The sequence below is a fragment of the Williamsia sp. Y853 genome (assembly GCF_056786495.1).
Map to the genome: position 1 here is coordinate 798048 of NZ_JBXCJC010000004.1, position 57423 is coordinate 855470.

Genomic DNA, 57423 nt, shown 5'->3' on the forward strand with positions numbered 1-57423 from the left:
TGCGCCGCCTGGTGTCGAGGTCGATGGGGGCGTCGCCGAGCAGAACACGCCCTGAGTCCGCGGACAGGACACCGAGGATGATGCGCATCGTGGTCGACTTACCGGCACCGTTGGATCCGACAAAGCCGAAGATCTCGCCGGGGGCCACGGAGAAGCTCATGTTGTCCAGGGCGGTGAGCGATCCGTATCGCTTGGTCAATCTGTCGACGATCAACGGGTCCGTCATGTATCCAATCCTTTTGTGGTGGTGACATTCCGGGCTTCGGGCCGGCGTGCTTGCGTGTCGTCCGGCAGATCGTAGACGGCGTAGTCCTCCGGGTCGGGATCGTTGAGCCACCACGCGAGCAGGCAGGTGGGAAGGCAGGTCCCGGCCACCAGCAGGACGATGAGCAGGGTGCCCGCGCCGTAGACCACCTGGCCACTCACGCTGTCGCCGATGGAGACCACGATCAGCACCAGGTAGGGGATGAACATGGTCACCCAGAGCGCCGTGTAGGCGAGCGAACGCGCCGCGTTGCGGGTGGCCAGCTGGATTTCGTCGAGCGCTCCTGCAGGTGCATCGCTGACGTTCAAGGTGATCGCACGCAAGATGTACAAGACCGGCAGGAAGACAAGACAGATCAGCACTATGTACGGCAGCCCGAACCAACTGGTGAAAAAGGCGGCGATGCTGCACGCGAGTACCAGTATCCAGGTGACGATCAGCACGACGACCAATCGTCTGGCGGAGCGGCGATTGCGCCAGCGGGGAAAGCGGGTGCCCCAGCGGCGCAGGAACTTCTCATGACTCTTGGCCTGCCACGACTCGTAACCACGCCACCAGCCGGGCTTCGCCGATTCCGGGATCGGGGAGTTCGGATGGTTCATCGTGCCCCTCCATTGTCGTTGCGGTACAACTGTTCTGACATCGCACTGAACTCGTGTCGGCTGAATACCGCCTCCACCGGAAGGTGGAAGACATCGCAGATGCGAAATGCCAGATCGAGGCTGGGGTAGTTGTCACCACGTTCGAGCGATCCGATGGATTGAACGTTGACACCCACCAGTTCAGCGAGCTGTGCCCGAGACATCCGCCGCTCGGCGCGTAGTACGCCGATGCGGTTGTATATCGGCAGATGTCCTGCCTTCTTGACCGGGCTCACCCGTCACAGTGTTGTGAAAACACAACAAAGTGTCAAACTGGGATGTGTTTTGTTGTTCAGAATCAACCGAGAAGTTCTTGTACGACCCGGGCTGCTTCGCGTCCGGCCCGGTTGGCGCCGATGGTCGATGCCGATGGGCCGTAGCCGAGTAGTTGCAGGTGCGGCAAGGCTTTGACCACTGTGGCCAGACGTCCCGTCATGACGATTCCACCCCCGGGCGCCCGCAGACGCAGGGGTGCCAGATGGTCGAGTGCACTGCGAAATCCGGTGCACCAGAGAATGACGTCCACGTCCAGATGCTGCAGTGCCTCGCCTTCGTTCGCGCAGTCCCAGCAGACCCCGTCGGGCGTGATGCGGGTGAACATCGGCCGCCAGTCCAGGATCCCGTCTGCCTGTGCGGCTCGGATCGAATCGGTGACGGGTAGTCCGGTCACCGAGACCACGGACCCCGGGGGCAACCCGGCTCGGACCCGCTCCTCGACCCGTGCCACCGCGGCGCGTCCGAGGTCGGGGGAGAACGCTGCATCGCTGAACTGCGGTTCGGTGCGGCTGCACCAGAACGTCTGGACTTCCTCGGCGTTGCGGGCGATCTCGATGAGGAGCTGAACTGCGGATATACCGGCTCCGACCACCAGGACCCGCTTGCCTGCGAAGTCGGTGGGGCTTTGGTAATCGTGTGTGTGCAGTTGAGTGCCGGTGAAGGTTTCGATGCCGGCGACGTAGGGAACGAACGGGCGGTCCCAGGTGCCGGTGGCGCTGATGATGGTGCGTGCGGAGATCTCGTGTCCGTCGGCGGTGGCGACCCGAAATCCCTCGCCGTGGTGTGTCACCGATCGGACGTCAACCGGCCGGTGTACGTCGAGGTCGAACTTCTGCTCGTATTGAGCGAAGTAATCCCGCACCGCTGTGGCCGCAGGCCACTGATCGCACTCCATGCCCAGCGCCTCTGACAGGCCCAATCCGGGCAGGTCGTGGACGCCGTTGGCGCCGGCCAAAGTCAGTGTCGGCCAGCGGAATTGCCATGCTCCGCCGGGGCCGGGTGAGTGGTCGACCATCAGCGTCCGCGACTGCAGGCCGAACTTGCCCAGGTAGTAGCCGGCGGACAGCCCCGCCTGTCCACCTCCGATGACCAGGACATCGGTCTCGGTGGAATCGCCGAAAGGGTTAGCGTTCACAATCGAACAGTAGCGGTACGCTGACCTGATGATTGGGACCAGCCGGGACGGCGACGTGCTGACCATCGAATTGCAGCGCGTGCAGCAGCGGAATGCGTTGAACCACGAAATGGTCGAGGCGTTGGCGGATGCATTGACCGACGCTGCCGATTCTGGTGCGCGGGCCGTGATTCTGACCGGGGCCGGCAGTGTTTTCTGCGCCGGGGCCGATCTTTCGGGCCCTGTCTACGAGCAGTCATTCCTCGACAAATTGCTGGCGATGTTGCGATTGATCGAGGACGTTCCGATGCCCGTGATCGCCGCCCTCAACGGTCCTGCGCTCGGGGCCGGTCTGCAGTTGGCGCTCGCCGCCGATCTACGGGTGATGTCTCCGTCGTCTTTCTGCGCCATCCCGGCGGCGAAAATCGGTGTCACGGTGGATGAATGGACGATCAAGCGTCTTGTCTCCCTGGCCGGTGCCGGAGATGCGGCGGGGATCCTGCTCGGCTGCGAATCGATGAGTGCCGAGAGGGCGCACGTCGTCGGGTTCGCCAACCGGATCGGTGATCTCGGGGAGGCCCAGCGGTGGGCTGCGATGATCGCGACCCTTGCTCCGCTGACGCTGCGGCACTACAAGTTGGTCTTGGGCGACGATGGCGCGCGCGACGAACCTCCCGCCGAGCACGTGGCCGCAATGGTGCTGGCGTGGCAGAGCAATGACATGGCTGAAGGTCGGGCGGCCCGCACCGAAAAACGCCCGCCTATTTTCACCGGCAGTTGAGCACTGACCAGTTCCTGAAATGCCATACGGTGCACGACGACCATGCGCTGCACCAGCACACTCAATTCTCTTGCGCCTGTTGAAAAGCGGCGGCCACCATGCCGACGTCGTCGCCGACCTGGAACACCCCGCGCGGTAGGTCGGGGAAGACGGCGTTGCTCACCGCAGTCACGAACAGCAGTCGGCGGCCATCACCGACGTCCAGGTAGCCGGACAGGCCTTGCGTGGTGATCACCAGACGCTCGGTGCCCGGTTCGACGTCGGCGGAGGTGGACGTCTTGCCGACCACCTTTCCTTTGGCCGGGCTGTCCACACCGACCCCGGACAGCGACCCGCGTTCGCCGAGAATGGGTTGCCCGCTCCAGAAGGTGTCAGCCCACGGTTGGCCGCTCACCCACTTCAGCCAGGTGGCGACGGCGGTGGGTGTCGCGGACGACGGGTCACCGCCCTGCCCGTCCATGATTACCAAGTCCGAGGCGGGAACGCCGGCCTCGACCGCCAGATCGCGGACCGCGGGCAACCCGTCGGCGCATTGATCGGAGCCGGCTTCGACGGCCAGCAGACAGACAAACGTATTGGCCCCGGTGTTGTAACTGGTCGCCAAGATCATGCCACCCGCTTCGCCGAGCGGGGCCGAGTCGAGCGTCGCAAGCCGCAGATTGTCCTGATAGCTGCCCGACGGCGGAAGCGCGGCCGCATTGTTGGCCTTCGACGTCGAATCGACCGCAATACCCTTGCGCTGCAGTGCTTCGATGAACAACTGACGTGCCCAGCTTGACGCGTCGGTAATGCGGTAGACGGTCAATGAGGGCTTGCCTGCCGGGACCGAGCCGGTGACCCGCAAGAGCGTCGGATTGGCTTCGTCGGCGACAACCTTCAGGGTGGAGTCGCTGTCGGCAGCTCCGGTGGTCACCTGCGCGTCGACGGTGAACAGTCCGTTGCCCGGCAGCATCTCGATCGTGGCCGGCTGCCCGGGTTCACCGGGTTGGGCCGCGATGTCGACCAGGTTGTCGTTGACGAAGATCGACGGCACCATGCCCTCGACGGTGTCGTAGGTTTCCCAGAGCCGGGGATCGACGAGCACATCGCCGTCGATGCGCGTGACTCCTGATGCGGCAACCTGTCCGGCCATCGCATCGAGTCCGGCGAGCGGGTTGCCGGGCGCCAGGACCGCACCGGGGAGTGCGTCGGCGTAGACGTGATCGATACCCTCTGTGGCGAAGTCGAACTGGCCCTGGTCGGCGTTGCGGCCGCCGAGCGCCAGGTCGCCGGATCCGACGAGTACCAGGTCACCGGTCAGGGTGCCGCCCGCCGGTGCCGCCGTCGCGTAGACGGGAGTCGTGACCGTCCGGTCGACGCCGAGATCGTTGAATACCGTTCCGACTGTGAAGTGTTTGGTCTGCGAGGCAAGGAACATGAAGGTGTCGGCTTGATTGCTGTAGATGACCTCGTCGGTCTCGGGGTCGATCACCAGATACGACCACCGCGCCGCGGTGTACGGGTCGGTTTCCATGATCGCGGTGGCGTCGGCCGGTATCGCCTGGCCCTGGGCTTTGCCCGTTTCGGACTCACCTGACGAGTCGCCGGAGCAGGCGGCTGTCAGCAGCATGCCGGAGGCAGTTGCGACCGCCAGAAACGTTCGAGCTGTGCGCGTCCGGCGACGTGGTCCTGGCATGAGGCAGCAACTTTCCGTGTCGGGTCGACGCCGCGCAGCACACTGAGCGAACGTTCCATTTCAGGGCAACCTACTCCCTTTACTGCAAATTGCATACTGCACTTTGCACCTTCCTGGGGTACTGTCGGTGCACCGGCGTGGCCGAGAACAGCCCTCGCTGGACCGTAATCCGCGCGCGGTCAGTGACGCCGGAGCCGCCAGATGGAGCATCATGGTCAACCGAACCGCACTCGACCCACCCGCGCATCGACGTCAACGTTCCCGGATATATGTCTGCACGGCAATGGCTTTGGGCACAGTGGTTGCACTCACGCTGTCAGGCTGCAGTTCATCGTCGAATGATCCGTCCGCCAGTTCGGTGGCCGAGGTCCCACCGAGCGTGCCGGACGCCCAGCTCGATCGGGCAGACGTCGACGCGGCGATCGGCCGGCTTGACGGTTTCGTCGAGGACATCATGGCCAACACCGGTGCGCCCGGAGTCGCGGTGGCGGTCGTGTACGAGGACGAAGTGCTGTATGCCAAGGGTTTCGGTGTCCGGAAGGTGGGCGACCCGGCCCCCGTCGACACGAGCACCATGTTCCAATTGGCGTCGGTGTCGAAGCCGGTGGCATCGAGTGTGGTGGCGACCGTCGTCGGCGACGGGAAGATCGCGTGGGACGACCCGGTGATAACCCATGAACCGGGCTTCGCCGTGGCCGATCCGTATGTCACCGCCAACGCGACGTACACCGATCTGATGTCGCACCGCTCCGGCCTGCCCGACCACGCAGGCGACACTCTCGAGGATCTCGGTTACACCTATCCCGAGGTGCTCAGTCGGCTCAACCAGGTTCCGCTGGAAAGGTTCCGCGACAACTACGACTACACCAACTACGGATTCTCGATCGCCGGCGTCTCCGCCGCCAATGCCGAGGGAATGACGTGGGCAGAGCTGTCGGAGCAGAGGATCTACGAACCGCTCGGCATGGACAACACGACCTCCTCGTTCGACGAGTGGGTCAACGCGCCCAATCATGCGTCCAATCATGTGGTGGTCGATCCCGCGGCGAAGACCTGGGAGGCGAAGTACGTCCGCGATCCCGAGCAGCAGGCGCCGGCAGGCGGCGCGAGTTCGTCGGTAGACGACATGGCCAAATGGATCCGTATGGAACTGGCGGGCGGCGAGTTCGAGGGTCGCCAGATCGTCGATCCAGCGGCTCTGCAGTTCACCCATCAGGCGCATTCCTTCGCCCATCCGTCGGATACTCCCGGTGCGCGAGATGGCTTCTACGGCCTCGGTTTCAACGTCAACACCGATGACCACGGTCGGGTACAGGTCGGTCACGCCGGCGCGTTCTCGCTGGGAGCCAGCACCGACGTCAAGATGTTGCCGAGTGAGCAGCTCGGGATCGTGGTGCTGGCCAACACGGCCCCGGTCGGGGTGTCGGAGACCCTCACCTCTCAGTTCCTCGACTACGTGAGCAACGGTGAGCTGACGGTGGATTGGGCGCCCTTCATCGCCGAGCAATTCAAAATGGTCATCGATTCCGAACGCTCCGACGTCGACTACGCCACCCCACCGGCCGATGCCGCGCAGGCCCGCCCGGCGAGCGACTACACCGGGATGTACACCAGCCCGTACTACGGTCCGGCCGAGGTGGTCGCCGAGGGCAACAACCTGGTCCTCAAGATCGGCAAAGATCTGCAACAGAGCTACCCGCTCACCCACTACGCCGGCGACACCTACTGGTTCGAGCCGGTCGGTGAAAATGCCGCGGGCCCAACGGGTGCCACGTTCACCGTCGCCGGACCGGCCAGTTCGCTGACCATCGAGTATCTCGACAAAGACGGCCTCGGCACCTTCACGCGAGCACCGCAATGAGTTCTCCACGCTGTGGAAACCACCGCAGCGCGGTCCGTGAGATCACCACTCGAGGAGAAAGTTCATGTCCCCACTAGAAGTAGGTCCGCGGGCCACGCGACGGCGTCGACCGAGCCGCGCCATGCCGGCGGCACTGGCCGTGCTGCTGTCGGCCGCACTCGTCGCCACCGCATGCTCGTCGGACTCGGACAATTCGTCGTCCTCGTCGAGCACCGCGGCGAGTCCGGGAGCATCAACGAGTTCGAGTGGGTCGGCGAACAGTGCGCTCGTGCCGTTCGACACCGCGGCCATGGACAAGACGGTCGACGATCTCGCCACGGAGTACCGCGAGATCGGCATGATGGTGCTGATCCGTACCCCACAAGGTGAGTACGTCAAGTCGTTCGGCACCACCGCCAGCGGCTCGACCGACGCACCCAACCTGGACACCAAGGTCCGCATCGGCTCGAACACCAAGACCTGGACCGGTACCGCGATCATGCAGCTCGTCGAGGAAGGCAAGATTTCCGTCGACGACCCGGTCAGCAAGTACCGTCCCGACGTCCCCAACGGTGAGAACATCACCATCGGCCAGCTTCTGAACATGCGCAGCGGGCTGTACAACTACACCGATACAGTCGAACTCAATCAAGCGCTCGACAACGATCCCCAAAAGGTGTGGACACCAGAGCAATTGCTGGCGCTGGCGTTCGCCAATCCTCCATATTTTGCACCGGGCACCGGGTATCACTACTCCAACACCAACACGGTGTTGCTCGGACTCATCGCCGAAGAGCTCGACGGCAAACCGATCGCCCAGATCTTCCAGGACCGGTTCTTCAGCAAGCTGGAAATGACGGGCAGCTCTTTCCCCGCCAACACCGACACGGCCATCCCCGCGCCCTATGCCAGTGGCTACTCCTACAGCGGCAACATCGAAACGCTCGACGAACCGGGGCTGTCCCCGGAGCGGATCGCGGCGATCGAGGCCGGAACCGTGCAGCCGCGAGTCACCACCAACGACAACCCGTCGTGGACGTGGTCGGCCGGACAGGGCATCGCCACCGCAAATGACCTGGCCACCTGGGTGAAGGCGATGGGCGACGGCGAATTGCTCGACGAGGCGACGCAGAAGCTGCGGATAGACAGTGTGCAGCCCTCTGACCCGGCTAAGCCGGACGGTGCCGGGTACGGGTACGGGATCGCTCAAATGGGTCCGATGTACGGGCACATCGGTGAGATGCCGGGGTACAACTCGTTCATGGGCTACGACCCGGTCAACGACGTGACCATGGTGGTGTGGGCGAATCTCGCGCCGACCATCGACGGCCAGGCCGCCGCCGCGCGCGTGGCCTCGGAACTCGTCCCGTTCATCTACGTCATGCCGCCGAAGGATGCCGACGGCGACATTGACGAGGTCGCCGACGACACCAGCGGAGGCTAGCCACCACCGATGACCAGGCGATATGAGGTGCCCGACGATCCGATCGGGCGCCTCATATTCCTGTTGCTAAGCTAACAACTGCTTTCATTAATTTGCCCGTGCAGGAGGGTTGCTGTGCCACAAGGCGACCTCAATACGATGTCGTATGCCATCCTCGGCATACTGGCACCTCGGGACTGGTCAGCCTACGAAGTGGCCGAACAAATCGGCCGAGGCATGTCGGAGATCGTTCCGCGGGCCGATCGGCAGCGGTACAACGCCCCCAAGAAGCTTGTCGCGCTTGGTCTCGTGTCAGCCCGCACCGAACCCACCGGCACGCAGCGCAGCCGGACCGTGTATTCGATCACCCCGGAAGGGCGCGCCGCGCTCGCCGAATGGATGTCGACTGAAACCCGCGCTCCGTCAATGGAATTCGAAGGTCTGCTGCGGGTGTGCGTGGCGGAACAGGGCACCATTGACGACCTGCGGAACACCCTTAGCACCGTCCGTACACAGGCCGAAATGAAACGGCAGATCTTCGTCGGCAACGCGAAGCTGCTCATCGTTCCCGGAGCGGGATCGTTTCCCAGCCGCCAGCATCTGCTGGCGTTCGCCGCGAAGTTCATGGTCGGCCACTTCACCCACATCATCTCCTGGGTCGACTGGATGCTGGCCGAAATCGAGACCTGGCCCGACACGGCCAGTCCCGCCATCACCCATGCCGATCGCATCCGCGAAGTTCTGGAAGAGATCATCCGCGACTATTCGCAGGACGGTGCCGGCGACTAGTGTCGCGGTCGTTGAACACCCCCGCACGGCACGTATGACTGGAATGCCGACGGTGTGGGCCTTGTTGCACTACTAAGTGCCCATCAGAGTGCGAGTCAACGACGACGGAGGGATTCACATGTCAAAGATCGCCATCATCGGAGGTCACGGCAAGATTGCGCGCAAGCTGGCGAAGCTGCTGGCCGACGAAGGCCACCAGGTCAGCTCGCTGATCCGTAACCCCGACCAGTCCGACGACATCAGGGCGACCGGTGCGAGACCGGTGATCGCCGACATCGAAAACCTGTCGACCGATGAGATCGGTGAGGTCATCAAGGGCCACGACGCCGTGGTGTTCTCCGCAGGCGCCGGCGGTGGAAGTCCGGAGCGCACGTACGCCGTCGATCGGGACGCCGCGATCCGAAGTATCGATGCCGCACTGAAGGTCGGTGTACCGCGATATGTGATGGTTTCCTACTTTGGTGCGGGGCCAGATCATGGTGTGCCGAAAGACAATTCGTTCTATGCCTACGCCGAGGCCAAAGCGCAGGCAGATCAGTACCTACGTAAGACCACGCTGCTGTGGACGATTGTCGGCCCGAGCACGCTCACCGACGAACCCGGCACCGGACGTATCGCGACCAAGGAACGTGGAGCCGAGCAAGCTGATGTCAGTCGCGACGATGTCGCAGCGGTGATTGCGGCAGTTCTCGATACGCCGTCGAGTGTCGGCACGACCATCGAGTTCGTCAACGGTGAGACCCCGATCGCGGACGCGGTCAAGGGCGTCTGACCGGCTCGAATCAAGCCAAAACGGTCAGAATCGGGGGTTGTGGATCCACCACAACCCCCGATTCTGGTGTCGAGGGATCTCGCCGCCGGGCTACTGCACGTCGTCCATGCTCTTCCCGACATCTGCCAACGTCATCGGCTGCGGGTAGTCACCGGTGTACTTGTGCACCGGGATATTGCATCGATACGGGCCCTGATCCGCTCCGAAATCGGGGGCTGTCCAACCGTCGGGTTCGGCTTCGGCAACGTTGAAGCAGGGCGTCGGTGGCACTGGCTGCGCCAAGTTCCTTGCCGTGTGCAGGCCACCACCGGTCCAGGCAGTCTCCGCTTTGGCGGCGTTGTAGATGCAGGTCCGGGTCAGGTCGTCGCCACAACTTGCCGCGGCCTTGGCGAACAGCAACCACGATGACATCGCGCGGATGGACGGCAACGTCAGGTTGGCGTCCGGCGCGTACTCGTCATAGAGCGCCAGCAGATCCTGCATTGCCGGCTCGTTGCTGTTGAGCGGCAGGTTGCCGCCGAGATCGAGATAGTTGTTCTGGAAATCGATCGACGTCCCGGCAAGTTCGATGAACTCCGGTCCGTAGGCGTTGTTGTTGGTGTCGATCCAGTCGAGTTTGTAGTCCATTCCGGTCAAGACGCTTTCGAGCTTCGCGAGCTGTCGGAAGTCGCCATAGAACAGCAGGCCCTTGACGCCCTTGCTCTTGATCGCCTGTGCGTAAGGTGTCCAATCGGACACGCCCATCGCCGGGTACAGGTCGTTGTAGACAAATGTGCCACCCGCGGCCTCCACTGCTTCGACGGCCTGTTCGCCGAGGACCTTCGTGACGGGGGAGTCGCCATTGACGAAGCCGATCGCGGATTTTGATTCTGGGTAAGCGTCGTTGATCAGCCAGCTTCGGAATCCGTAGTACGGGTCGTATCCCTGGGTGAGGCTGGGATCGGCACTGATCTCGAGGTCGGAACCGGCAGAGGTGAGCTGCGCAACCTGTGCCGGGAAGCTCGGTAGCAGGCAGTTCAAACGTTCTTTGACACCGAGGCCGTCCAGGCCGCTACCGCCACCGACGAGTACGAAGTCCTCGCTGCAGGCGGTCACCATCTGCTGGCGCGCCTCCATGAACTTGGCGTCACGCGTGTTGGCTACGATCTTGCGTCCGTTGATACCGCCCTGTGCGTTACACCAGGAGGTGAAGACCTTCGCCGCGTTGACGAACTCCGGGTTCTGGGTGAATCCCAGGTCGGTGAAGACTCCGACCTGGATCTCGGTGTCGGTGACACCTTGCGTGGGTGAGCCTGCGGCCGAGCCGGATTGGCATACATCCTTCAGGTCGCCGAAAGTGGATGAGGCCGTATCGGCGGACGAGGATCCGGTTCCACCTCCACCGCCACCGTCGTCTCCACCATCATCGTCTCCGCCGCGATCACTACATCCGGCAACCAGCAGCACGGCCGCCATCGCGACGACAAACATGCGATGTGTTCTCAACTGACATCCTCCTCCAACGGACACCCGATGGGATTGGGGAGGCTCGGGTGTCAGGGTGTGGCCAGGTCCAGATGACCCGTACTGCGGGAGCCGCGTTCTCGGGTGCCGGTCGTCCGTACTGCCGATCTCGCCGATGGACGTCGCCGACTCCAGGGGAAGGACCGGCCCAGCAGGGCTGTTCTCCTACGCGGGAGTTGGGCTCTTGCAGATGTGCGGAGCATATATCGGACAGCCGTCGACTGATGGCGGATTCGGAAATCGACTGAATTCCTGTTGGGACACTGCGCAATCCGTGTGTTGATGCCCGATATTTTCGATTCTGGGGACGGTGCCGGCGGATGCGGTTGTGAGCGGCTCCCCGGTGTTTCGAAAAATCTCTGCGGTTTTGCTCACACCATCTACTTATGCGTGTAAGTTCAGCCTCGCAGGCAGATGGCGAGGGGGTCGCGCCCTCGCTGCGCACGCCGGTATGAGTGTCTTCAGGGCGCGAAAGGGGTGGCTGATACCTCTGGTGGTCAGGGCTGGCTGCTGGTCGAGATCGACTGGCCTGCAACAGTAATGATGAGGACGTCTGCTCGATCGTACTTGTGTGATGGCAATACGGCCCGCAGCCCGGGCCCGGTTTGCCTTCGCGTGTTTTGCCAAATCAGCTGGCGGGCAATGTCATCGAGCATGAGGTGATGTGGCCGCCGAATCAGGTTTCTTGCGCAACGAGGTGAGCGGATGCAATCGCCAAGGATGTCGAGCGGGTGGGGAATTGGTTGGCATGCAGAGGCTGTCGGCGAGGGTCAGGCATTCTGATGGCCGGATGGCAACGGAGTAGCACCGGCCGGTCCGGGGGCTATCGCGGCCCCAAACTGTCCGGTCCGTTCGAATCGGTCGGTGGCCTGTTCATGATGTCGGCGGATGCGGTGAAGTTCCTGTTCCGCAGACCCTTTCAGGGTAAGGAGACGCTCGAACAGTCCTGGTTCGTTGCGCGCATATCGCTGGTTCCCACACTGCTTGTTGCGATTCCGTTCACGGTTCTGGTCAGCTTTACCCTCAACATTCTTCTGCGTGAACTCGGCGCCGCCGATCTGAGCGGTGCCGGCGCGGCCTTCGGTGCGATCACGCAGGTCGGCCCGATGGTCACCGTCCTGATCGTGGCGGGCTCCGGGGCCACCGCCATGTGCGCGGACCTCGGATCGCGGACCATCCGTGAAGAGATCGACGCCATGGAGGTCCTCGGGATCAATCCGGTGCAGCGACTGGTGACGCCGCGGATGGTCGCGTCGGGACTGGTTGCGCTGCTGCTCAACAGTCTTGTCTGCATCATCGGGGTGGTCGGGGGCTATGTCTTCTCCGTGTTTGTCCAGAATGTCAATCCCGGTGCCTTCGCCTCCGGGATCACGTTGCTCACCGGGATCAACGAGGTGGTCATCTCGTCGATCAAAGCGCTTCTGTTCGGCCTCATCGCAGGTCTGGTGGCGTGCTATCGGGGGCTCACCGTCTCTGGTGGCGCGAAGTCGGTGGGCAATGCGGTGAACGAAACGGTTGTGTACGCATTCATGGCGTTGTTCGTGGTCAACGTCGTGGTCACCGCGGTCGGCGTCCAGTTGACCGCCGGATGAGGGGGATGGCATGACACCGAGCACGATGTACGGCCGGACGGTCCGGGAACTGAACCGGCCGGTGAAGACGCTCGGCGGAATCGGAGATCACACGATCTTCTATGCGAAGGCGCTGATCGGGTCTCCGCGCGCGGCGTGGCAATACAAACGAGAGACGCTCCGGTTGATCGCAGAGACCAGCATGGGGGCAGGCAATCTCGCGGTGATCGGCGGGACCGTCGTGATCGTCGGGTTCCTGACACTTGCCACCGGCAGCACATTGGCCGTCCAGGGCTATAGCTCGCTGGGTGACATCGGGATCGAAGCGCTGACCGGCTTCCTGTCGGCATTCATCAACGTGCGCATCGCTGCGCCGGTGGTGGTCGGAATCGGGCTCGCCGCCACCTTCGGTGCCGGTGCCACAGCACAATTGGGTGCGATGCGGATCAACGAGGAGATCGACGCCCTGGAGTCCATGGGCATCGACCCGATGAAGTACGTGGTCGGTACCCGGATCATCGCGGGGATGATCGTGCTGGCGCCGCTGTATGCGATCGCGCTGACGGCGTCGTTTGTTGCCTGCTGGTTCACCACGGTGGTGATCCTCGGCCAATCCTCGGGGCTGTACCAGCACTACTTTTCGACCTTTCTGAACCCGATCGATCTCCTGTGGTCGTTCCTGCAGGCATTCCTGATGGCCTTGATGATCATGTTGATCCATACCTACTTCGGCTTCTTTGCCAGTGGGGGTCCGGCCGGAGTCGGTGTGGCGGTCGGCAATGCGGTGCGGATGTCGCTGATCGCGGTTGTCTCGGTTACCTTGCTGGTCTCGTTGGCCGTCTACGGTTCCAACGGCAACTTCAACCTGTCGGGCTAGGCGAAACAGCGTGTCGCCGAATGTTCTTCGACCATTGGTCGGTCTGGGATCGATACTGCTGGTTGTCGCGGTCCTGGTTGTCGCCGTGACCATGTTCCGGGGTGGCTTCACCGATACCGTCCGCGTCACGGTCCTGTCGCCACGTGCGGGCCTGGTCATGTATCCGGACGCGAAGGTTCAGATGCGGGGCGTCACGGTCGGCCGGGTCAGTTCGATCGATTCATTGCCCGACGGTCAGGCCTCGATCGAACTCGACATGAATCCGTCCCAGCTGCAGGATATCCCGGACAACGTTGGTGTCGAGATCGCGTCATCGACGGTGTTCGGGGCGAAGTTCGTCGAGTTCCTGCCCCCGGAGAACCCATCGTCGAAACCGATGTACGCCGGGCAGGTGCTCGATTCCCGCAGGGTCACAGTGGAACTCAACACCATCTTCGAACAGCTGACATCCGTGCTGTCCCAGATCGAACCCGACAAGCTGAACGAGACCCTGGGTGCGATCTCCACGGCACTGAGTGGTCGTGGCGATCAGGTCGGCCAGATGCTGGTGGACTTCGATACCTTCCTCGCCGCGGTTGAACCGGGGCTGCCTGCGCTTGAGCGCGACCTCGAGATGGCTCCGGAGGTCCTCGAAACCTATGCTGATGCCGCGCCCGCTCTGGTCACCACCGTTGACAATGCGACCGGCCTGAGTCAGTCGATCGTCGAGGAGCAACAGAACCTGGATGCGTTCTTGGCCAGCGTGATCGGGCTGGCGGACGTGGGGGACAGGGTGTTGCGGACCAACGGCCCGCTGCTCGATTCGGCGGCGGCGGTCTTGGTTCCGACCCTTGCCCTGACCAACGAATACAACGAGGCGCTGACCTGCTCGCTCGATGGCATGGCCTATCTCGCGGACTCGCCGGCCGTCGACGTTCCCGGGCTCGGACTGTCAGCGAACTTCTTGTGGGGCACCGAGCCGTACAGATACCCAAACAATTTGCCCAAAATCGCGGCGTCGGGCGGACCACAGTGTCAGGTGCTGCCGGTCGGCTATCAGGAAAAGCCCCCGTTTGTGGTCGCCGACGTCGGGGCGAATCCCTTTGCGGCCGACCGACGCGGCCTCGAGGTCAACGTGGACAGCTTGCAGCGGGCACTGTTCGGTCCGATCATGGACGGCAGGGCGAGATGAGTGTCCTCCGGAGCCCGCAGGCGGTGAAGTTCGGGATCTTCGCGATTGTCATGATCGTGTTGTCAGCATTCCTGGTGGTGGTCTTCGGTGACTTCCGGACCGGCTCCACCCACAGCTATTCGGCACGCTTCGAGGATGTTTCGGAACTCGGGCCCGGGGACACCGTTCGGGTGGCAGGGGTGCGGGTGGGGACCGTGGAAGCTGTATCCCTGCAGGATGACCATCACGTCGAGGTCACCTTCAATGCGGATCGGAATGTACATCTGACCGCAGGCACACACGCCACCGTCAAGTACCTCAATTTGGTGGGCGACCGGTACCTCGACCTCTCAGACGGGGCCGGATCGACCCGGACGCTGGCGCCGGGGGGCCAGATTCCCGAGGAGCAGACGGTGCCTGCACTCGACCTCGACGTTCTGCTGGGCGGATTGAAGCCGGTCATCGATGGACTGCGTCCGCAGGAGGTCAACGATCTGACGTCGTCGCTGTTGCAGATCATGCAAGGCCAGGAGGGAACGGTCGGATCACTGTTCGCCAAGACTTCCTCGTTTGTCTCGACGCTGGCCGACAACGGAGTGGTGATCGAGGATCTGATCGACAACCTGAACACGGTGATGGGCACGTTGGCACGCAGCGGACCCGAGTTCTCGGCGACGGTCGAGCGCCTCGACCAGTTGGTGGCAGAGTTGGCGCAGCAGCGGGATCCGATCGGTTCCGCCATCACGGCACTCGATGCCGGAACCGCCGCGGTGGCCGATCTGCTCACGCAGGCGCGGCCACCGCTGGCCGAATCGGTCGACGAACTGGCCAGGCTCGCCCCTCTGGTCGATGACGACAAAGGTCGTCTCGATACGGCACTGCAGAAGGCTCCGGAGAACTTCCGAAAGCTGGTGCGGACCGGGACATACGGCAACTTCATCCAGTACTTCATCTGTGCGATCACGGTGCGCGTGACCGATTCTTCGGGTCAGGTCGTGGTGCTGCCCTGGATCGAACAGACAACCGGGAGGTGCTCGCCCTGACATGCTGAAGTATCGCGGTGGTCGCCTTGCCAGACACGGTTTCATCGGCGTGGTCTTGATCTGTCTGTTTGTGGCCGTGGGCCTGCAGGGGCAGAAATACATCACCTGGTTCACGTCCTTGCCGTACCAGGCCATGTTCGAAGAGGCCGGTGGTCTCCGTTCGGGGGCCGACGTGGTGCTCTCGGGCGTGAAAGTCGGGACGGTGTCCAAGGTCTCGCTGGACGAAGGGGATGTCCGGGTCGAGTTCTGGGTGGACGACGGTGTTCGCCTCGGGACCGAGAGCACCGCACAGATCAAGACCGGGTCCTTGCTGGGGCGGCGCATGCTGACCCTGGACAGTGTTGGTGGTGGCGTCCTGCATCCCTCGGATGTCATTCCACGCTCACGGACATCGTCGCCGTATTCGCTCAACGATGCGCTGGGAGACCTGACCACCAATGTCACCTCGATCGACACCGATGCCCTGAACCAGTCCCTGGACACGTTGTCGTCGACCATCGATCAGGTTGCGCCGCAACTGGGCCCGACGTTCGACGGATTGAGCGAACTGTCGCGGTCGATCAACGGCCGTAACGAATCGCTGCGTGACCTGCTGAGCAGTACCAGTGAGGTCACCTCGATACTGGCCGAGCGCAGTGACGAACTGAATTCGCTGATCCTCAACGCCAATTCGCTGCTGGGTGTTCTGGTCGAGCGACGCCAGGAGATCGTGGATCTGCTGGCCAACACCTCCGCGGTGGCTGCGCAGCTGTCGGGCCTCGTGGCCGACAACGAGGCGGAGTTGGCGCCTACCCTGGACCGATTGAACTCTGTCGCAGCGTTGCTCGAGAAGAACCGGGACAACATCGGGCAGGCGCTGCCGGGACTCGCGAAGGTCTCGCTCACCCAGGGTGAGGCGGTTTCCAGCGGCCCCTTCTACAACGCCTTTGTTGCCAACCTCATCGACGGCCACATGATCCAGCCGTTCATCAACAAAGCGTTCGGAATCGAACCGGGAGTACCGTTCCCGATCCCAGGGGGACAGATCCCGGTCGGGGCCTCGGCTCAGACACCGGCTCAGACACCGGCTCAGACACCGGCTCAGACACCGACGGGGCCGGGCCGATGACACGCACCCGGATCATCCAGGCCGTGGCGACAGTGGTGCTGTTCTCGATGCTGCTCGCCGGCGCGGTGTTCGCCTACCAGAAGACGTTCGGGCCCAGATCGATCAGCGCGATCTTCACCACCGCAACCGGAATCTACAAAGGCGATGAGGTGCAGGTCGCGGGGGTGAAGGTCGGCTCTGTCGCCGGAATACACCCACAGGGGACTTCGGTCCGGCTCGACATGAAGGTCGATCGTGGTGTGAAGATCCCGGCGGACGCCCAGGCGATCATCATCGCCCAGAATCTGGTCGCCGATCGGGTGGTCGCGCTCACCCCGGCGTATCGGACCGAGGGTCCGGTCATGGCGGACGATGGTGTCATCCCACTGGAACGGACCGGTGTGCCGATCGAGTGGGACGAGATCAAGACCCAATTGACCCGATTGGCAACAGATCTGGGTCCAAGTGGTGAACTCTCGGAGAGCTCGGTGGGCCGCTTCGTCGACAGCACGGCCGACGCGATGGACGGCAACGGCGACAAACTCAGGGAGACCGTGAACCAGTTGTCGGGGGTGGGACGAATCCTGGCCGATGGCAGCGGCGACATCGTCGACATCATCAGCAACCTGCAGACCTTTGCCACCACCCTGCGCAACAGCGACGAGCAGATCGTCCAATTCGAGAACCGCCTCGCGACGGTGTCGAGCGTGCTCGATGAGAGCCGGTCGGATCTCGACGCGGCGCTGACCAATCTCTCTGTCGCGGTGGTGGAGGTTCAGCGATTCGTGGCATCGAGCAGCAGCAAGGCAACCGAACAGGTACAGCGGTTGGTGAATGTGACGCAGAACCTGGTTGATCACCGGGCCGACATCGAGCAGTTGTTGCACGTGTTCCCGACGAGCATGGCCAACTTCTACAACATCTATAACCCCGACACCGGCACGGAAGCGGGGGTCTTCACGTTGAACAACTTCTCGAATCCCATCCAGTTCATCTGTTCCGGCGTTGCGGCGGTGGAGAACCTCACCTCAGAGGAGGGCGCCAAGAAGTGTCGCGAGTACCTCGGTCCGGTCCTACCGCTCCTGGCGTTCAATTACCTGCCGTTCCCGCTCAATCCGGTGCTCGGCCCAACAGCTGATCCGAACAACATCATCTACACCGAGCCGGACCTCGTGCCGGCAAAGACGACGCCCACAAAGCCGGCGGCAGCGACGAATCCACTCGATGCTCTGCTCTTGCCGATCGAAAGGCGCCCGTCATGACACCCAGACGCTGCGATCCACGCATGCTGATCATCATCGTATGTGTGGTGTCGACTGTTGCCGGATGCAGCTGGCAGGGCGTCAACTCATTGCCGTTGCCCGGTACCGAAGGCCGTGGTTCTGATTCTCAGCTCTTTCATGTCCAGATGGCCGATGTCAGTACTCTCGTGTCGAATTCGCCGGTGATGATCGATGACGTGGTGGTCGGCAGCATCGGGGACATGACCGTTGTCGGCTGGCACGCGAATGTCGAAGTGTGGGTGAAGAAGGGCGTGGTGGTTCCCGGGAACGCGCAGGCCCACATCGGTCAGACGAGCCTGCTCGGTTCCAACCATCTGGAACTGAATCCGCCGGTGGGTGTGCCACCGGCCGGGCAGTTGCCCGCGGGCGCCACGATTGCGATCGATCACACGGCCACTTACCCGACCACCGAGCAAACCCTCGCGTCGGTCTCCACGATCGTCAACGGAGGTGGTCTGGGGGAGATCGACAACATCATCTCCTCCCTCAACACGGCTTTGAGCGGCCGGGAGGATGCGGTTCGTGACCTGATCACGCGGCTCGACACGTTTGTCGGTGCGCTCGATCAACAGCGCGCGAACATCGTGGCGACCATCAACAACGCCAATCGGCTCGCCGAAACGTTTGCCACACAACGGGATATCCTGGCCGAGGCCTTGCAGACGATCCCGCCGGCCCTGGAGGTCCTGGTGTCGGAGCGTCCGCAGATCACCACCGCGCTCGACAAGCTCCGGGTGTTCAGCAACACCACCACCGGCGTCGTCACGGCAGTACAGGACGATCTGGTGACCGACCTGGAGAACCTGGCGCCCACTCTGCGATCTCTGGCTGATGTGGGCCCACAACTGGACAAGGCCATCGCCTACGCAACCGTCTATCCCTATGGTCAGAAGACAATCGATCGCGCTGTCCGCGGCGACTACATCAATCTCCATGCCACGGTCGACCTCACGGTCGAGCGGCTGCAACGTGAACTCCTGTTGGGAACTCCGCTGGGAGATCCGAACGCGGTTGTCCAGGCTGCGGTCGGCGACCCGGGCTATGGCCGTTACGTTCGGGATCCACTGCGCGCGCCGATCACCGGAGGTGAATCGTGATCCTCTCGGGTTTCGTCCGGTTCCAGCTGGTCGCCTTTGCGCTCATGTCCACTGTCGCAATGGTCGTGATGCTGTTCTCGTACATGCAAATTCAGACCCAACTCGGGATCGGCCGCATGGTGGTGACCCTGGATCTACCGGCGGCAGGCGGACTGTACCGGTTCGGAAATGTCACGTACCGGGGCGCCGAGGTCGGCAGGGTCGTGTCGGTGGACCTGACCGACAACGGTGTCCGGGCCTCGCTGTCGATCGACAGCGGCGCCCGGATCCCCGCGGATCTGCGGGCACAGGTGCGCAGCATGTCGGCCGTCGGTGAACAGTATGTGGACCTGCGCCCCAACACGGACTCGGGGCCGTATCTCCATGACGGATCGGTGATCACCTCAGACAAGTCCGAGATCCCGCAGCCGGTCGGGCCGATGCTCGACGAACTCAGTGACCTTGTCGGAAGCATTCCGAAGGACAAACTGAACAGTCTCACCGAGGAGTTGTATCGGGGACTCGGTGGTCAGCGCTATGAGCTCCAATCGCTCATCGACACGTCCTCGCAACTCGCCGGCGACTTCAGCGACCTGGGGGACACGACCAGGACCCTGATCGAGGATGCGGAGCCCCTGCTCTCCTCGCAGGTGCGGTCGGCAGATGCGATCGAGATCTGGAGTCGATCGCTGGCGGGTGTCACCGATCAACTGCGGATCAATGATCCGCAGATCCGCGCGATTCTTGCTTCCGGACCGGGCTTTTCAAACGAGGTGACCGGTCTACTCGAATCGGTCGAGTTCACTTTGCCGATTCTGCTGGCGAATCTGACCTCGGTGGGTCAGCTCGCGGTGACCTACAACGCGGCTCTGGAGCAGCTGCTGGTGCTCCTGCCGCCGTCCATCTCGATGATTCAGGCGGTCCAGCCCAAGAACAACGCGTCGGGGCTGGGCTTGGGTGACTTCCGGATCAGCGGTATCTCTGATCCGCCTGCCTGCACCGTCGGGTTCCTGCCGCCGGATCAGTGGCGTCCGCCGTCGGACACGACCACCATCGACACACCCGAAGGTCTGTACTGCAAGTTGCCGCAGGATTCCGACATCGCGGTACGGGGTGCGCGGAACATACCCTGCCTCGGCAATCCCGGCAAGCGCGCAGCAACAGCCGAACTGTGCAACAGCGATGAGGAATTCGTACCTGTATCTCCGACGCAACCCCTGCTCGGCGACTACCCGCCCGATCCGAATCTGCAGGCGCAGGGGATCACCCCCGCCGTGGCCGGTGCGCAGTACTCGCCGACCACCGGCACGTACGTCGGGCCTGATGGGGCGCTGTACCAACAGACCGATCTTGCGGGTTCACAACCACAGCCGACGTGGCAGGGCATGCTGCCGCAGGGATGACGCGGATGCGCCGGGAGAGGGATTTCAGACCGGATCGAAAGCCGAGATCTTCCAGTTGCCATCAACTTTGGTCAATGCGACCTGGACGCTACTGGCAGTCAGGGCCGGGTCGGGTTTGTCGGAGCTGGTGGTCGTCTGGTTGATGAACACCAGGACCGTTGCCGAATTCTCGTCGATGTCCGACACCGCGGATCGGACGACCTCAGCCTGGGTATCCACTGAATTCTCCTGGGCGGCCGGTGCAACGACCTTCTCGGTGAATTCGGTGTAGTACGTCAGGAACTCGCCGGTGAGATGGGTTTTGGCGGCGGCCAGATCGTCGTTGAGTGTGCCCGGTGAATACGACAACAGTGCCACAGTGCCGGAATCCGCTGCCGCGATGGCTGATTCCTTTGCACCGGAATCGGATTGTTTGTCCGGGGCGTACAGGAAGAGGTAGGTGACGGCGGCGGTGACCAGAGATGCGGCCACCAGCAAGGCAAGTGCCACAGTACTGAATCTCGGCCTGGCCACGGTTCCCCGCCGAGATCGAAGCCGTGACCGCGAGCGTCGCAGTGCCTTCTGATTGTCCGGCTCGTCGACATCGGATTCCGGGCCGTCGTGCTCTTTGCTGAGAGTCACCGCTTTGCTGGATTCACTCATGGCACGAACTCGACTTTCGACATCTTCAGTTCTCCATCAACTCTGGTCACGTTGACACTGAGCCGCCACGCCCGGGATTCTTCCTTGGCACCGGCGGCATTGGTGACCTCGGAGGTGGCCGCCACCAGCACAACAGCCGAATCGTCGGTCATCGACTCGACAGCGGAGGCGTTGACCTGCCCCTTGGTGGTGACCTGCGACTGCTGGACCACACTGGTGAAATCATCGGCCCGACTTTGGAATTCGGTGAAGAACGCGCCTGTCGAGTTGTCGAGTACCCGCTGGACATCGGCCTGTGCCTGATTGAAGTCCAGCGAGGTGAGCGTGACCACGCCTTGCCGCGCCGCCGCGTCGAACTCGGCTTCGAGTTCCTGCGTCGTGGCCACATCGCGGTGTTGCCAGGCCAGATACCCGCTCACCCCGAGCGCCGCGACGATCACCAGGCAGGCAACCAGTATCGCTGTCAACCGTTTGCCCGGCCGCCGGAGCCGGAGCCGTGATCGCAGTGAGCGGGATGGTTCCTGCACACCGTCGTCCTCGGCAGGCGCGGTGGAGTCTTCCGATTCGACATCATCTGACTGAACGGCCTCCGGCTCAACGTCATCCACGTCAGGTGTGGTCTTGATGTCTGTGGGTTCCGCCTCGGATTGTCGTCGTAGTCGGGCAGCTCGCGCGCGAGCGCGGGCTGCCACCGCGCTGGCTTCGGCAGCTTCGGCGAGCGCTTCGGCTTCCAGCACAGCCAGATCGGTGGTGTCGGCTTTGGTCATCGCGCCTCGGCTTTTCGTTGGTGAACGGCTGGATCGGGTCGGCGGGCGGTCAGGCGGCCGATTGCCTGGCGTTGCTGTGGAACACCTCGGTGTAGTCGACCGTGTCGGCGGGAAGTGCAGCCGCAGTGAGTGCGTGAGATTTGAAAGCCTGCGCGGCGAAGCTCAGTTGGTGAACGACGGAGCCGGTGGCGGTGGCGGTGTCGGAATCGAGCGGCCAGGAATCACCCCAGAACGTGACCTCCACATTGCCGTCGGCGAGAGCCCTCACCACGCCCCCGTGAACTCGATCATCGCTTCGGAACAGATCGGCGGCAATGGCAAGGGCCTGTGGATGGCGGCCGAGTCCTTCGGTGGCAAGTGCTTTTTCGAGGTCGGCGACGTCTGCTCCGAGGATCTTCACCGGCCGGGTGTCGCAGCTGTCGGTGAGTATCACGGTGACGTCCCAGCCGGCCATCACCCGGTCGTACACGAGCCCTCCCGCGTGCTGCACCACGTCGGTGACGCTGCGGGCAACCACATTGAGTTGATATCTCATCGGACTGACTCCTGGTTGCCGGATCTGGTCTGCAGAATGGGTAGGACGGTGTCGACCGCTCGGGAAAGCTGTTCTCGGACATCTGAGTCCGGGGTGGCGGCCCAGTGTCTGAAGCCGCAGGTCAACGCGCCGATCAGTGCGGCAGCGCGGGTCTCCCACACGATCGGATCTGTGCTCTCGGCGCCGACGCCTGCCGCGGTACGCAGGATGTCGGCCAGGGGCGGCACCATCCGCTGGGTGGTCAGGTACAGAAAGCGCGACATCTCGCGTTCGGTGGTGGCCAGGTGCAGGAGCTCGCGATTCTCTTCGTTTGCATCGACTGTCGCCCCGCAGGCGGCGTCGAGGATCGCCTCGCGCAATGGCATTCGTTCCAGATTGGCCACGAAGTACGTCACGAGGTCCTCTGAGCGCAGCGCGACGGTCTCGGCGAAGAGTTGGCCTTTGCTTCCGTAGTGCCGGTACAGGCTACGTGGCGATACACCGGCGAGGGCCGCGATCGCGCCCATGGTTGTTGCCTCATATCCGTGGATGCGGAATGCGTCCAGAGCCGCGTCGACGATTGCGCGCCGGGTCTTTTCGGCACGTTCCTCGGTGGTCCGGGGCTGGTATCTGGGCAGGTCCGCCCTCCCGTGTGTGGCGGAGGTCACATGGCATAGTGTGCCATTGGCAGACTGTGCCACACAAGGGGCAATTCACTTCCCGGGTCTCTCTGGCCCGACTGCGCTGGACTCTGACATCTCGATGATCGCGTGCGCGGGGCAGTCCAAGAGCGCCCGCATGACCTGATCACGGTCGGCGGGCGGGACCTCACCATTTCCGATGAGGGACGCGTAGCCCCAGTCATCGAGCGAAAAGTATTCGGGCGCATGCCTTGCGCAGGTGCCGAACCCGTCGCACATCGTACGGTCGAGTCGTAACCTCACAGCCCGTCTCCGTTCTCCGCCGCAAACGGTCGCAGGGCGCGGTAGATCGAGGCATCGCAGGTGGCGCATCGCCGCGATCGGTGATCGGCCACCGCGTTCGGAAACAGTGCCAGCAACGTGCCTGCCACGTTGGTTGCCGCATCAAGCGTCGCGCAGGCCCCGCGTCCACGTAAGACCACCGACCACCGCTGCAGGCGTGCCACGTCGTCCTCGGTCGCGACACCGTCGCGGAGTGCGTCGAGAACAGCCGACATGGCCGCGGTGCCGTTGAAACACGACCCGCACTGGCCGGCGTTCTCACGATCGAAATAGCTCATCACAGACGCCGCAACAGCCACCGGACACTCGTCGGTGAGCAGTGAGATGGCGCCGCATCCGAGTCCGCCACCGAGCGTGCGGATGCTGTCGTGATCGAGGTGACCGGCCAGGACGTCGCGATTGAGCAGGCCACCGAAGTAGCCGCCCATGAGCACGCCGCGGACCCGCCGAGGTGCCACGCCGTGCAGTGCCAGCAGATCGGTGACCGGCAGTCCGTGTGGAATCTCGTACAGGACAGCCGGTTTACCCGCACCGGTGACCGTTGCCAGAAATGTGCCGGGCGAGGTGGCGGTCCCGATGGTCCGGAACGCCGCACCGCCCCGGTGCGCGATGTACGGAACGTGCGCCAGCGTCTCGACGTTGCTGACCAGCGTCGGCATCTGGCCCACGCCCTGTTGGTAGGGCCGTGGCGGTTTGTCGCTCGGCTTGGCAGGACCACCGTTGATCGCGCGAATCGCAGCAGTCTCTTCGCCACTGACGTATCCGGGTTCGACCACGAGCACCGAGAGTTCGAGGTCGCCCAGTAGATCGACGGCGTCGGTCAGCGCCCGCTCCATGGTGCCGGCCGCATCTGTGTCGGAGACGTAGACGTGACCCCGGTGAGCCCCGACGACGGCGGCCGCCAGCCGGAGGCCGTCGAGGATCAGGTGGGGGCGATGCCGCATCAACCAGCGGTCCTTGACCGAAGCAGGTTCACCCTCTTCACCATTGGCGACGACGATGGCCGCGCCGGCCCGCAGACCGTGATCGCGGACCGACCGCAGTTTGGTGCCCATCGGGAATCCGGCGCCGCCGCGGCCGCGCAGCCCGGACTCTTCCACCTCGCGCAGGACGGTGTCCGGATTCTCGACCGGCCGGTATCCACCACCGCGGCGGTAGTCGGTCAGATCCTCGATCTCGCCTGCGCGACGATCGGCATGTAGGAGCCGCGGGGTGAGCCCTGGGGCAACCGCCACGTCGATGTGTGTCGGGCGTCCCGTCGGCATTCTCGTGGGGGTGGTACTCATGACCCTCGATTCTCCTGGCCGCGTTGGGGTATCGGTCGACCATCACAGCAGTGCACGGTTAGGCTCACCCCCATGAGAACGGCAGTGCTGCGGATCAACGTCGATCCGGACGGTGTACTCACCGCCAAGCAGTTGACAGCCGGCATTGCGCAGCTCCGTTCCGGCGCGGCGCAACTGGGCGCCGAGCTGATCGACATCGACCTCGTGTCGGCCGCGGCCAATCGGCGCGAGGTCGAACTTTTGATGTCCGGCGACAACCCTGATGTGCTGCATCGACAAGGGCTCGAGCTGTGTGAGCGGGTCTTTGAGGTGGTTCCGCGTGCCGGCGTGGTGACCTTCATCAGCCGGGGGACCGATGACGATGCCCGCGGCGTACTTGCCGGCTTCGGACTGACCGCCGACATCGAGAGAACACCTGGACCGGATGGCTGGGATGTGGTGGTCGTCCACATCCCGGAGACCGATCTCGACCGGATTCCCGAGAGTCGCATCCACACCGCACTCGAGGCCTCCCTCAACTGCGAGGTCCACATTCGTCCGGTGTGAGCGCACGGCAACGCGGCTCATGAGTCCGCCAGGAACTTCAGGATCGCGGGAGCGGCCTGTACCCAGGTGTCAAACATGTTGAATCCCTTGGACCTACCGGACGCGCGGTCTTCCATCGCACGTTCCCAGGCGTCCTCCGGCCACGGTGGATCGATCAGGATGCTCCCTTTGATCAGGCAGCTGACCTCCAACGATGTGCGCTTGGGATGATCGAGATCGTTCTCCCCGCCGCGGATGATGAGGGTGGGAACCGTGATGCGATCGAACAATTCGTCTTCGACTCCGGGGATCGTCTGTCCCGGTTTCGGGACATAGCTACCGAGCCACCGCAGCGACAGTTTCACGAACTCGTCCGGGTCGAGGTCCAGCAATCGCTGTTCGTTGGCCGGGTTCTCGTCGATCCGTTCACGCCATTCGCGGAGCCGTAGTAGTCCTTCCGCGCCGAGACCTCGGACGGCCTGCAGGCTGGGAAGTACATAGTGCGCACCCAGATTGAACGTTCCGTAGATGCCGCCGACGATATTCCACAAGGCCAGTTTACTCACGAGTTCCGGGTATCCGATGGTCAGCACCATCGAGTCCCGGGCGCCACCGGATCCGCCTGCGACGATGCACGGTCCGCGGTCGAGCCCTTTCAGCAGTTTTGCGAGTGTCTCGGCGCGCATGTGGGATTCGGACCGGCCGTAGAACTGGACGTCGGAGGCACCGCAGTTGGGACGATCCCACAGCAGGACGGAGTAGCCACCGTCGACGAGGGCCTGCGCGAGCGGACGGAGGCCCGGGATGTCTTTGCCGAATCTGCCGCCAGGGGTCAGGACGATGAGTTCATCTGAGGTACCGAGGATTTCGTAGACGACGTTGCCGCCGTTGATCTCCATGATGCATGGACTGGACAACGCTTCTCCTGTGCTCATGCGGTGACGAGCACGTCGTCGCCGACAACCCGCACCGGGTAGGTGCGAATGCTCCACTCCGGCTTCACGGCCGTTGTCCCGGTGGACAATTCAAAGCCCCACTGATGCCAGGGGCAGTAGATGAACTCCATATCTCGAACCATCACCGCATCACCGGGCACACTGTCGTCGACGATGGTGCGGCCGCGGGCCCGCCCGGAACACAACGGCCCACCTTCGTGGGGACAGTAGTTGGCGATGGCATAGAAGGTGCCGCGGACGTTGTAGACACCGACACCGTGGCGTCCGATCGGGACAATCTTCGACGAGCCCGGCGGGATCTCGGCCACTGTGGCGACCACATGTTCGCGTCCCTGCGCGAGCCGAGGCGGTGTGGCGTCAGCCGGTGTTGTCTCGTCTGCCATCTCAGAACACCCGGACCTGATCTTTGAGGGCCGGAACGTATTCGGGCAGGTGATAGGTCTCGATACCGTTGCGGAACATCACCGCGTCACGGGCATGCCGGGGGAGATGCTTGACCAGCCAGCGGGGGTCGTCGAACGTCCAATGCGGATAGTCCGAGGAGAACAGCAGAATCTTGTCGGCCTCCATCCACTCGAAGGCCCGGGTCAGTTCGGTTTTGTCCTCCGGGTAGTCCAGCGGTTGGGTGGTGAACTTGATGTGTTCCTTCACGTACTCCGATGGCTTGCGGGTGATCGACATAAACGACTTGCGGGCCTCGTAGATGGCGTCCATCCGCCACATCAGCGGCAAGATCCACGTGAAGGCGTGCTCGACGAACACCACCCGCAGCGCCGGGAAACGGTCGAAGACCCCGTCGAAGATCAGGCTCATGATCTGGTTCGCAGCCAGGAGCGAGTAGGTGACCATGAAGTCGTGGTTGTAGCTCGGGAACCCCACCGGCGGCATCGGCATCGTCTCGAATGCCCCGCGGCCCAGATGGCAGCTGACCGGGAGGTCGTGTTTGACCGCGGTCGCCCACACCGGGTCGTTGGCGGGATTGCCCCAGGCCGGACGCGGTTCGGCCTTGATGAGGATCTGGGACATGTACTCGTGCCCGGCCCACTTCTCGATTTCGCGGACGGCGGCCGCGGGATCGTCGATGCCGGCGCAGATCGACCCGCGCCAGCGCTGATGCCAGTTGTTGTGGGGGTCGAGCCAGTGGGCGGCCAACCAGCTGTTGACCCCGGTGGCGAGCGCCGCAGTTGTTTCGGGGAGCCGCGTCGCCTTGACGCTCGGTTCCAGGATCGCAATGTCCGAACCGGCGTCGATGATCAGCTGACGAAAAGCCAGTTCCGGGTCGCTGCCGGGGAACTCGCCGTCCGCCGGAAACGAGTCGACCCGCATCGCGTAGGAGTGCGCATAGTCGGGCGCGTCGTAGATGATCGTTTCCCCGACCTTGTGGCTGAGGAAGTACTCGCTGCGATACGGCTCCGGGATGTGGTCGACCAGCTCGCCGCGTCGCGGTACGGGGTGGACATCGGAGTCGACAACCCGGACCGGAATCATCTCGGTGTCGGGTGTGTGATCGTGAATCTCTGTGGTGGTCATGGCTTCTCCTTCACGCCAGCTCTGGTGCGGCCAGTGTGGCCGAGACATCGATGCCGTAGATCGAGGCGGCATTTTTCCAACAGAGCTTCTCTCGTTGTCCGGTGCTCAACGAGTCGGGCAATGTATCCAATGAGTTGCAGTGCCAATGGGGATAACTCGAGCCGAACATCACCATGTCGTCTTTTCCGGTGAAGCCGAACCACTCTCCGGCGAAGTCGGTGTCACCGGGACCGTCGATGCTGCTCTGCACGAAGTAGACGTGGTCGGGCAGATAATGACTGGGCATGCGCGGTGCCCACGGTGTCTGCTCGAGATGTGGGCGACCGAACGTGTCCATCCGCCAGATGAACGGCGTGAGAAGGTCGGCGCCGCCATCGGCCCACACGAACTTCAGTCCCGGGAACCGCTCGAAGACACCCTCGGCGATCATGTTCATCAGGTGATAGATGTAGTTCAGATCCATGAAACCCAGGTATTGCTCGTATGTCCGGGCATGACCTGACGGAGTCGGGGGGAAAGCGATGCTCTCCCCGGTCTCGATGTGAACTGCCACCGGGAGATTCGCGTCCGCTGCGGCCTCCCAGATCGGCCAGAACTGGGGTTTGCCATACAGCTCGCGCGACTGGAGTGGGATACCGAGCTGGACCACACGTGGATGATCTTTCCAGCGGTCGATTTCACGCAGGGCCCCGGTGACATCCTCGGGATTGATCCGGATGGTTCCCCGGAAGCGATCACCGAATTCGGCCGATTCCAGCCAGCGCGACACCATCATCTGGTTGTGGGCGGCCAGCACCGCGCTGGTCAGATGACGGTCGGGCAGGATGCCGCGGGTCATCGGGTGCAGGATGGCCACGTCGACGCCGCGGTCGACAAACAGATGCTGCGCGACGAGTTCCGGATCCGAGCCCGGATAACCGCGGCCCGGGCCACGGGTGCCGGGCGCATACTCGCCACCCGGTGCGCCGTACCAATCCATCTCGGCGTCGGGGATGCCGCGGCTCTTGAAAGGTTCTCGCAGGAAGCTGCGCATGTCTTTGTTCGACGTGAAGAAGATGTGCACGCTGGTGTCTATGACGGGTGTGGTGATGCCGTCGGGGTGTGTCCTCATCGGCTGCCCTCCTTGCGTCGGACAGTGATCGGTGCGGCGAGTTCCTGTTCGGCGCAGAGCTTTTGAAGTTTTCTGAGAGTCTCGTCGAGACCCGGACCCAGCTTGGGGCCTGGCGTGAACGTGGCGGGTAGGTGGCGCATGCCCTGGATGACGCCGATGGTGTCGTAGTGCACGGCTGCGTCGGGGTCGCACTTGTAGTCGGGCATGCGGTCGAGTACCGCAAGGAGCATGGATTTGAACACCGTCCGTGCAACGTTTGATCCGATGCAGCGATGGATTCCGAGACCGAAGCTGTAGTGCCGGTTGGCGCCGCGGTCGAGCTGGATGGAGTTGGGTTCTGGGAAGAGGTCCGGGTCGCGGTTTGCCATTGCCCACGAAAGCCACAGCCGCTCACCCTCTTTGAGGTCGGCTCCGGCGACGGTGCAGTCACTCGAGATGGTCCGGCCATCGCCGGGGGCAGGGGTGAAGTAGCGCAGGAACTCCTCGGTGGCCGGATTCAAGAGATCGTCGCGGTCGTCGCTGAGGCGGGTCCGCTCGTCGGGATTCTCCGAGAGCCATTCGAGGGCATGTGCGGTGAGCGCCGTGGTGGTGTCGAAGCCGCCGCCGATGATGAGACCGAGCATGCCGAGCACTTCGAGGTCCGGTGCCGGCTGCCCGTCGATCCGCATGTCGACCAGTGCCTGGATCAAGCCGGGCCGTGGGTTCTCACGGATCTCGGCCACATTGGACATCAGGTCCAGGCCCATCTCCTGATACAGCTCGTAGACTCGGACCGCTTCGGGCGAATTGACCGGCGTGTACACGGAGGCATGCACGGGCTCGCAATAAATGGACCACTTGTCCAGCGGGACACCGAGCATCGCCAGCGTGAGCACCGCAGGCACCACATTGGCCAGATCATCAACGAAATCGATTGTCCCGCTTTCGATTTTCTCATCGATACTGGCGTCGACCACTTCTTTGATGAAGGGTTCCCACCGTTTCACCGCAGCGGGTGACAGGTATGGGTTGAGGACCTGGCGGTAGTGATGGTGCTCGGGTTCGTCCATTTCGAGCATGCCACCCCGCGTGATCAGCCCGTGCTCGGGTGGGGGAATGCTGATTCCCCTGTAGCCCTTGCGAATTCCGTTGATGTCGTTGTCATTCGATACGAAAGTGGAGCGCGCGAGCTCGAAGACCTCACTGTTGCCTGCCGCCACCCAATGGCCGTTGTAGGTCTCGGTCCAGGCAAGTGGGCACTTTTGATGCATCTCGGAGGTGATCGACTCGAACTGGAGTCGGTACTCGGGCGTATGGCGATCGAAGTGCAGACCGTTCCGTGTTGTCGGGTCTCCGGTGTATTGGTCAGGCGATTGTTCGGTGCTCAAGTGAGATGTCCTTCCTTTACGTCACAGTGTCGAAAGCGATCGGGTGCGCCGTGAGTTGGCGTGGCACTCGAGGAAATCCGCCGCGGTCGAGGTGTCCCATGAAACCCGTCCCCTTCGCCTATTTGATCTATTCATAAAACACCGGTCGGTTCGTCTCGGTAACCTTTATCGACGGGCCTGCGGCCGAAGCCATCCCGGTATTAGGAATGTTATTTCATTCCCGAAGAACGATCTTGTGGTTTGCGAGAATGCTACTCTACGAGCGATTCTGCAACAAGGTTTCTGGTCATCCGCGACCGGCGGGCAGGGGTGATCGAATCCGCCGTAAACCGTTGATTCTCGACCGATATTGGCACATCCGTACTGAATTCTCATCAACTCGTGGGTGGTCGGTTTTCGCCACGCGATAGGTCTCGAAACAGGGAGTGAGCGTCGACGATGCGGGAGATCCCAGGTGATGTGCGCGCTCGCTATGTTGCGGAAGGTTGGTGGAGCGGGGAGTCCATCGGACAGATGCTGGACTACGGACTGGCCGGAACCCGGGACCTTTCGTTCACCGTGCATTCCGAGTCGAGGCCGTGGTCGGGGACCTTCGCCGACGTCGAACTGATCGCCCGCCGGCTCGCTACCGGGCTTCGCTCGCGCGGCGTCAAGGCGGGTGACGTGGTGGCGTTTCAACTGCCGAACTGGATGGAGGCTGCCGCCACCTTCTGGGCATCGAGCCTGCTCGGTGCGGTCGTCGTGCCGATCGTCCACATCTATGGACGACGCGAGGTCGACTACATCTTGGCGGTCGCCCGGCCTGCGGTCTTCATCACCGCAGAGCGATTCGGCCGATTGGTCTATGAGCCGGACGTCGCGGCTGACGTGCCCATCGTCGGCGTGGTCGGCCGCGACTTCGACGATCTCCTGGGCGCCGAGCCGATGATCGGCGCGGTTCCGGTTGATCCCGATGGCCCCGCGCTCATCGCGTTCACCTCTGGAACGACCAGCGCGCCCAAAGGGGTGGTTCACAGTCATCAGACCCTTGGCTGTGAGACGCGGCAACTGGTGGCGCAGAACGCCCAGGACACCGGCACCGCGTTGACGGCGACTCCGGTAGGCCACTTCATCGGCATGGTCGGTGCGCTTCTCATCCCCGTGCTCAATCGCAAGCCAGTGAACCTCATCGACGTCTGGGATCCGGGGCGGGCTCTGGCCTTGATGCAGAGCAATGGCCTGTCTGTGGGTGGTGGGCCGCCGTACTTCGTGACCAGCCTGCTCGATCATCCCGACTTCACCGCCGAACATCTCGCACACGTTCGGTTTGTGGGCCTCGGTGGTGCCCCGGTATCCCCGGCGCTCACGCGAAGGCTTACTGACCTGGGAATAGTGGCATTTCGTGCGTACGGGAGCACTGAACATCCGTCGATCACGGGCTCACCGTTCGACGCTCCGCAGCGATTCCGACTACTGACCGACGGACATCCCATGCCAGGTGTCGAGGTCCGGTTGGACGACGATGGCGAGATCCTCAGCCGAGGTCCGGACCTGTTCATGGGGTACACCGACGAGGCGTTGACCGCAGCGGCTTTCGACAGTGAGGGGTGGTACCGGACGGGGGATGTCGGCGTGATCGACGCTGACGGGTGCCTGACCATCACGGACCGAAAAGCCGACATCATCATTCGGGGTGGTGAGAACATCAGTGCCCTCGAGCTCGAAGAAGTGCTCCTGCGGATGCCTGCGGTGGCTGAGGTTGCAGTGGTCGCCGTTCCTGATCCGCGGGTCGGTGAGCACGCCGCCGCAGTGGTTCGGGTTCGCGAAGGATATGAACTCCCGGCCTTGGATAATGTGCGCTCGCATTTCGAAAGATGTGGGGTTGTCAGGCATAAATGGCCTGAACAAATCGCCGAATTGGCTGACTTTCCGCGAACCCCGAGTGGAAAAGTGCAAAAGCATTTGATCCGTCGCCAGAATCTATTTGAATCGCAGCAAACGCGCTGATTCCGGCGACGATATTGGCGCGATTGTCGCCAACAATATGAAAGGACATCTCGTGTCAGACATCTACGATCGTCATCCTGTCGGCGAGCGCACCGCAGGCGCGGAGGCTGTGTCATACGACCGCGAGGTTGACGTACTCGTGCTGGGAACCGGTGCCGCCGGGATGACGGCGGCGTTGTCTGCCGCGCATGCCGGCGCCTCCGTGGCAATCTACGACAAGGCGGCGACCGTGGGTGGCACGAGTGCGGTCTCGGGTGGGATCGCCTGGATCCCCGCGCATCACCGCAGTCCCGACGGTGAGCTGACCATCGACGACGCCCTGAGTTACCTGCGGGCGCAGTCGCTGGACTCGATGGACGACGAACTCGTCGAGGACTTCGTCCGAACCGGTGAGGCGACGGTCGACTTCGTCGAGGCGCACAGCGCACTACGGTTCGAGATCGCGGACGGGTTTCCGGACTACAAGCCGGAGTTACCCGGCGGCAGGCCTTCGGGCGGGCGATCGCTGAGTCCGATCCCCTTCGATCTCAATCGCCTGGGGGAGTGGAAGAATCGGATCACCACCTTTCCCGCCGATTGGAGCAACGTCGGCTTTGACGCCGAGACGAGAGCAAGACTCAATGCAGCGGTGGATGTTTCGGATTCATCGAGTATCTGTGTGGCCGGTGCCGCGCTGATCGGGGGCTTGCTCCGGGGATTGCTCGACGTGGGTGTCGTCCCCGAGACCGGTACCCGAGCGCATCGTCTCATCACTGAATCCGGTCGCGTGGTCGGAGCGCAGATGATCCAGGGGGACAGTGAGTTTGCGGTCAAGGCGCGACGTGGAGTCGTCCTGGCGACCGGCGGTTTTGAGTGGGATCCGACGCTGGTGAAGTCCTATCTGCGCGGGCCGATGCACGGTCCGGTGTCGCCGCCGAACGGGACCGGTGACGGGCTCCGGATGGCGATGGCACTCGGTGCCGACCTCGGGAACATGAGTGAGGCGTGGTGGGTGCCGATCGTGCGGATCCCCGGAGATCTGATCGAGGGCAGACCGCGCAGCCGAAGCGTTCGGCTGGAACGGACTCGTCCGCGCAGCATCATGGTCAACCGCGCCGGTAAGCGTTTTGTCAACGAGGCATCAGAATACAATTCGATGGCCGGAGCGTTCCATTATTTGGACCCCAAAGGCGGCTACGTCAACGATCCCGGTTGGATCGTGTTCGACGCTCTGCATTTCAAGCGATTCGGTTTTCTGGGAGTGGATCCGAAAGATGAGGTTCCAGAATGGTTTTCGGAATCTCAAGATTTACGTGAACTCGCAACGAAGGTGGGAATCGATTCCGACGGCCTGTCAAGAACGGTGACGGAGTGGAATCGGAATGTCGCGGCCGAGATGGATCCGGAGTTCGGCCGTGGCGCGAGTGCCTATGACGGATGGTGGGGTGACGAGAATGCGCCGACCGCCGCAGGCCGCACCCTCGGACCCCTTGACACCGGCCCCTTCTACGCCGTGCCGGTGACGGTGGGCGCCATGGGAACCAAGGGTGGCCCGCGGACCGACCGTGATGCGCGGGTCCTGCATGTCGATGGCGGGGTGATCGACGGACTCTTTGCTGTCGGCAACGCCATGGCGGGTGTGACCGGACGCGCGTACGGCGGCGCCGGTGGCACGATCGGTCCCGGCATGGTCTGGGGGCTTCGTGCAGGTCACCGGGCTGCAACCGGCGCGTCGTTGTAGGTGGGCGCTGCCGGATTTGCCGGGTTCTGATCGAGTCGTACGCGGCGCGGTCGCCGGTGTATTGATAATCTCGCACCGAGGCACCCCCCGCCGGCGCACACGCGCTCTGTGGGCCACGGTGGCGAACAGACTGTGAGGCCGGAGGTGGCAGTGGGCGTCAAGGGGCCCTCGCGGCCGACCAAAGCCGATGTCGCCCGCCTGGCCAAGGTTTCTCCGGCGACCGTCAGCTACGTCCTGAACAACGTCGCCGGTCAGAAGATCTCCGCCCAAACCCAGGCCGTGGTGCGCAGCGCCGCCGAGACGCTCGGCTACCGGCCCAATCTGGCCGCCCGCAACCTCGCCGTGGGCGGCAGCGGTGTGGTGCTGTACGTGCTGCCACGCATGGCGCTCAGTGAGCTGCCGATCGAGGTCGGCAGTCGCCTGACAACCGCGCTCGCCAAACACGGCGTGGTCGTCTCGTTGCAGTTCGAGACCAAGGATCCGGCGAGCATGAGTGGCGCGATCGCAAATCTGAACCCGATTGCGGTGACCAGCATCTTTCCGCTGTCCGGTGAACCGCTTGCGGTAGTCGAGGCTGCCGGTATCCGGCATATCGACGTGGTCAGTACCCACCTGGAGGGGTTCGATTCGCTGAACCTATCCGTGGGTGAACTGGTCGTCGATCACCTGATCTCCAGAGGGCACAGCAATCTGGCATTTGCCGGCGTCGACGTGCCCAAGCAACTGGCACTGAACGGCTTTCGTCGTGACGGCGTTCGTGCGGCCGCCCGGCAGCGCGGGCTCCCCGAAGTCACAGTCGGGTCATTCGAGCCCAGTGGGTCCAATGCGGCGGCCATCGTCACCGAGTGGGCGGACAGCGGTGTGACCGCCATTTACGGCGCGAGCGACGAGGCCGCGTTTGTGGTGCTCCACGGGCTACGTGAGGCGGGCTTGCGATGCCCGCAGGACATCGCCGTCATCGGCGGTGAGGCCAGCACGCTCGGGCCGGTGAGCAATCCGCCGCTGACCACCGTGAAAATCCACGCCGGTGCGATCGTCGACGCCGCCGTGGCAGCGATGATGCGTGAGCTCGGGTATCTCCCCGATGAGGATCCCAGTAGCGCGAACGTCTTCGAACTGATCCAGCGCCAGTCGACCTGATCTCGCCTGGTCAGAACACATCTGAAATTGTCCGGAGAACTACTTCCGCGAACTTGGTGACGCGAGTCACTTACGCGTGTAAGCTCCCTTTCAGTTCAAAGTACACAGTCAGTTCAAAGCTCGAATCAGTTCAAAACCAATCCTTGCAACAAGTTGAAGTGTTCCGGCGCATGTAGGGCCCGCAATTCGGGTGGCTGCCCCCGGGATGGACCGTGCGAAGAACATCAGCCACTTTCGGATCTGAAGAGTGGTCTGCGAAGCGTGCCGAGCATGCGTGTGCGGCACAGAGGGAGGGGAAATCCGGTGACGGTGAGTGCTGGTAGTGATGTGCATTTCGACCCATACGACGTGGAATTGAACGCTGATCCGTATCCGATGTTTCGTCGGCTCCGGGAAGAGGTGCCGCTCTACTACAACAGCGAACACGACTTCTACCTGCTCAGTCGCTACGCCGATGTCCACGGCGCGCTGACAGACCCCACCACATTCAGTTCTGCGCGTGGTGCGATTCTCGAGCTGATCAGGGCGAACATCGACATCCCGCCCGGTGTGCTGATCTTCGAGGATCCGCCGGTTCACACCGTTCACCGAAAGCTCTTGGCTCGAATGTTCACGCCCCGCAAGGTGTTTGAGCTGGAGCCGAAGATTCGCGAGTTCTGTGCTCGCAGTCTTGATCCATTGATCGGTGCCGGAGAGTTCGACTTCGTCGCCGATCTCGGCGCGCAGATGCCGATGCGGGTGATCGGGATGCTGATCGGAATCCCGGAGGCAGATCAGGTGGCCATCAGGGAACACGCCAATGCCCAGATGCGTACCGAGGCGGGCAAACCGATGAAGGCCGCCGAGGAAGGGATCGACACCGGTGAGATATTCGCCGACTACATCGACTGGCGCGCCAAACATCCTTCCGATGACATCGTGACCGAATTGCTCAACGTCGAGTTCGAAGATGAGACCGGGACGACCCGCAAACTCACCCGCGCAGAGTTGCTCACCTATGTCAATGTGGTTGCCGGAGCGGGCAACGAGACGACCACCCGGCTGATCGGATGGGCCGGCAAGGTTCTTGCCGAGCATCCGGATCAGCGGCGCCAGCTCGTCGAGGACAATTCCTTGATACCCAAGGCGATTGAAGAGCTGCTGCGGTTCGAGCCGCCAGGGCCGCATGCGTCGAGGTATGTGACTCGCGACGTTGAATACTACGGCCAGACCGTACCGGCGGGCAGCGTGATGATGTTGCTGCTGGCCTCCGCATGCCGCGACGATCGCCAGTTCCCGCCGAACGGTGATGTTTTCGACATCAATCGCGAAGTCCACCCGCACCTTGCCTTCGGTATCGGCACACATTTCTGCCTCGGTTCGTCGTTGGCCCGTCTGGAAGGACGGATTGCGCTGGAAGAGATTCTGAAGCGATTCCCGGAATGGGACGTGGACCTCACCCGCGCGACCTTGTCCCCGACCTCGACGGTCCGGGGTTGGGACGCGATGCCCGCCATCATCCGCTGATCACGTGAAAGTGAACCCATGACAACCACCGAGCTGCCCGTACCCAGGTCGTGGGACGAGATCACGGGTGAGTGGATGACCACTGCGATCTCGCGACATCACCCGGGTGCGGTGGTGGATCAGGTCGAGGTGGTGCTGCGCGACGACGGAACCAACCGCCGAGCACGGTTGGGTTTGACCTACTCGTCAGGGGCCGGGCCCGCGACGGTGTTCGTGAAGGGGGCCGATCCGGCACATACCGAACTGATCGCACTCACCAGCGGGCTCTATCACGAGCCCCGCCTGTTCAATTCGAACATCGAACTCCCGCTGGAACATCCGACGGTCTACGCCTCGCTGACCGACGAGACCAATGACAACTTCGTCCTCGTCATGGAGGACCTGACCACACGTGGCGCCGATCCGCGCGACGCGACCCGACCCATGTCGGTGGCGCAGGCCGCGAGCGCAGTCCGTGGACTTGCTCGACTGCACGGAGCGTACTGGGGTGTGCGTTTTCAGCGCCCTGAATTGAGCTGGGTCGAGCCGTTTGTGCCCTGGCCCGGTATGGAATACGCGCCGCTGCCTGCCGCCCTGGAACGACTCGGTGCCGCTGCACCTCCCGAGGTTCAGGCGCTGACCATCGATCATCTCATCAACACGGTCTGGGCGCCGTATATCCGCACGCTGACCACGTCGAACCAGACATTGCTGCATGGTGACGCACACATCGGCAACTCATATGTGCTACCCGGCGACGATGTGGGATTCCTGGACTGGCAGGTGGTTCGACGCGGCAACTTCGGTCTCGACCTGGGCTACTTCCTGCAGGGCGCGTTGACAATCGACGACCGCCGCAATCACGAACGCGACCTCCTCGAAGAGTATCGCGGGGCGCTCGGGCTCTCCGCCGACGAGCTTCCGAGTCGAAACGAGGTCTGGCGGCAGTACCGCGCCTCGGTGGCACACGGTCTGGCTGTTTGGCTGTGCACCGCCAGCGCCGGCGAATTGTGGCAACGGCCGGACATCGCAATCGCACTCGCCGAACGTTATTCGGTGGCCTACTCGGATCTGGAGACAGCGCAGGCTCTCGAGAGCTTCGATACCTGATCTCATCGCGAAGACTCGTCTACTGCACCGACCAGACACCGGAGATGACAAGTGCCAGAACATGAAAGCATCTGGAGTGACCTCCAGGGTGTTGCCTTTGAGCAGGGATACCTGACGGTTGGCGGGATTCGGACCCGTTACCTACATGCCGGGGATGACACCAAGCCGGTCCTGGTGCTACTCCACGGGTCAGGCGGTCACGCCGAAGCCTATGTGCGCAATCTGGAGGCACACTCCGAGCACTTCTCGACCTGGTCGATCGACATGCTGGGGCACGGCTACACCGGCAAGCCGGGTCATCCGCTCGAAATCCCGCACTACGTAGATCATTACCTCGGATTTCTCGATGCCATCGGCGCCGGGCAGGCCAGTCTGAGTGGTGAGTCGCTGGGTGGCTGGGTGGCTTCGCGGGTTGCCGCCGACCACCCGGAGCGCGTCCACCGGCTCGTGCTGAACACCGCCGGGGGATCGCAGGCCGATCCGGTGGTGATGAAACGGATCATCGACCTGTCGATGGCCGCTGCGCAGAATCCGTCCTGGGAGACCGTGCAGGCCCGCATCAAGTGGCTGATGGCAGACAAGTCGAAGGACTATGACGACATTGTCGCAGGCAGGCAGCGGATCTACCGGCAACCGGGATTCGTCGATGCGATGAGCGACATCATGGCGTTGCAAGATCCAGACATCAGGGCCCGAAATATCCTGGGCCCGGCCGATTACGGGCGCATCACCGCGCCGACCCTGGTGCTGTGGACCACTGACGATCCGACCGCGAACGTCGACGAGGGGCGGCGGATCGCGTCCATGATCCCCGGTTCGCGCTTCGAGGTGATGGCCGGTTGTGGGCATTGGCCGCAGTACGAGGACGCAAAGACCTTCAACGCGCTCCACCTCGAGTTCCTGTTGGGAGGCTGAGGCGTGTCATCCGCAATCGACGGTGGGACGATCGGGGAGGACCGGGTCGGTCGCGCGCCACAGACGGCGCAGTTCGATGTGGTGATCGTCGGTGCCGGCCCGGTGGGGCTCACCCTTGCCAACATCCTTGGTCTCCAGAATGTTCGGACACTGGTGGTCGATGAGCGGAACACGTTGATCGACTATCCGCGGGGGGTGGGTCTGGACGACGAATCCCTGCGTACCTTCCAGGCGATCGGCCTGGTCGAACAAGTACTCCCGCACACCAGCCCGAACCAGATCTTGCGGTTTGTCGACGCGAAACGGCGGCTGTTGGCCGAAATCGCGCCCACCGATACCTCATTCGGATGGCCCAAGCGCAACGCATTTGTTCAGCCTCTGGTCGACGCGGAGCTACTGACCGGGCTGAGGCGTTTCGATCATGTTCAGGTGGCCTGGAATTCTCCGATGGTGGCGGCCGACGACACCGGAGACGTTGTGGTGGTCGAACTCGCCGGTACCGGAGGACGCCGGACCGTGGGAGCGCGCTACGTGGTCGGATGCGATGGCGGGCGGAGTGCGACAAGGCATTTGATGGGGGTGTCGTTCGAGGGGACGACATCGCCGACACGATGGCTGGTCGTCGACCTGGCGACCGACCCGCTCGGTCACCCGAACATCGAGGTGGCCGCCGACCCGGCGCGTCCCAACGTGTCGGTGTCGATCGCCCACGGCATTCGCAGGTTCGAGTTCATGATCCACTCCGGCGAGAGCGACGAGGACGCGCAGAGACCGGAGTTTCTGGCGAAACTGCTTGCGCCACTCGTGCCGTACCCGGATCAACTCGATGTGATCCGGCGTCGGGTTTACACGCACCACTCCCGGATCGCCAGTGCTTTCCGGAAAGGCCGGATACTGCTGGCCGGTGACGCCGCACATCTGATGCCGGTGTGGCAGGGCCAGGGCTACAACAGCGGGATCCGCGACGCGGCCAATCTCGGATGGAAGCTGGCCGCAGTGGTGACCGGTCGCGCCGATGACGCTCTCCTGGACACCTACGACAGCGAACGACGCAGCCATGCCCGGGCGATGATCGATCTGTCGACCATGGTGGGCAAGGTCATCTCGCCGACGAACAGGCGGGTTGCCGCGGCACGTGATCTGCTGATCCGCGGTGCGTCCGTGCTCCCGGCCCTGAAGAACTACGTGCTGACCATGCGCTTCAAGCCGATGCCCCGGTATGAGCAGGGTGCGGTGGTCCATGCCGAACCCCGTCCAGCTCGGTCGGCGGTGGGAACCCTGTTCATTCAGCCGCGGGTGGACACCCGCGATCGCACAGGGGTTCTGCTCGACGACGTGCTGGGTGCCTGGTTCGCGGTGCTGTGCTGGAACAACCATCCGCGCACCGTGCTGGGCGATCAGCAGTTCGCGGCGTGGAAAGCCCAGGGCGCCAGATTCATCACGGCCCGGCCGCAGTGCCAGCTCGAATGGACCGGTCACGATGATCCCGACGTGATCGTGATCGGCGACAGCAGCGGTCAGGTGAAGCGCTGGTTCGACGCGCATACCGACTCGGTTCTGTTCCTGCGGCCGGACCGATGTATAGCCGCAGCCTGTATCGCACAACGTGCCCCGGAAACAAGTGCCGCACTGCTCGGCGTACTCGGAGCAGGGCAGGTCAGATCAGGGCAGGCCGGACCAGGGGAAGGGGATACCGATGCCGCTGGCACTTTGCTGCGTCTCGCACAGCCCCCTGCTTGAACTCCCGGGCACACCGCCGGACCTCGTCGACGACGTCGGGGCCGCCCTCGAAGAGGCCGCCGACTTCGTTCGGCGTTGGGATCCTGAACTGGTGGTGATCTTTTCGCCGGATCATTACAACGGCTTCTTCTACCGGGTGATGCCACCCTTTTGCATCGGCAATGCCGCTCGCGGCGTCGGTGACTACGGAACGCAGGCCGATCCGCTGGATGTCCCACGAGACCTTGCCGACGCGTGTGCGCGGTCAGTGCTCGAAGCCGGTGTCGATGTTGCGGTCTCTGAATCGATGGACGTCGACCACGGGACCGTCCAACCTCTGCAACGTCTGCTCGGTGACTCGCGTGCACTGCCGGTGATACCGATCTTCGTCAATTCCGTTGCGGCGCCGCTCGGTCCGTTGAGCCGGGTGCGGGCACTGGGTGAGGCAGTCGGCAACTATCTCGCAGCTCTCGAACAGCGGGTACTCATCATCGGCTCAGGTGGGTTGTCGCACGATCCGCCGGTACCGCGGCTGGCCACGGCTACCGGCGGTGTCCGCGAGCGAATGGTGCACGGCGGCAGCCAGACACCCGAGCAACGTTCGGCCCGACAGAGTGCCGTCATCGAGGCAGCGCAGGACTTTGCCGCAGGCCGCGGCCCGCTTCGACCATTGAATCCGGATTGGGACCGCGAATTCCTGGAGATCATCGACTCCGGCCGGCTCGACGAGTTCGATGGCTGGTCCAACGCGCAGATCAGCAGTGAGGCCGGCAACTCGGCACACGAGATCCGTACCTGGGTGGCCGCATTCGCGGCGATGGCCACTCAAGGGCCCTACGAGACACCGGTGCGCTACTACCGGGCCGCACCCGAACTGATTGCCGGATTTGCGATCCGATCTGCGACGCGCAGTGCCGGGGTCCGTCCATGACAAGCGAACCGACAACCGGAGAGGAGGACGTAGTGGTGGATTCAGACGTAGCGGTGAGCACGTCCCGCAGCGACTACGACAAAACAGTCGACGTGCTGGTGATCGGGTCAGGTGGCGGTGGGATGACTGCGGCACTGGCGGCCGGTGACGCCGGTCTGGAAACCCTGGTGGTGGAGAAGGGTTCGCAATTCGGTGGTTCGACCGCGTTGTCAGGAGGTGGCATCTGGGTTCCGGGCGCCCCCGCCCAGCGCCGCGAGGGGTATGTGCCGGATCCGGCCGAGGTGCAGGAGTACCTGCGTGCGATCACCGGTGGACTGGTCAGTGACGAACGTATCGCGCAGTACGTCAAGACCGCCCCCGAGATGATGGGCTTCCTGGAGAAGTCGAGCCCCTGGCTCGAGTTCGTCTGGAAACCGGGCTATGCGGACTATTACCCGGAACTGCCGGGGGGCTCCGAGCGTGGCAGCACCATAAACGTTCCACCGATCGACCTCCAAGAGCTCGGCGATGAAGAACAGAACCTGTTGACGCCCTTGGCGCTTGCGCCGAAGGGTGTGTGGCTGGGCCCGAAGGATCTGCGTGCGTTCTATCGGATCCGGCAGTCCTGGGCGGGCAAGGCTGTCCTGTTCAAACTGCTGTGGCGCATGTTCCGGGCCCATGTGTTCGGTGACCGGATCGCCGCCATCGGCCAATCGTTGGTGGCGCGGCTACGGCTGGCCATGAAAGAGCACAACATCCCGCTCTGGCTGGATTCGCCGATGATCGAGCTGATCGAAGGTCCTGATCGGTCGGTGCTGGGCGCGGTGGTCGAACACGAGGGGGCCACGTTGCGGATCCGGGCCCGCCGGGCCGTGATTCTCGCGACCGGGGGATTCGATCACGACATGAACTGGCGCCGAGAACATCAGCCGGTCCTGGCAGACGATTGGAGTTTCGGAAATCCGTTGGCGACCGGTGACGGGATCCGGGCGGCCGAGAAAGTCGGGGCCGCAACAGAATTACTCGATGAGGCCTGGTGGTTTCCGGCGATTCAATGGCCCGACGGCCGAATGCAGTTCATGCTGAACGAACGGATGATGCCGTCGCAGTTCGTGGTCAACGGTGCCGGGCGCCGATTCTGCAACGAGGCGGCGCCGTACATGGACTTCAGCCACGCGATGATCGAAGGCGAGAAGACAGGTGTTGCCCACATTCCCTGCTGGCTCATCACGGACTCACGGTCGTGGGCGAAGTACGTCGTGGCAGGACACCTGCCGTTACCCAAGATTCCGTTCGCGCCGGTACCCACCGGGCGCAAGATGCCGAAGGAGTGGTTGCAATCAGGAGTTGTCCACGAAGGTTCCACCTTGGCGGAACTCGCCACCAAGATCGGGGTGCCGATCGACGAACTCACCAGGACCGCAGAGCGTTTCAATGGCCTCGCACGGCGAGGCCATGACGACGACTTCAACCGCGGTGACAGCAGTTACGACAACTACTATGGCGACCCGACATTGCCCAACCCCAACCTGTATCCGCTGGTGAAGCCGCCGTACTACGCCTTCCGGATGGTGCTGGGTGATCTCGGGACCTCCGGTGGACTCCGTACCGACGAACACGCCCGCGTCCTGCGCGACGACAACTCCGTTGTCAGTGGTCTGTACGCGGTGGGCAACACCTCCGCGGCGGTGATGGGCCGGAGTTACGCCGGGGCCGGGGCCACCATCGGGCCGGCCATGACCTTTGGATATGTCGCTGCATGTCATATCGCGGAGAACGCACCACCCGGCGAAGACGCTACACAGCACGAAGATTCCGTTCTTCCCTCACAACCGTTTCATTCCCATCGGAGGTAACCATGAAGATTTCCTTGTTCTATGAGTTCGCGCTGCCACGTCCGTGGACGCAGGACGACGAATACAAGATGTTCCAAGAGGGCTTGGCCGAGGTGGAGGCCGCCGACAAGGCGGGATTCTCGACGGTATGGCTCACCGAACACCACTTCCTCGAAGAGTATTGCCACTCAACGGCACCCGAGATGTTCCTCGCCGCTGCCAGCCAACGGACCAAGGACATTCGACTCGGCTTCGGTGTGATGCATCTGCCGCCGCTGATCAATCACCCCGCACGTGTCGCCGAGCGCGTCTCGACGCTCGACCTCATCTCCGGTGGCCGAGTGGAGTTCGGAACTGGTGAATCGTCCTCCGTTGCCGAACTCGCCGGGTTCAACATCGATCCGGCGGACAAGCGTGGACAGTGGGAGGAAGCCCTCGAGGTCACCATTCGCTGCATGACCGAGGAACCGTTCACCGGATTCAAGGGTGAGCACATCGAGATGCCGGCCCGCAACGTGATCCCGAAGCCGATGCAGAAGGCGCATCCGCCGGTGTGGGTTGCCTGTACCCGCCCGTCGTCGGTGCAGATGGCTGCGCAAAAGGCCATTGGCGCACTGAGTTTCGCCTACACCGGTCCCGGACCGTTGGGCGACCGAGTGGCCTCGTACTACCAGGAATTCGAAGAGCGCGGCGTCCCGTCGACGCCGGAGATCAACCCGAACATCCTCGCGATCGGCGGGGACCTGTCGATGATGGTCGCGCCGACGGAGAAGCAGGCACTTGATCGCCTCGGACTCGGTGGCGGTTTCTTCTCCTTCGGGATCATGCACTACTACATGACCGGACAGCATGTTCCGGGTCGCACCGGTGTGTGGGAACGCTACCTCGAAGAGGTGGCCAATGACGACACCCTGGCCTACGGTCCGGGCCGCGGGGCCATCGGTTCGCCAGAGATGGTTCGCGAGTTCCTGCGTGGCTACGAGGAGAGCGGGGTCGACGAAATCATCCTGCTGCTCAATCCGAGGTGTCACGAAGCGACGATGGAGTCGATCGAACTCATGGGCAAAGAGGTCCTCCCGGAATTCATCGAGCGGGACGAAAAGGCCGTCAAGGCAAAGGCGCAGCGACTTGCCCCGGTCATCGAAAAAGTCGAGGCCCGCCGCCCGGAGTCGCGAGCGCCGGAGTTCGACCCCAACTACTCGTTCGGCGGATTGCCGACCGGTCGCGGTGGAAGCTTCACCGCGAGCGAAATTCCCGAGGCCATGGCGGAGATCAACGAAGGCCGGGTCCAGGCGGCGCAGGCCGCAAAGGAGGCAGCGGCACAGTGATTGCCACGGCGCAGGTATTCCGGTCATGGGCCATCTAGACCAGCTGTTGCGCTACGACGGCCGTCGTGTCGTGGTCACCGGATGCTCATCGGGCATCGGTGAACAGGTCGCGAGGCAGAGTGCCGAGCTGGGTGCCGAAGTCATCGGTCTCGACATAGCTGCGCCGGGCCAGGACTTTCCGATCAGCGAGTTCCATCAGGTGGACCTCGCTGATCGGGAGTCGATCGACCGCGCCATCGCTGCGATCGGCGAGCGTGAGGTGGATGCTCTCTTCAACATTGCCGGGGTTTCCTCGGGGATCGGGAATTCGCTTCTGGTGGTGACGATCAACTTCCTCGGGATGCGGTATCTGACCGAATCGCTGGTGGGCCGGATGCCGGACGGCTCTTCGATTTCCTGCGTCTCTTCGATGGCCGCGTCCGGGTATCGCGACAATCGGGCCACCGTTGCCGAACTGCTCGGAACCAGGTCGATGGCCGAGGGAGTGCAGTGGTGTCGAGACCATCCGGAAGCACATGCCAATGGTGGCTACACATTGTCCAAAGAGGCGATCATCCACTACTGCATTCGAAACTCTGAATACTTTGGTGCGCAGGGTATCCGAATCAATTGCACGGCTCCCGGGGTGACCGAGACGCCCATACTCGATCAGCTGCGCACGGCGTACGGCCCGGAGTACCTTGACGACATACCGAAACCGCTGGGGCGCGTGTCGACCCCGCAAGAACAAGCGGCAGTTCTGGTCTTTCTGGGTAGCAATGCCGCCAGTTACGTATCAGGCCAAGTTCTTTGGGTTGACGGCGGAATCGTGAACAGCAATGAGATGCGTGACCCTGTTGGAGCCATCCAGGCCACCGACCAACAAGTACATACACCTGACGCAAGGAATTGACATGAGCGACCACAGCGGAGTCAGTACCGTCGAACCGACTGCGATGTCCACCATGAAAGACTTTCGCCGCGTTGCAGACGAGGTCCGGAACTGGGGCCGGTGGGGCAGCGCTGATGAACTCGGCACCCTCAACTTCATCACGGCCGACAAGGTGGCCGAAGCGGCGTCCCTGGTCAAGCAGGGCAAGGTGTTTCCGCTCGGGGTCGACTTCGGATCGTCCGGTCCCCAGGGTGCCTTCAAATTTCGGCAAAATCCCGTCCACGTGATGACGGTGGACGGCGGCGACGCCGAAACCTTGCTCAAGCACTGCGCGGATTGGGATATCAACTCGGTGGGCCAGGAACTGAGCGGCTTCTTTGCAGGCGAGGACAATCCGTTCCGGTTCAACGACGACATGATCATCATGCCGCTGCAGGCCGCGACACAGTGGGACGCTCTGTCCCACGTGTACTACGAAGACAAGCTGTACAACAACTTTCCGGCCGATTCGGTGACGAGCATGGGTGCCAAGCACTGTGGGATCGACAAGGTCGACGGCAAAGGGATCACGTCCCGCGGGGTGCTGCTCGACGTCGTCCGCCATCGCGGGGCCGACTTGTATCTCGAACACGGACAGACGATCACCCCTGCCGAACTCGACGACGTCGCTCGGGCTCAGGGGGTCACCATCCGACGCGGTGACGTTGTCCTGGTCCGAACAGGTTGGTGGGCACGATTCCTCACCACCGGTGCCGGATCCGAACCCGGAGCCGGACTCGACTGGACCTGCGCATCGTGGTTGCACGATCACGAAGTGGCCGCGGTCGCAGCTGACAACCTGATGGTCGAGGATCCGGTCTCGGCAGTCGAGGGGACGTTCCTTCCGATGCACATGCTCTGTCTGCGCGACATGGGGTTGATGCTCGGCGAATACTGGGATCTGAATGCGTTGGCCGCCGATTGCGCGGCCGACGGTATCTACGAGTTCCAGTTGATCGCGCCACCTTTGCGCGTCACCGGGGCCGTGGGGTCGCCGGTCAATCCGATAGCGATCAAGTAGCCCACGATGACACACAGTACGACGGCGACAAACAGGGCGACGGCGCCGAACGTGGCAACGTCCGGTTCGGCAGTGCGGTCCGAAGCCAGACCCCTGGTGGTCGGACTCGGCGGCACACTGCGCACCAATTCGTCCACCGAGCGGGTGCTGCGGTTCTGCCTCGAATCGATCGAGCGGCAAGGTGGACGTACCGAGATCTACAGCGGCGCCGACCTCGACATGCCGATGTACTCGCCGCACGAACTGGAACGGACGCCGCAGGCGCGCAAACTGGTTGATTCCCTGCGCAGTGCCGACGCGGTGATCGTGTCGTCCCCTGGTTACCACGGTGGCGTCTCGGGGCTGATCAAGAATGCGATCGACTACATCGAGGACCTGCGCGACGAACCGCGGGCATACCTGGACAACACGCCGTGGGGTTGCATCTCTTGCGCCTACGGCTGGCAGGCGGCCGTGGGCACGCTGGGGCAACTCCGGTCGATTGGGCACGCGTTGCGGGCCTGGCCGACACCTTTGGGCGTTGCGATCAACTCCGCTGACCAGATCTGGGATGAATCAGGCGAATTGACGGACGAGGCGGTCCGCGGGCAGTTGGACATGCTGGCCGGGCAGGTGCTGACCTTCGCGAGCGCGGGTGGGCGGCGGTCATGACGGTCTCGGCCGGCCGGTGCTCGACCGACCATATTTCACGCCGACATGTGGTGGTTGACGGGCATTTGACCAGCTACCTCGAAGGCGGCTCGGGTGCGACCGTGGTGCTCTTGCACGGTGGAGAGTTCGGTGCCAGTGCAGAGTTGGGCTTCGAGCGCATTTTCGATCCTCTCGCCGAGCGGTTTCATGTTCTCGCACCCGATATGCTGGGCTTCGGCGAATCGGCGAAGGTGGTCGACTTCAATGACGGCCGCGGACTGCGAATACGGCACATCGCAGCCTGGTGTCGGGTGCTGGGTGTGGACTCGGCCCACTTCGTCGGAAACTCGATGGGGGCGGTCATGCTGTTGGCCGACCTCACGTCAGACCGTCCGCTGCTACCGGTCCGGAGCCTGGTGGCCATGTGCGGCGGTGGAGAAATCCAGCAGGGCCAACACATGCACGCGCTGTACGACTACGACGCCACCATGCCGGCGATGCGCCAGATTGTGGAAGCACTGTTCCACGACGCGAGATACGCGGCGGATGACGACTATGTACGTCGGCGCCACGAGTCCGCCACAGCGCCGGGAGCATGGGAAGCGGTGGCGGCAGCCAGATTCCGGCGGCCGGGACTGGCGACGACACCTCCGGTGACGACTGGTCGGCCCCATGAGCGGATCGAGGTGCCCGCACTGGTCGTCGAGGGTGAGTGCGACAAACTCCTGCCGCCAGGTTGGGCAAAAGAACTGGCCGACCAGGTGCGGGCGGGCTCCGCGGCGGTGATCCCACAGGCCGGTCATTGCCCACAGATAGAACAGCCGGCCGCGGTGAGCCGACTTCTCATCGAATTCTTCGAGAACCAGTGCGCGAGTGCGCGCACGACCGAACAACGGAAGTGATGGCGATGGGCGAACTGTCAGGCAAGGTCGCAGTGGTGACGGGCGGGGCCGCGGGGATCGGCGCCGCGACGGTCGAGAGGTTCCTTGCCGAAGGGGCCCGCGTGGTGATCGCGGACACCGACCGGGTCGGTGGCGAATCCCTCGCCGCCGCGTATGGGCCCGAAGCGCTATTCCAAACGACAGATGTCTCCGACCCGTTGCAGGTCGAACAGCTCGTCTCGGTCGCGGTGGATACGTTTGGCGCACTGGACATCATGGTCAACAACGCTGGAGTCCCCGGGGTCATGCACAAGAACTTCCTGCAGGATGACCTGGCCGACTTTCATCATGTGATGGGGGTCAACCTCCTCGGGGTGATGCTCGGTACCCGAAACGCAGCCCGCTACATGGCAACTGCCAACGGCGGCTCGATCATCAACGTGTCGTCGGTGGGCGGCGTGCTGGCAGGCGGCGGTGTGATGACCTATCGGGCGTCCAAAGCCGCCGCCATCCACTTCACGAAATCGGCGGCCATCGAACTGGCCGAGTACGACATTCGCGTCAATTGCATTGCACCGGGCAACATTCCCACCTCATTGCTCGCCACGTCCGCGGCAAAGATGCCGCCGGAGGCGGGGGAGCGGTTCACCAGGGGCGTGCGCGAGGCCATGAAGGCCGACCGGCCACTCAAGCGGGACGGCGAGCCCGGGGACGTGGCAGAAGTTGCCCTGTACTTCGGTGGTGATCGTTCCTCTTACGTGACGGGAACGGTCCTACCGGTCGACGGTGGCACGGTCGCCGGTAAACCGTTGAAGAAGCGGAACTTCTCGGACAAGTCGTCTGCCGCTGCCCACAGCAACGGAGAAAGAAGGCCCGTATGAAAGTGACGGTCGAACAATCCAAGTGCATTGCTGCCGGACAGTGCGTCTTCGAGGCGGCAGATGTTTTCGATCAACGTGATGACGACGGGATCGTCGAGTTGCTCGACGATCATCCACCCGTCGAACTGCATGGTCACGTCAGAGAAGCAGCGGCGGTATGTCCCGCAATGGCCATCCACGTGGAGGAATGAGCGCATCCGTAGCGCCCGCGTACCGCCCTCGATCTTCCGATAACCCCCCAAAGGAGTGACCATGTCTGACTCGCTGCCCAGCACCACAATCGAAGGAACCGGGGACGTTCCGGACTACCCGATGGAGCGGTCGGCGCAGTGTCCGTTCGCACCTCCGCCGCAGGTGCGGGCACTCACGGACACCGAACCGTTGAGCCGCGTCCGGATCTGGGACGGCAGCACTCCATGGCTGGTCACGGGCTACCCCGAGCTGAAGGCTCTGATGGGTGATCCGCGGGTCAGCGTCGACGACAGGCGCCCGGGCTTCCCACACTGGAATGAGGGCATGCTGTCGACGGTTGATCTGCGTCCGCGGTCGGTCTTCACCTCCGATGGTGAGGAGCACACCAAGTTCCGTCGAATGTTGACCCGTCCCTTCACCTTCAAGCGCGTCGACGCGATGCGTCCGGCCATCCAGCGGATCACCGATGAGCACATCGACGCGATCCTGGCCGGCCCGCAACCCGCCGACCTGGTCGAGGAGCTCGCGCTGCCGGTGCCGTCCCTGGTGATCACCGAAATGCTGGGCGTGCCCTACGAGGATCACGAGTTCTTCCAGGCGCACGCGACCACGGGGGTGAGCCGGTTTGCCTCGGCCGAGCAGGCGGCAGAGGGTCGGACCGGGTTGGCCAGGTACCTGATCAAGCTGGTCAAGAAGAAAATGGACGAACCGGCCGAGGACATCGTGACCGAACTGGCCGAGCGGGTTCGCGCCGAAGAAATCACCATGCGGGAGGCCGCGCAGCTCGGCACCGGACTGCTGATCGCCGGCCATGAGACCAGTGCCAACATGATTTCGCTCGGCACGCTGGCGCTGCTGCAGAACCCGGAACAATTTGCGCTGCTGCGTGACTCCGATGACCCGAAGGTGCTGGCCAACGCTGTTGAAGAACTGATGCGCTATCTGAGCATCATTCAGAACGGGCAACGGCGAGTTGCGGTGGAGGACATCGAGATCGGCGGCAAGACGATCAAGGCGGGGGAGGGCATCATCATCGACCTGGCCCCGGCCAACTGGGATGCCAGGGAGTTTCCCGAGCCCGACAAGCTGGATATTCTCCGTCCCGCCCGCCAGCAGGTGGGCTTCGGCTTCGGTGTTCACCAGTGCGTAGGTCAGCAGCTCGCGCGGGTGGAGTTGCAGATCGTCTTCCAGACCCTGCTTCGGCGGATCCCGAACCTGAAGTTGGCAATTCCGTTCGAAGAGGTCGAGTTCAAGCACGACCGCCTGGCCTTCGGTGTCTATCAGCTGCCGGTCACCTGGTAGCGCCCGAACCCACCCCACCCCACCCCGCAAACGCTCCATCTGTACGAGGACGCTCCACAAATTTGTGGAGCGTCCTCGTACAGATGGAGCGTCTGCGCTGGGGAACTATCGATCGGGTGAGGTGCCGATGATGCCGTCGGTCTGCAACGCGGCGATTTCGTCATCGGTGAGTCCGAGCTCGGACAAGATCTGCTGGTTGTGTTCACCGAGGAGTGGTGCCGGCGTCTGATGGAAGTGGTCGATGCTGTCGGTGAACCGGATCGGTATGGTGCTGTGGGCCGCGGGGCCGTTGACCGGATGATCCACCTGCTCGAAGAACCCTCGGAACGCAAGCTGCGGAATTTCGATTGTCCGGTGCGGCTGCATGACTTTCGCCGCGGGTACCCCGGCCTCGCAGAGTAGTTCGACGGCGCCCTCGCTGCTCATCATCAGGAAGAAGGCGGCGAGTTCGGCGTCGATGAGGTCGTGATGGCGGCGACGACCGGCGGCGTCGTCGAACCGGGGGTCCGTCACCCACTCGGGTCCGCCGAGCGCTTTTTGCATTGCGGTCCACTGAGTGTCGGTGGCCACCGCCACCGCGATCCAGCAGTCATTTCGCCCGAACTCATCGACGTCGGCGGTCAGGTAGAGGTTTTGCGGCGCGGCCACGGGTCCTCGATTTCCATCCCGCTGCAGGATGTTCCCGTATGCCGAGTACTCGGTGACCTGCTCGGCGGCGATGGCCAGCGCCGCGTCGACCATCGCGACCTCGACCTGCACACCTTCTCCCGTGCGCTCGCGGTGCTCCAAGGCCAATAACAGTGCGCCCAGCGCATGGATTCCGGCATTCGGATCACCCAGAGAATACGGCTCGAGTGGATTGGCATCGGGATAGCCTGTCAGCCAAGTCAATCCGGACGCATCCTCGATGACGTACGCAAATGCCGGGTTCTCCCGCCAGGGCCCGTCGAGACCGAAGCCCGGCATCCGCACCATGATTGCGTCGCGGCGCAGGGCGTGGACTCCGGCGAAGTCCAGACCGATCTGATCGAGTACTCGCGGCGTGTAATTCTCGACGATGATGTCGGACGTCGCCACGAGTTCTCGGAGCAGTTGCTGCCCACGGTCGGTCTGGAAGTCAATGGTCAGGCTCTTCTTGTTGGTGTTCAGGCCAGAGAAGATGGGCGATCTTTCCCACCACTGGTCTTCGGTGACGGGAACACCCGCGATGAGCCGGGTTCCGTCGGGCCGTCGGGTCGACTCCAGGTGGATCACCTCGGCGCCGAGCATCGCGAGAAAATGCGTGCAGGACGGGCCGGCCCAGTATGCGGTCATGTCCAGAACCCGCAGCCCGGCAAAAGGAAGTTGCTTCTGGGCCTGGGGATTCGTGGGTTTTGCGCGCCGGCGCAGTGGCTCGGCACGGTGGTACTCGGTGTGCTCGCCGAGGTGAGGTGCCGGCTCCGGTGGACGAAGCTGCGCCGGCTGCATCCGGAAAGGCGAAGTGGGCTGGTCGAATCCGTCCCGCGGGTTCGTGGTGAAACTCTGACGCTCTCGGAAATGGTCCTGCGCAGTCGCATTCCCACCATCGACGACCGGGGCATTGGGAATGCGCAGCGCACTGGCGAAGTCGCGGATGCCATCGACATCCTGCTCGGACAGCCAGGCGTAGATGTCCGGCGCGTGCTGCTGAGCCCGGTCGGTGAGTGTGAGTGTCGATTCCTCATCAATCCACTCCGGATGCCCGACCATGACCGCGAGGTCGAACCACTGCTGCATGGTGCCGCAGCCGAGCGCCACCAGCCCGTCGGCCGCGGTGGCCACACCGGGAACGCTGGTGGCGCGCTTGGTTCGGAACGGTCGCTGTAGAACATCGAAGAAGCTGACGGAATAGTAGGTGAGACAGAGGATCTCGGTCTCCAGCATCGAGACGTCGACCAAGTCGCCGATACCGCTGTCGGTGGTGCCGATTCTCGATGCGAGTGTCCCCACACTCGCGTAAGCGCCGGTGAGCCATTCACCCACCTGGCCACCGACGTGGACGGGCGCCCGGTCCGGTGATCCTCGACCGAGCCCGACGATGCCACCCGAGGCGGCCTGCAAGGTGAACTCGGTGGCCGGCCGATCGCTCCACGGTCCCGCCAAGCCGAATGGCGTGATCGCGGTGACGGTCAAGTGCGGATACCTGCGATGGATCTCTTCGGCGGTCAACAATGGCTGCTCGGTGATGCGCGAGTCACGCGACCACACAACCGCATCGGCCCCGGTCAGCAGCTTTTCCAGGAGTTCGAGATCGTCGGGGTTGTCGGGGTCGACCGCGACGCTGTCCTTGGAGCAGGCCAGGTGACTGAACAGGGCGCCATCGGAGTCCGGCGCGATCCGCGCGCCCGAGGCGGACCACCTGCGCAACGGATCACCCTGGGGTGGTTCGACTTTGATGACCTCGGCACCGCCGTCGGCCAGAAGCTTGGTGCAGTACGCCCCGGCGATACCCACCGACAGATCCACAACCACGTATCCGTCGAGCGGGTATCCGCGACCGGCAGTAGGCATCAGGACTATTTCTTCTTCTTGCGACCGGACTTGCTCAACCTGAACTCCGGCGGGTACTGGTCGTCGGTGCCTTTCACGGTGTTGTTGAGGCCGCGGCCGAACGTGTCCTCGTCCTCGAGCATCACCTCGTCGCCGTCGGCCGCGATGTTGCTGCCCATCGACTCGAAGAACGCCGACATGAGACTGCCCATGTACTCGCCCTGTTGCTGTTTCATGATTTCGAAGAACGTCTTCTGCATGAAGACGGTGTCGGTCGGACGTGTGCGCGCACAGGAGGTCGCGTACTTGTCGACCTCCGCCTCCAGGTCCGCGCGGGGCACCACACTGTTGATGAATCCGCAGGCGTCCATCTCGGCGGCGGTGAAGGCCCGTCCGGTGAACACCATCTCCTGAAACTTGCGCAGCCCCATGGCCTGTGCCCAGGTCCACATCCGGGGACCCCATCCGTGATAGCGGAACGACGGGTGCCCGAACAAGGTGTCGTCAGCCGAGATCAGCAGGTCGGCGTCCGCGGCCTGATAGAAATGCCAGCCGTAGCAATAGCCCTTGGTCTCCACGATGCTGATCTTCTTGAACTCCTGCAGGCTGCGACATCCGGCCTGCGGATTGGCATACCACTGACTGACCGACGCACCGAACCGAAACGATCCCCGCGGCGGCGCCGTGACGTCGTCTTCGTCGAGTTTGAACTCGCGGAGCCGGGCCTGCGGAGAGTCCGCATTCTGGTTCGCCATGAACTCGGGAAGATCTGCGCCCGAGCCGAAGTCGTCACCCACACCGCGGACCACCAGCACCTTGACGTCGTCATCGATGCTGCATCGGTGGATCAGGTCGCCGTAGCGCAGACGGGCCGCTGCGGTCGGTGCGTTGAGCTGGTCGGGACGGTTGAACGTGATCGTTGCGATCTTGGTCTTTCGGTCCTTCTCGAAGAGGATGATCTCCTCGGGCTTGGGAAGTGAATCCGTCATGCTGTGCTGACTCCCTCTGTATTCGCCTTCACTGGGGGTTATCCGGTCCACCAGGGAGCTGTGGTGAGAACCTCGGGCCCGTGGTCGGTGATCAGGACGGCATCGCGACCGAAGATTGCTCCGAGGCCCAGCGTCCAGACGTAGCTCGTGACAGCCAAGACCATGCCCGGCTCGAGTGTCTCGGAGGCGTTGGTCTCCGGTAGGTGCGGCGAGACGACGGGTGGGTCGAAGCCCAGGCCCAATCCATGTGCAACCGGAGTCGGGGGCAATGGCTCACCGGCCGCCTCGTACGCCGAGAGGAGGGCGCCGGCCGGTGCGCCGGCCTGACAGGCGCCAAAGAGGCGGTCTCGCAGGGTTTCCGAGCGGTGATACATGGACCGGATGTCGGCGGTGAACTCACCCACCGGCCACGTTCGACCGACCTCGCCGGTGTATCCCCTGTCGAGGACTCCCGCCGCAAAGGCGACGAGATCACCGGAGCGAACCGCACTGGTTCCGTTGGCGCGCCGCCCATGGCGTTCTTTGGATGTCACCCAGGCCCCGTCCTGCGTGGCCGGGGTGCTGACACCGCCTGCGGCCATCGCCTCCAGGAGGACACCCGTCAGTCGCTGTTCGCTGATCCCGGGTCGGAGTTCGGACACCGACGCGGCCAAGCCCACTTCGGCGACCTGGAGTGCTTCACGGATGGACGCGATCTCGTCATCGGTCTTGATCCGGCGTGCGGTCCGTAGGGCCATCTCCGCGTCCACCAACTCGGCATTGGGGAATGCGTGGGGTAGCAGTTCGGCGAAACCGGGCGAGAGAGCGTCGATTCCGACTCGGCGGGCCGTCGCAGCGCCGTTGATCTCCTTGAGTACCGCGATGATGTTCATCGGGTTCCATGCGATGCCGTACAGGTGATCGTGGGGGATGTCGTCCGGGATGCCCTCGTCCCAGGTGCTGAGTAGGTGGATCTCACCGGTCTCCCGGGACAGGACGCAGTTCGGTGCGAATGGTCGTGTGCCTGCCACCCACAGTTGCGTTGCGCCGGTGACGTAGCGGACGTTGGCCTGTCGACCCAAGACGAGTATGTCGAGGTCGTGGGCTTGCATCTGGGCCAGTGCGCGTTCTCGCCGTCCGGTGCGAAGAGCGCGATCATCGGCCAGGATCTCAGTCGCCATAAGGCGTGTACGGGTAGTCGGTGAGCGGCGCGAAGCCCTCTTCGGTGATGACCACGATCTCCTCACTGCGGTAGCCGCCGGTGCCGTCTTCCCAGACCACCGGCTCCAGTACCAGCACCATCCCGGGTTGCAGGATGAAGTTCTTGTCGTAGGTGGGACCCAGATCGGTTCCGATCATGGGCATTTCGGCCGCTGAGGTACCGATGCCGTGTCCGAGGTAGAAGTGCGGGAGCCAGGGCTTGGTCCCGCCATTCACTTCGATGGCAGCGGTGGCGAGATCCTCGAGCGTGACACCGGGTCTCAGGGTCTCGAACACCGCGGTGATCAGGTCCCTCCAACGCCGGAACTGTGCCTGCTGACGTGCTGACGGGTCCTGCCCGACGATCCAGGTGCGACCGAAGTCGGAGCAGTAGCCCGAGTAGGTGATGCTGACATCGACCCAGAGGACGTCGCCGGCAACGAGTTCCCGTTCGGTGGTCAGCAGTGGCAGCGCCAGATCGCCGTGGGTGGTCCAGACACCGGTGTCCTTGCTCGATGGCATCACCTGCCAGATGGCGTCGAGCATGTTGGCCGTTGCCCCCCGCTCGAATGCCCGCCGGACAAAGCCGGCGGACAGGTCGATCTGCCGCATCCCCGGAGCCAGGGCCGCCTGGACCTCGACCATCGCTTCTTCTGTTATACGACAGGCATTTCGGATGCAGGACAGCTCATCTGGGGTCTTGATGAGTTTGGCGGCGCCGATGATCACTGCGGCGTCGCGCGGCGGCCCCGACGGGAACAGGCGCTTGGTTGCCCGCAGCATCGCCCCGGTGCTCTCGTCGACGGCGTAGACGGCTTCTGCCGGCACCAGGTCGGCCAGTGCCCGGGCAAAGGTCTCGACGCCCTCATCGAACTCCAGATAGACCGGCGGCAGCACATGATCGTCGGGCAAGACCGAATCTTCCGGCGCACCATCGCGTATCGGCAGGAAAAGGTAGGGCCATTCGTCGTCGGGCAGGATGACCGCCACCGGTCGCTCGACGTGTGACAAACCGGCATCACCCAGCGGCCAGCTCACGCCGGTGGCGTAGGCGACAGCGTTGTTGCCGAGGAGGATCAACGCACCGATGTCGTGCTCGACCATCTCCGCGCGGATCCGGGCACCGACCTCGCGTCGCATCCGGGCGAGGTCGGGTTTGTCGGGGACACGCAAAATGGTCTTGTTGCTGGTCAAGACAGATGAGGTCAAGAGGTTGGGTCGCTTTCTTGCGGCAGGCCCAGGAACTTCGAGACGTTCGTGCTGACGGCCTTGACCGCGTCCTCGGGGCCGAGTGCCTCGACCACCGCGGCGATCGACTTCTCTGAGTAGCCGAAGCTGCTCTCGTTGTGTGGGTAATCGGATGACCACATGACGTGATCGATCCCGATCTGGTCGATCAGCGCCAAACCCAGCGGGTCGACGATGAACGACGCGCTCATGTGGTTGTCCCAATAGTGCCGAACATCATGTTCGACAGGACGATTCAACATGTGACGGAACGATGCAAGCATGTGTTCTGCATCCTGGATGGCCGACGGGACCCAGTTGATGCCGCCTTCGAACCAGCCGATCTTGAGGCCCGGATGGCGATCGATGATGCCGCTGAAAATGTACTTGGCAAACATCTCGCGGAACGGGGCGACGTTGTGCATCATGCCGACAGCAACACTGTTGACCTCGCATGGGCTCGACAGCGGCGCCTCACCGATGTGGTGGGCCAGCGGAACGCCGGACTCCTCGATGACATCCCACACCGGGATCATCGACGTGCTGCCGTAATCGATGGGTGTGCCCTCCAGGTCCTTACCTGCCGAGAGAGGCATCAGGAAAGTCTTGAGGCCCAACGACTTCAGCTCGTCAAGGGTGCGACGAGTGCCTGCGGCATCCCACCAGTTGATCAGTCCGACTCCGAAGAACCGTCCGCCCGATCGCTCCTGGAGGTCGGCGATGTACTCGTTGTAGATCCGGAACGCGCGTTCGCGGATGTCGCGGTCCGGGTAGTACAGCAGTGCCAGAAGCGCGTTGGGGAAAGCGAGTTCCTTGGAGACGCCGTCCGCCGCCAGCTCGTCCAACCTCGCCTCGAGGTTTGCGCTGCCGGATCCGACGAGGGGGTCGTACTGCATCAGGACGTGGCTGAAGTCTCCGGGAAGAAACGATTTTCCCTTGCGTCCCAGCTGAAAAGCCCCCTCCTCGTACCACACTCGCGGAGCCTTCTCCTGAAGTTCGGCGGGGAATTGTTCGAAGAAGATGTCGTCGGCGAGTGAGATGTGATTGTCCGCCGAGAAGACCTGGGTTCCGGTGGGGAGTCCGAGGTCGCCGACGGCGTGGCCGCGACGATCCTTCGGAGGAGCCAATCCTTCCGGCGGATACAACGATGCGCTGGTGGTATGAAGCGACATTACTTCTCCATTTGTTCGACTGGTCGGCTGAGTTCACGTGACGCCGATGAAGACGCCGGATACGCCCAAGCTCGCTCTGGCGCGCGGGCGGGGAAGTGGACAACCTCGTGATCGACTCCAGGTGCGTGACGAT

The 57423-nt window shown here is 63.2% G+C and carries 54 protein-coding genes (1 of these 54 cut by a window edge); 31 read left to right on the forward strand and 23 right to left on the reverse strand.

Annotated features, from left to right (window positions below):
* The 4 genes from AC1TPF_RS24230 to AC1TPF_RS24245 form a co-directional block, all read right to left on the reverse strand.
* Positions 1-226 carry the beginning of an ABC transporter ATP-binding protein gene (locus AC1TPF_RS24230; RefSeq protein ID WP_482140078.1) on the reverse strand. The gene continues 671 nt to the left of window position 1, outside the view, so 226 of the gene's 897 nt are visible here — the first part of the coding sequence; its start codon is at positions 224-226; its stop codon lies off the left edge, out of view.
* The gene (locus AC1TPF_RS24235) at positions 223-867 is read right to left on the reverse strand and encodes a hypothetical protein (protein WP_482145503.1); all 645 of its coding nucleotides are present in this window, start codon (positions 865-867) and stop codon (positions 223-225) included. The genes AC1TPF_RS24230 and AC1TPF_RS24235 overlap by 4 nt, the downstream gene beginning before the upstream one ends.
* Positions 864-1142, reverse strand: coding sequence for a helix-turn-helix transcriptional regulator (locus AC1TPF_RS24240; RefSeq protein ID WP_482140074.1), 279 nt, complete (start codon positions 1140-1142; stop codon positions 864-866). The genes AC1TPF_RS24235 and AC1TPF_RS24240 overlap by 4 nt, the downstream gene beginning before the upstream one ends.
* Positions 1143-1204: 62 nt before the next feature.
* The gene (locus AC1TPF_RS24245; RefSeq protein ID WP_482145504.1) at positions 1205-2317 is read right to left on the reverse strand and encodes an NAD(P)-binding domain-containing protein; all 1113 of its coding nucleotides are present in this window, start codon (positions 2315-2317) and stop codon (positions 1205-1207) included.
* Positions 2318-2345: 28 nt separating this feature from the next.
* On the opposite strand from AC1TPF_RS24245, the gene AC1TPF_RS24250 reads away from it, so the two are divergent.
* Positions 2346-3077 carry an enoyl-CoA hydratase gene (locus AC1TPF_RS24250; RefSeq protein WP_482140071.1) on the forward strand — a complete coding sequence of 244 codons (732 nt, stop codon included), beginning with the start codon at positions 2346-2348 and terminating at the stop codon, positions 3075-3077.
* A 61-nt stretch (positions 3078-3138) separates the two neighbouring features.
* Here the strand turns inward: AC1TPF_RS24250 and AC1TPF_RS24255 are convergent, their stop codons facing one another.
* Positions 3139-4686, reverse strand: coding sequence for a D-alanyl-D-alanine carboxypeptidase/D-alanyl-D-alanine-endopeptidase (locus AC1TPF_RS24255; RefSeq protein ID WP_482145505.1), 1548 nt, complete (start codon positions 4684-4686; stop codon positions 3139-3141).
* Positions 4687-4963: 277 nt separating this feature from the next.
* Here AC1TPF_RS24255 and AC1TPF_RS24260 point away from each other — a divergent pair, with 277 nt between their 5' ends.
* Positions 4964-6613, forward strand: a complete 1650-nt coding sequence (locus tag AC1TPF_RS24260) for a serine hydrolase (RefSeq protein ID WP_482145506.1) — start codon at positions 4964-4966, stop codon at positions 6611-6613.
* Between the two features lie 42 nt (positions 6614-6655).
* Here the strand turns inward: AC1TPF_RS24260 and AC1TPF_RS24265 are convergent, their stop codons facing one another.
* Positions 6656-6904: a hypothetical protein gene (locus AC1TPF_RS24265; protein WP_482145507.1), complete on the reverse strand. Its 249-nt coding sequence runs from the start codon at positions 6902-6904 to the stop codon at positions 6656-6658.
* On the opposite strand from AC1TPF_RS24265, the gene AC1TPF_RS24270 reads away from it, so the two are divergent.
* The 3 genes from AC1TPF_RS24270 (at position 6882) to AC1TPF_RS24280 (ending at position 9576) form a co-directional block, all read left to right on the forward strand.
* The gene (locus AC1TPF_RS24270; RefSeq protein ID WP_482145508.1) at positions 6882-8036 is read left to right on the forward strand and encodes a serine hydrolase domain-containing protein; all 1155 of its coding nucleotides are present in this window, start codon (positions 6882-6884) and stop codon (positions 8034-8036) included. The genes AC1TPF_RS24265 and AC1TPF_RS24270 overlap by 23 nt on opposite strands.
* Positions 8037-8150: 114 nt before the next feature.
* A complete protein-coding gene (locus AC1TPF_RS24275) occupies positions 8151-8804 on the forward strand; it encodes a PadR family transcriptional regulator (protein WP_482145509.1) in 654 nt (217 codons plus the stop codon).
* Positions 8805-8922: 118 nt separating this feature from the next.
* Positions 8923-9576, forward strand: coding sequence for an SDR family oxidoreductase (locus AC1TPF_RS24280; RefSeq protein WP_482140061.1), 654 nt, complete (start codon positions 8923-8925; stop codon positions 9574-9576).
* Positions 9577-9666: 90 nt separating this feature from the next.
* Here the strand turns inward: AC1TPF_RS24280 and AC1TPF_RS24285 are convergent, their stop codons facing one another.
* Entirely contained in the window at positions 9667-11046 is a 1380-nt protein-coding gene (locus AC1TPF_RS24285) for an ABC transporter substrate-binding protein (protein ID WP_482141399.1), read from the reverse strand.
* A gap of 815 nt (positions 11047-11861) precedes the next feature.
* Here AC1TPF_RS24285 and AC1TPF_RS24290 point away from each other — a divergent pair.
* The 8 genes from AC1TPF_RS24290 to AC1TPF_RS24325 are packed head-to-tail and all read left to right on the forward strand — an operon-like array spanning position 11862 to position 20569.
* Positions 11862-12671, forward strand: a complete 810-nt coding sequence (locus tag AC1TPF_RS24290; RefSeq protein ID WP_482140059.1) for an MlaE family ABC transporter permease — start codon at positions 11862-11864, stop codon at positions 12669-12671.
* Between the two features lie 10 nt (positions 12672-12681).
* Positions 12682-13527, forward strand: coding sequence for an MlaE family ABC transporter permease (locus AC1TPF_RS24295; RefSeq protein ID WP_482140058.1), 846 nt, complete (start codon positions 12682-12684; stop codon positions 13525-13527).
* Positions 13528-13537: 10 nt separating this feature from the next.
* Complete coding sequence (locus AC1TPF_RS24300; protein WP_482140056.1) at positions 13538-14698, forward strand: MCE family protein; 1161 nt, start codon at positions 13538-13540, stop codon at positions 14696-14698.
* The gene (locus AC1TPF_RS24305) at positions 14695-15720 is read left to right on the forward strand and encodes an MCE family protein (protein ID WP_482145510.1); all 1026 of its coding nucleotides are present in this window, start codon (positions 14695-14697) and stop codon (positions 15718-15720) included. The genes AC1TPF_RS24300 and AC1TPF_RS24305 overlap by 4 nt, the downstream gene beginning before the upstream one ends.
* A gap of 1 nt (position 15721) precedes the next feature.
* The gene (locus AC1TPF_RS24310) at positions 15722-16828 is read left to right on the forward strand and encodes an MCE family protein (protein WP_482145511.1); all 1107 of its coding nucleotides are present in this window, start codon (positions 15722-15724) and stop codon (positions 16826-16828) included.
* Positions 16825-18069: an MCE family protein gene (locus tag AC1TPF_RS24315; RefSeq protein ID WP_482145512.1), complete on the forward strand. Its 1245-nt coding sequence runs from the start codon at positions 16825-16827 to the stop codon at positions 18067-18069. Before AC1TPF_RS24310 ends, AC1TPF_RS24315 begins: the two co-directional genes overlap by 4 nt.
* Positions 18066-19187 (forward strand): MCE family protein, encoded by a 1122-nt coding sequence (locus AC1TPF_RS24320; protein WP_482145513.1) that lies wholly within the window; start codon positions 18066-18068, stop codon positions 19185-19187. The genes AC1TPF_RS24315 and AC1TPF_RS24320 overlap by 4 nt, the downstream gene beginning before the upstream one ends.
* Positions 19187-20569 (forward strand): MCE family protein, encoded by a 1383-nt coding sequence (locus tag AC1TPF_RS24325; RefSeq protein WP_482145573.1) that lies wholly within the window; start codon positions 19187-19189, stop codon positions 20567-20569. The genes AC1TPF_RS24320 and AC1TPF_RS24325 overlap by 1 nt, the downstream gene beginning before the upstream one ends.
* A gap of 24 nt (positions 20570-20593) precedes the next feature.
* On the opposite strand, the gene AC1TPF_RS24330 is transcribed toward AC1TPF_RS24325, so the two are convergent.
* From AC1TPF_RS24330 to AC1TPF_RS24355, 6 genes are read right to left on the reverse strand one after another with little or no spacing between them, the layout of a single operon-like run.
* Positions 20594-21211: a twin-arginine translocation pathway signal gene (locus AC1TPF_RS24330; RefSeq protein WP_482145514.1), complete on the reverse strand. Its 618-nt coding sequence runs from the start codon at positions 21209-21211 to the stop codon at positions 20594-20596.
* Positions 21208-21978: a hypothetical protein gene (locus AC1TPF_RS24335; protein WP_482145515.1), complete on the reverse strand. Its 771-nt coding sequence runs from the start codon at positions 21976-21978 to the stop codon at positions 21208-21210. Before AC1TPF_RS24335 ends, AC1TPF_RS24330 begins: the two co-directional genes overlap by 4 nt.
* 49 nt (positions 21979-22027) lie before the next feature.
* Positions 22028-22513, reverse strand: coding sequence for a hypothetical protein (locus AC1TPF_RS24340; RefSeq protein ID WP_482145516.1), 486 nt, complete (start codon positions 22511-22513; stop codon positions 22028-22030).
* Positions 22510-23160, reverse strand: coding sequence for a TetR/AcrR family transcriptional regulator (locus AC1TPF_RS24345; RefSeq protein ID WP_482145517.1), 651 nt, complete (start codon positions 23158-23160; stop codon positions 22510-22512). Before AC1TPF_RS24345 ends, AC1TPF_RS24340 begins: the two co-directional genes overlap by 4 nt.
* Before the next feature lie 45 nt (positions 23161-23205).
* Positions 23206-23436: a ferredoxin gene (locus AC1TPF_RS24350; RefSeq protein WP_482145518.1), complete on the reverse strand. Its 231-nt coding sequence runs from the start codon at positions 23434-23436 to the stop codon at positions 23206-23208.
* The gene (locus AC1TPF_RS24355; RefSeq protein ID WP_482141395.1) at positions 23433-24740 is read right to left on the reverse strand and encodes an NADH-ubiquinone oxidoreductase-F iron-sulfur binding region domain-containing protein; all 1308 of its coding nucleotides are present in this window, start codon (positions 24738-24740) and stop codon (positions 23433-23435) included. Before AC1TPF_RS24355 ends, AC1TPF_RS24350 begins: the two co-directional genes overlap by 4 nt.
* A 93-nt stretch (positions 24741-24833) precedes the next feature.
* Here AC1TPF_RS24355 and AC1TPF_RS24360 point away from each other — a divergent pair, with 93 nt between their 5' ends.
* Positions 24834-25307, forward strand: a complete 474-nt coding sequence (locus AC1TPF_RS24360; RefSeq protein ID WP_482140038.1) for a hypothetical protein — start codon at positions 24834-24836, stop codon at positions 25305-25307.
* Between the two features lie 17 nt (positions 25308-25324).
* Here AC1TPF_RS24360 and AC1TPF_RS24365 read toward each other — a convergent pair whose 3' ends face one another.
* The 5 genes from AC1TPF_RS24365 to AC1TPF_RS24385 are packed head-to-tail and all read right to left on the reverse strand — an operon-like array spanning position 25325 to position 30250.
* Entirely contained in the window at positions 25325-26221 is an 897-nt protein-coding gene (locus AC1TPF_RS24365) for an alpha/beta fold hydrolase (RefSeq protein WP_482145519.1), read from the reverse strand.
* The gene (locus AC1TPF_RS24370; protein ID WP_482145520.1) at positions 26218-26625 is read right to left on the reverse strand and encodes a Rieske (2Fe-2S) protein; all 408 of its coding nucleotides are present in this window, start codon (positions 26623-26625) and stop codon (positions 26218-26220) included. Before AC1TPF_RS24370 ends, AC1TPF_RS24365 begins: the two co-directional genes overlap by 4 nt.
* Before the next feature lies 1 nt (position 26626).
* The gene (locus AC1TPF_RS24375) at positions 26627-27772 is read right to left on the reverse strand and encodes an amidohydrolase family protein (RefSeq protein ID WP_482145521.1); all 1146 of its coding nucleotides are present in this window, start codon (positions 27770-27772) and stop codon (positions 26627-26629) included.
* Between the two features lie 10 nt (positions 27773-27782).
* Complete coding sequence (locus tag AC1TPF_RS24380) at positions 27783-28883, reverse strand: amidohydrolase family protein (RefSeq protein WP_482145522.1); 1101 nt, start codon at positions 28881-28883, stop codon at positions 27783-27785.
* A complete protein-coding gene (locus AC1TPF_RS24385) occupies positions 28880-30250 on the reverse strand; it encodes a cytochrome P450 (protein WP_482145523.1) in 1371 nt (456 codons plus the stop codon). Before AC1TPF_RS24385 ends, AC1TPF_RS24380 begins: the two co-directional genes overlap by 4 nt.
* 438 nt (positions 30251-30688) lie before the next feature.
* Here AC1TPF_RS24385 and AC1TPF_RS24390 point away from each other — a divergent pair, with 438 nt between their 5' ends.
* The 17 genes from AC1TPF_RS24390 (at position 30689) to AC1TPF_RS24470 (ending at position 50215) form a co-directional block, all read left to right on the forward strand.
* Positions 30689-32236: an AMP-binding protein gene (locus AC1TPF_RS24390; RefSeq protein WP_482145524.1), complete on the forward strand. Its 1548-nt coding sequence runs from the start codon at positions 30689-30691 to the stop codon at positions 32234-32236.
* 109 nt (positions 32237-32345) lie between these two features.
* Complete coding sequence (locus AC1TPF_RS24395) at positions 32346-33956, forward strand: FAD-dependent oxidoreductase (protein WP_482145574.1); 1611 nt, start codon at positions 32346-32348, stop codon at positions 33954-33956.
* A gap of 150 nt (positions 33957-34106) precedes the next feature.
* Entirely contained in the window at positions 34107-35096 is a 990-nt protein-coding gene (locus AC1TPF_RS24400; protein WP_482145525.1) for a LacI family DNA-binding transcriptional regulator, read from the forward strand.
* Positions 35097-35399: 303 nt separating this feature from the next.
* A complete protein-coding gene (locus AC1TPF_RS24405; RefSeq protein WP_482140023.1) occupies positions 35400-36602 on the forward strand; it encodes a cytochrome P450 in 1203 nt (400 codons plus the stop codon).
* Positions 36603-36620: 18 nt separating this feature from the next.
* Positions 36621-37691, forward strand: coding sequence for a phosphotransferase (locus AC1TPF_RS24410; protein WP_482145526.1), 1071 nt, complete (start codon positions 36621-36623; stop codon positions 37689-37691).
* Between the two features lie 51 nt (positions 37692-37742).
* Positions 37743-38606 (forward strand): alpha/beta fold hydrolase, encoded by an 864-nt coding sequence (locus AC1TPF_RS24415; RefSeq protein WP_482145527.1) that lies wholly within the window; start codon positions 37743-37745, stop codon positions 38604-38606.
* Positions 38607-38636: 30 nt separating this feature from the next.
* Positions 38637-40346, forward strand: coding sequence for a bifunctional 3-(3-hydroxy-phenyl)propionate/3-hydroxycinnamic acid hydroxylase (locus AC1TPF_RS24420; RefSeq protein WP_482145575.1), 1710 nt, complete (start codon positions 38637-38639; stop codon positions 40344-40346).
* Positions 40303-41256 carry a 3-carboxyethylcatechol 2,3-dioxygenase gene (locus tag AC1TPF_RS24425; RefSeq protein WP_482145528.1) on the forward strand — a complete coding sequence of 318 codons (954 nt, stop codon included), beginning with the start codon at positions 40303-40305 and terminating at the stop codon, positions 41254-41256. Before AC1TPF_RS24420 ends, AC1TPF_RS24425 begins: the two co-directional genes overlap by 44 nt.
* A gap of 35 nt (positions 41257-41291) precedes the next feature.
* Positions 41292-43091: an FAD-binding protein gene (locus tag AC1TPF_RS24430; RefSeq protein WP_482145529.1), complete on the forward strand. Its 1800-nt coding sequence runs from the start codon at positions 41292-41294 to the stop codon at positions 43089-43091.
* A 2-nt stretch (positions 43092-43093) separates the two neighbouring features.
* Complete coding sequence (locus AC1TPF_RS24435; RefSeq protein WP_482140016.1) at positions 43094-44398, forward strand: LLM class flavin-dependent oxidoreductase; 1305 nt, start codon at positions 43094-43096, stop codon at positions 44396-44398.
* A 25-nt stretch (positions 44399-44423) separates the two neighbouring features.
* On the forward strand, positions 44424-45290 hold the full coding sequence (locus AC1TPF_RS24440) for a coniferyl-alcohol dehydrogenase (RefSeq protein WP_482140014.1): 867 nt from the start codon (positions 44424-44426) through the stop codon (positions 45288-45290).
* A gap of 43 nt (positions 45291-45333) precedes the next feature.
* The gene (locus AC1TPF_RS24445; RefSeq protein ID WP_482141387.1) at positions 45334-46329 is read left to right on the forward strand and encodes a cyclase family protein; all 996 of its coding nucleotides are present in this window, start codon (positions 45334-45336) and stop codon (positions 46327-46329) included.
* A 6-nt stretch (positions 46330-46335) separates the two neighbouring features.
* Positions 46336-46980, forward strand: a complete 645-nt coding sequence (locus AC1TPF_RS24450; RefSeq protein ID WP_482140012.1) for an NADPH-dependent FMN reductase — start codon at positions 46336-46338, stop codon at positions 46978-46980.
* Positions 46977-47861 (forward strand): alpha/beta fold hydrolase, encoded by an 885-nt coding sequence (locus AC1TPF_RS24455; RefSeq protein ID WP_482140010.1) that lies wholly within the window; start codon positions 46977-46979, stop codon positions 47859-47861. Before AC1TPF_RS24450 ends, AC1TPF_RS24455 begins: the two co-directional genes overlap by 4 nt.
* On the forward strand, positions 47861-48721 hold the full coding sequence (locus AC1TPF_RS24460; RefSeq protein WP_482145530.1) for an SDR family NAD(P)-dependent oxidoreductase: 861 nt from the start codon (positions 47861-47863) through the stop codon (positions 48719-48721). The genes AC1TPF_RS24455 and AC1TPF_RS24460 overlap by 1 nt, the downstream gene beginning before the upstream one ends.
* Positions 48718-48912 carry a ferredoxin gene (locus AC1TPF_RS24465; RefSeq protein WP_482145531.1) on the forward strand — a complete coding sequence of 65 codons (195 nt, stop codon included), beginning with the start codon at positions 48718-48720 and terminating at the stop codon, positions 48910-48912. Before AC1TPF_RS24460 ends, AC1TPF_RS24465 begins: the two co-directional genes overlap by 4 nt.
* 61 nt (positions 48913-48973) lie before the next feature.
* The gene (locus AC1TPF_RS24470) at positions 48974-50215 is read left to right on the forward strand and encodes a cytochrome P450 (RefSeq protein ID WP_482140004.1); all 1242 of its coding nucleotides are present in this window, start codon (positions 48974-48976) and stop codon (positions 50213-50215) included.
* A 105-nt stretch (positions 50216-50320) separates the two neighbouring features.
* Here the strand turns inward: AC1TPF_RS24470 and AC1TPF_RS24475 are convergent, their stop codons facing one another.
* The 5 genes from AC1TPF_RS24475 to AC1TPF_RS24495 all read right to left on the reverse strand — a co-directional run bounded on the left by AC1TPF_RS24475 (position 50321) and on the right by AC1TPF_RS24495 (position 57290).
* Complete coding sequence (locus AC1TPF_RS24475) at positions 50321-52744, reverse strand: CaiB/BaiF CoA-transferase family protein (protein ID WP_482145532.1); 2424 nt, start codon at positions 52742-52744, stop codon at positions 50321-50323.
* Between the two features lie 5 nt (positions 52745-52749).
* Positions 52750-53712, reverse strand: coding sequence for an enoyl-CoA hydratase/isomerase family protein (locus tag AC1TPF_RS24480; protein WP_482140000.1), 963 nt, complete (start codon positions 53710-53712; stop codon positions 52750-52752).
* 38 nt (positions 53713-53750) lie between these two features.
* Entirely contained in the window at positions 53751-54872 is a 1122-nt protein-coding gene (locus AC1TPF_RS24485) for a M24 family metallopeptidase (protein WP_482145533.1), read from the reverse strand.
* Positions 54862-56031, reverse strand: coding sequence for a M24 family metallopeptidase (locus AC1TPF_RS24490; protein WP_482145576.1), 1170 nt, complete (start codon positions 56029-56031; stop codon positions 54862-54864). Before AC1TPF_RS24490 ends, AC1TPF_RS24485 begins: the two co-directional genes overlap by 11 nt.
* Positions 56032-56096: 65 nt before the next feature.
* Positions 56097-57290, reverse strand: coding sequence for an amidohydrolase family protein (locus AC1TPF_RS24495; RefSeq protein WP_482145534.1), 1194 nt, complete (start codon positions 57288-57290; stop codon positions 56097-56099).
* Positions 57291-57423: the final 133 nt, after the last annotated feature.

Excerpts from the sequence above, each read along its gene's own strand:
- AC1TPF_RS24480 (WP_482140000.1), bottom strand. The coding sequence starts at position 53,712 with ATGACGGATTCACTTCCCAAGCCCGAGGAGATCATCCTCTTCGAGAAG.
- AC1TPF_RS24375 (WP_482145521.1), bottom strand. The coding sequence starts at position 27,772 with ATGACCACCACAGAGATTCACGATCACACACCCGACACCGAGATGATT.
- AC1TPF_RS24455 (WP_482140010.1), top strand. The coding sequence starts at position 46,977 with ATGACGGTCTCGGCCGGCCGGTGCTCGACCGACCATATTTCACGCCGA.
- AC1TPF_RS24365 (WP_482145519.1), bottom strand. The coding sequence starts at position 26,221 with ATGAGCACAGGAGAAGCGTTGTCCAGTCCATGCATCATGGAGATCAAC.
- AC1TPF_RS24390 (WP_482145524.1), top strand. The coding sequence starts at position 30,689 with ATGCGGGAGATCCCAGGTGATGTGCGCGCTCGCTATGTTGCGGAAGGT.
- AC1TPF_RS24360 (WP_482140038.1), top strand. The coding sequence starts at position 24,834 with ATGAGAACGGCAGTGCTGCGGATCAACGTCGATCCGGACGGTGTACTC.
- AC1TPF_RS24380 (WP_482145522.1), bottom strand. The coding sequence starts at position 28,883 with ATGAGGACACACCCCGACGGCATCACCACACCCGTCATAGACACCAGC.
- AC1TPF_RS24495 (WP_482145534.1), bottom strand. The coding sequence starts at position 57,290 with ATGTCGCTTCATACCACCAGCGCATCGTTGTATCCGCCGGAAGGATTG.
- AC1TPF_RS24290 (WP_482140059.1), top strand. The coding sequence starts at position 11,862 with ATGGCCGGATGGCAACGGAGTAGCACCGGCCGGTCCGGGGGCTATCGC.
- AC1TPF_RS24465 (WP_482145531.1), top strand. The coding sequence starts at position 48,718 with ATGAAAGTGACGGTCGAACAATCCAAGTGCATTGCTGCCGGACAGTGC.
- AC1TPF_RS24315 (WP_482145512.1), top strand. The coding sequence starts at position 16,825 with ATGACACGCACCCGGATCATCCAGGCCGTGGCGACAGTGGTGCTGTTC.
- AC1TPF_RS24485 (WP_482145533.1), bottom strand. The coding sequence starts at position 54,872 with ATGGCGACTGAGATCCTGGCCGATGATCGCGCTCTTCGCACCGGACGG.
- AC1TPF_RS24280 (WP_482140061.1), top strand. The coding sequence starts at position 8,923 with ATGTCAAAGATCGCCATCATCGGAGGTCACGGCAAGATTGCGCGCAAG.
- AC1TPF_RS24425 (WP_482145528.1), top strand. The coding sequence starts at position 40,303 with ATGCCGCTGGCACTTTGCTGCGTCTCGCACAGCCCCCTGCTTGAACTC.
- AC1TPF_RS24285 (WP_482141399.1), bottom strand. The coding sequence starts at position 11,046 with ATGTTTGTCGTCGCGATGGCGGCCGTGCTGCTGGTTGCCGGATGTAGT.
- AC1TPF_RS24490 (WP_482145576.1), bottom strand. The coding sequence starts at position 56,031 with ATGCGACGCGAGGTCGGTGCCCGGATCCGCGCGGAGATGGTCGAGCAC.
- AC1TPF_RS24460 (WP_482145530.1), top strand. The coding sequence starts at position 47,861 with ATGGCGATGGGCGAACTGTCAGGCAAGGTCGCAGTGGTGACGGGCGGG.
- AC1TPF_RS24310 (WP_482145511.1), top strand. The coding sequence starts at position 15,722 with ATGCTGAAGTATCGCGGTGGTCGCCTTGCCAGACACGGTTTCATCGGC.
- AC1TPF_RS24335 (WP_482145515.1), bottom strand. The coding sequence starts at position 21,978 with ATGACCAAAGCCGACACCACCGATCTGGCTGTGCTGGAAGCCGAAGCG.
- AC1TPF_RS24305 (WP_482145510.1), top strand. The coding sequence starts at position 14,695 with ATGAGTGTCCTCCGGAGCCCGCAGGCGGTGAAGTTCGGGATCTTCGCG.
- AC1TPF_RS24470 (WP_482140004.1), top strand. The coding sequence starts at position 48,974 with ATGTCTGACTCGCTGCCCAGCACCACAATCGAAGGAACCGGGGACGTT.
- AC1TPF_RS24410 (WP_482145526.1), top strand. The coding sequence starts at position 36,621 with ATGACAACCACCGAGCTGCCCGTACCCAGGTCGTGGGACGAGATCACG.
- AC1TPF_RS24260 (WP_482145506.1), top strand. The coding sequence starts at position 4,964 with ATGGTCAACCGAACCGCACTCGACCCACCCGCGCATCGACGTCAACGT.
- AC1TPF_RS24265 (WP_482145507.1), bottom strand. The coding sequence starts at position 6,904 with ATGGCCGCGGTGTCGAACGGCACGAGCGCACTGTTCGCCGACCCACTC.
- AC1TPF_RS24445 (WP_482141387.1), top strand. The coding sequence starts at position 45,334 with ATGTCCACCATGAAAGACTTTCGCCGCGTTGCAGACGAGGTCCGGAAC.
- AC1TPF_RS24235 (WP_482145503.1), bottom strand. The coding sequence starts at position 867 with ATGAACCATCCGAACTCCCCGATCCCGGAATCGGCGAAGCCCGGCTGG.
- AC1TPF_RS24440 (WP_482140014.1), top strand. The coding sequence starts at position 44,424 with ATGGGCCATCTAGACCAGCTGTTGCGCTACGACGGCCGTCGTGTCGTG.
- AC1TPF_RS24475 (WP_482145532.1), bottom strand. The coding sequence starts at position 52,744 with ATGCCTACTGCCGGTCGCGGATACCCGCTCGACGGATACGTGGTTGTG.
- AC1TPF_RS24340 (WP_482145516.1), bottom strand. The coding sequence starts at position 22,513 with ATGAGATATCAACTCAATGTGGTTGCCCGCAGCGTCACCGACGTGGTG.
- AC1TPF_RS24450 (WP_482140012.1), top strand. The coding sequence starts at position 46,336 with ATGACACACAGTACGACGGCGACAAACAGGGCGACGGCGCCGAACGTG.
- AC1TPF_RS24255 (WP_482145505.1), bottom strand. The coding sequence starts at position 4,686 with ATGCTGCTGACAGCCGCCTGCTCCGGCGACTCGTCAGGTGAGTCCGAA.
- AC1TPF_RS24355 (WP_482141395.1), bottom strand. The coding sequence starts at position 24,740 with ATGCCGACGGGACGCCCGACACACATCGACGTGGCGGTTGCCCCAGGG.
- AC1TPF_RS24370 (WP_482145520.1), bottom strand. The coding sequence starts at position 26,625 with ATGGCAGACGAGACAACACCGGCTGACGCCACACCGCCTCGGCTCGCG.
- AC1TPF_RS24320 (WP_482145513.1), top strand. The coding sequence starts at position 18,066 with ATGACACCCAGACGCTGCGATCCACGCATGCTGATCATCATCGTATGT.
- AC1TPF_RS24435 (WP_482140016.1), top strand. The coding sequence starts at position 43,094 with ATGAAGATTTCCTTGTTCTATGAGTTCGCGCTGCCACGTCCGTGGACG.
- AC1TPF_RS24250 (WP_482140071.1), top strand. The coding sequence starts at position 2,346 with ATGATTGGGACCAGCCGGGACGGCGACGTGCTGACCATCGAATTGCAG.
- AC1TPF_RS24330 (WP_482145514.1), bottom strand. The coding sequence starts at position 21,211 with ATGAGTGAATCCAGCAAAGCGGTGACTCTCAGCAAAGAGCACGACGGC.
- AC1TPF_RS24295 (WP_482140058.1), top strand. The coding sequence starts at position 12,682 with ATGACACCGAGCACGATGTACGGCCGGACGGTCCGGGAACTGAACCGG.